The organism is Streptomyces sp. NPDC056835 (assembly GCF_042789485.1).
Taxonomy (GTDB): domain Bacteria; phylum Actinomycetota; class Actinomycetes; order Streptomycetales; family Streptomycetaceae; genus Streptomyces.
Genome location: NZ_JBHUBB010000044.1, coordinates 1 through 56,115, shown reverse-complemented (window position 1 = coordinate 56,115; position 56,115 = coordinate 1). Strand labels below are relative to the sequence as shown.

General features: G+C 70.1%; 55 protein-coding genes, 1 tRNA gene and 3 pseudogenes (1 of these 59 only partly in view). 42 read left to right on the top strand and 17 right to left on the bottom strand.

The genetic code is table 11. The annotated features are described in order from the left end of the window. The 4 genes and pseudogenes from ACFRMN_RS34655 to ACFRMN_RS34640 form a co-directional block, all read right to left on the bottom strand. Positions 1-2,193: pseudogene (locus tag ACFRMN_RS34655) on the bottom strand (polymorphic toxin-type HINT domain-containing protein) (its annotated part extends 2,600 nt beyond the left edge of the window); the annotation flags it as partial. Between the two features lie 418 nt (positions 2,194-2,611). Continuing rightward, a pseudogene (locus ACFRMN_RS34650) lies at positions 2,612-3,040 on the bottom strand (transposase); the annotation flags it as partial. 547 nt (positions 3,041-3,587) lie between these two features. Continuing rightward, entirely contained in the window at positions 3,588-4,835 is a 1,248-nt protein-coding gene (locus ACFRMN_RS34645) for an XRE family transcriptional regulator (protein ID WP_383027466.1), read from the bottom strand. A 160-nt stretch (positions 4,836-4,995) separates the two neighbouring features. Beyond that, positions 4,996-5,349, bottom strand: a complete 354-nt coding sequence (locus tag ACFRMN_RS34640) for a GntR family transcriptional regulator (RefSeq protein WP_383027463.1) — start codon at positions 5,347-5,349, stop codon at positions 4,996-4,998. A gap of 418 nt (positions 5,350-5,767) precedes the next feature. Between ACFRMN_RS34640 and ACFRMN_RS34635 the strand changes: the two genes are divergently transcribed. From ACFRMN_RS34635 to ACFRMN_RS34615, 5 genes are read left to right on the top strand one after another with little or no spacing between them, the layout of a single operon-like run. Next, entirely contained in the window at positions 5,768-6,037 is a 270-nt protein-coding gene (locus ACFRMN_RS34635) for a DUF6284 family protein (protein WP_383027461.1), read from the top strand. Further along, positions 6,034-6,492, top strand: coding sequence for a Pycsar system effector family protein (locus tag ACFRMN_RS34630; protein WP_383027459.1), 459 nt, complete (start codon positions 6,034-6,036; stop codon positions 6,490-6,492). The genes ACFRMN_RS34635 and ACFRMN_RS34630 overlap by 4 nt, the downstream gene beginning before the upstream one ends. Beyond that, complete coding sequence (locus tag ACFRMN_RS34625; RefSeq protein ID WP_383027456.1) at positions 6,489-6,842, top strand: hypothetical protein; 354 nt, start codon at positions 6,489-6,491, stop codon at positions 6,840-6,842. Before ACFRMN_RS34630 ends, ACFRMN_RS34625 begins: the two co-directional genes overlap by 4 nt. Next, positions 6,839-7,717 (top strand): protein spdB, encoded by an 879-nt coding sequence (locus ACFRMN_RS34620; RefSeq protein WP_383027454.1) that lies wholly within the window; start codon positions 6,839-6,841, stop codon positions 7,715-7,717. Before ACFRMN_RS34625 ends, ACFRMN_RS34620 begins: the two co-directional genes overlap by 4 nt. Then, positions 7,714-8,055: an RRQRL motif-containing zinc-binding protein gene (locus ACFRMN_RS34615; RefSeq protein ID WP_383027451.1), complete on the top strand. Its 342-nt coding sequence runs from the start codon at positions 7,714-7,716 to the stop codon at positions 8,053-8,055. Before ACFRMN_RS34620 ends, ACFRMN_RS34615 begins: the two co-directional genes overlap by 4 nt. Positions 8,056-8,060: 5 nt before the next feature. Here the strand turns inward: ACFRMN_RS34615 and ACFRMN_RS34610 are convergent, their stop codons facing one another. After that, positions 8,061-8,222 carry a hypothetical protein gene (locus tag ACFRMN_RS34610; protein WP_383027448.1) on the bottom strand — a complete coding sequence of 54 codons (162 nt, stop codon included), beginning with the start codon at positions 8,220-8,222 and terminating at the stop codon, positions 8,061-8,063. 135 nt (positions 8,223-8,357) lie between these two features. Between ACFRMN_RS34610 and ACFRMN_RS34605 the strand changes: the two genes are divergently transcribed. The 12 genes from ACFRMN_RS34605 to ACFRMN_RS34550 all read left to right on the top strand — a co-directional run bounded on the left by ACFRMN_RS34605 (position 8,358) and on the right by ACFRMN_RS34550 (position 17,835). Continuing rightward, positions 8,358-8,735 carry a DUF6251 family protein gene (locus ACFRMN_RS34605; protein WP_383027445.1) on the top strand — a complete coding sequence of 126 codons (378 nt, stop codon included), beginning with the start codon at positions 8,358-8,360 and terminating at the stop codon, positions 8,733-8,735. An 80-nt stretch (positions 8,736-8,815) separates the two neighbouring features. Continuing rightward, a complete protein-coding gene (locus ACFRMN_RS34600) occupies positions 8,816-9,007 on the top strand; it encodes a DUF6257 family protein (RefSeq protein ID WP_383027442.1) in 192 nt (63 codons plus the stop codon). Positions 9,008-9,099: 92 nt separating this feature from the next. Next, entirely contained in the window at positions 9,100-11,325 is a 2,226-nt protein-coding gene (locus ACFRMN_RS34595) for a cell division protein FtsK (RefSeq protein ID WP_383027439.1), read from the top strand. A gap of 189 nt (positions 11,326-11,514) precedes the next feature. Continuing rightward, positions 11,515-11,697 carry a hypothetical protein gene (locus tag ACFRMN_RS34590; RefSeq protein ID WP_383027436.1) on the top strand — a complete coding sequence of 61 codons (183 nt, stop codon included), beginning with the start codon at positions 11,515-11,517 and terminating at the stop codon, positions 11,695-11,697. Positions 11,698-11,710: 13 nt separating this feature from the next. Continuing rightward, positions 11,711-11,968, top strand: coding sequence for a hypothetical protein (locus ACFRMN_RS34585; protein ID WP_383027434.1), 258 nt, complete (start codon positions 11,711-11,713; stop codon positions 11,966-11,968). Between the two features lie 78 nt (positions 11,969-12,046). Beyond that, positions 12,047-12,763 (top strand): hypothetical protein, encoded by a 717-nt coding sequence (locus ACFRMN_RS34580; protein WP_383027431.1) that lies wholly within the window; start codon positions 12,047-12,049, stop codon positions 12,761-12,763. 90 nt (positions 12,764-12,853) lie between these two features. Next, on the top strand, positions 12,854-13,561 hold the full coding sequence (locus tag ACFRMN_RS34575; RefSeq protein ID WP_383027428.1) for a DNA methylase: 708 nt from the start codon (positions 12,854-12,856) through the stop codon (positions 13,559-13,561). After that, positions 13,558-14,454: a bifunctional DNA primase/polymerase gene (locus ACFRMN_RS34570; protein WP_383027425.1), complete on the top strand. Its 897-nt coding sequence runs from the start codon at positions 13,558-13,560 to the stop codon at positions 14,452-14,454. Before ACFRMN_RS34575 ends, ACFRMN_RS34570 begins: the two co-directional genes overlap by 4 nt. Then, entirely contained in the window at positions 14,451-14,804 is a 354-nt protein-coding gene (locus tag ACFRMN_RS34565) for a hypothetical protein (protein WP_383027422.1), read from the top strand. The genes ACFRMN_RS34570 and ACFRMN_RS34565 overlap by 4 nt, the downstream gene beginning before the upstream one ends. Continuing rightward, the gene (locus ACFRMN_RS34560) at positions 14,801-15,988 is read left to right on the top strand and encodes a DUF3631 domain-containing protein (RefSeq protein WP_383027420.1); all 1,188 of its coding nucleotides are present in this window, start codon (positions 14,801-14,803) and stop codon (positions 15,986-15,988) included. Before ACFRMN_RS34565 ends, ACFRMN_RS34560 begins: the two co-directional genes overlap by 4 nt. A 192-nt stretch (positions 15,989-16,180) precedes the next feature. Then, complete coding sequence (locus ACFRMN_RS34555; RefSeq protein WP_383027417.1) at positions 16,181-16,372, top strand: helix-turn-helix transcriptional regulator; 192 nt, start codon at positions 16,181-16,183, stop codon at positions 16,370-16,372. Beyond that, a complete protein-coding gene (locus ACFRMN_RS34550) occupies positions 16,369-17,835 on the top strand; it encodes a tyrosine-type recombinase/integrase (RefSeq protein ID WP_383027414.1) in 1,467 nt (488 codons plus the stop codon). Before ACFRMN_RS34555 ends, ACFRMN_RS34550 begins: the two co-directional genes overlap by 4 nt. Positions 17,836-17,975: 140 nt before the next feature. Here the strand turns inward: ACFRMN_RS34550 and ACFRMN_RS34545 are convergent. The 3 genes from ACFRMN_RS34545 to ACFRMN_RS34535 all read right to left on the bottom strand — a co-directional run bounded on the left by ACFRMN_RS34545 (position 17,976) and on the right by ACFRMN_RS34535 (position 20,029). Then, positions 17,976-18,047 (bottom strand) — tRNA-Arg (locus ACFRMN_RS34545). A 102-nt stretch (positions 18,048-18,149) separates the two neighbouring features. After that, a complete protein-coding gene (locus ACFRMN_RS34540) occupies positions 18,150-18,782 on the bottom strand; it encodes a response regulator (protein WP_383027483.1) in 633 nt (210 codons plus the stop codon). Positions 18,783-18,985: 203 nt separating this feature from the next. Further along, on the bottom strand, positions 18,986-20,029 hold the full coding sequence (locus tag ACFRMN_RS34535; RefSeq protein WP_383027412.1) for a Ku protein: 1,044 nt from the start codon (positions 20,027-20,029) through the stop codon (positions 18,986-18,988). Positions 20,030-20,079: 50 nt separating this feature from the next. Here ACFRMN_RS34535 and ligD point away from each other — a divergent pair, with 50 nt between their 5' ends. Continuing rightward, entirely contained in the window at positions 20,080-20,964 is an 885-nt protein-coding gene (gene ligD / locus ACFRMN_RS34530) for a non-homologous end-joining DNA ligase (RefSeq protein WP_383027409.1), read from the top strand. 72 nt (positions 20,965-21,036) lie between these two features. On the opposite strand, the gene ACFRMN_RS34525 is transcribed toward ligD, so the two are convergent. Next, positions 21,037-21,897: a nuclease-related domain-containing protein gene (locus tag ACFRMN_RS34525; RefSeq protein WP_383027407.1), complete on the bottom strand. Its 861-nt coding sequence runs from the start codon at positions 21,895-21,897 to the stop codon at positions 21,037-21,039. 190 nt (positions 21,898-22,087) lie between these two features. Here ACFRMN_RS34525 and ACFRMN_RS34520 point away from each other — a divergent pair, with 190 nt between their 5' ends. From ACFRMN_RS34520 to ACFRMN_RS34505, 4 genes are all read left to right on the top strand, one after another. Next, positions 22,088-22,462 carry a zinc-ribbon domain-containing protein gene (locus ACFRMN_RS34520; protein ID WP_383027404.1) on the top strand — a complete coding sequence of 125 codons (375 nt, stop codon included), beginning with the start codon at positions 22,088-22,090 and terminating at the stop codon, positions 22,460-22,462. A 204-nt stretch (positions 22,463-22,666) separates the two neighbouring features. After that, entirely contained in the window at positions 22,667-24,064 is a 1,398-nt protein-coding gene (locus ACFRMN_RS34515; RefSeq protein WP_383027401.1) for an FtsW/RodA/SpoVE family cell cycle protein, read from the top strand. Continuing rightward, positions 24,061-25,518 carry a penicillin-binding transpeptidase domain-containing protein gene (locus ACFRMN_RS34510; protein ID WP_383027399.1) on the top strand — a complete coding sequence of 486 codons (1,458 nt, stop codon included), beginning with the start codon at positions 24,061-24,063 and terminating at the stop codon, positions 25,516-25,518. Before ACFRMN_RS34515 ends, ACFRMN_RS34510 begins: the two co-directional genes overlap by 4 nt. A 79-nt stretch (positions 25,519-25,597) precedes the next feature. Continuing rightward, positions 25,598-26,836 carry an amidase family protein gene (locus tag ACFRMN_RS34505; RefSeq protein WP_383027396.1) on the top strand — a complete coding sequence of 413 codons (1,239 nt, stop codon included), beginning with the start codon at positions 25,598-25,600 and terminating at the stop codon, positions 26,834-26,836. Here ACFRMN_RS34505 and ACFRMN_RS34500 read toward each other — a convergent pair. Next, positions 26,799-27,698, bottom strand: a complete 900-nt coding sequence (locus tag ACFRMN_RS34500; RefSeq protein ID WP_383027481.1) for an ADP-ribosylglycohydrolase family protein — start codon at positions 27,696-27,698, stop codon at positions 26,799-26,801. The genes ACFRMN_RS34505 and ACFRMN_RS34500 overlap by 38 nt on opposite strands. 125 nt (positions 27,699-27,823) lie before the next feature. On the opposite strand from ACFRMN_RS34500, the gene ACFRMN_RS34495 reads away from it, so the two are divergent. The 5 genes from ACFRMN_RS34495 (at position 27,824) to ACFRMN_RS34475 (ending at position 32,427) form a co-directional block, all read left to right on the top strand. Continuing rightward, positions 27,824-28,753 (top strand): alpha/beta fold hydrolase, encoded by a 930-nt coding sequence (locus tag ACFRMN_RS34495; RefSeq protein WP_383027394.1) that lies wholly within the window; start codon positions 27,824-27,826, stop codon positions 28,751-28,753. Between the two features lie 191 nt (positions 28,754-28,944). Next, positions 28,945-29,880, top strand: a complete 936-nt coding sequence (locus ACFRMN_RS34490; protein WP_383027391.1) for a diiron oxygenase — start codon at positions 28,945-28,947, stop codon at positions 29,878-29,880. A gap of 53 nt (positions 29,881-29,933) precedes the next feature. Then, positions 29,934-30,710 carry a TetR/AcrR family transcriptional regulator gene (locus ACFRMN_RS34485; RefSeq protein ID WP_383027389.1) on the top strand — a complete coding sequence of 259 codons (777 nt, stop codon included), beginning with the start codon at positions 29,934-29,936 and terminating at the stop codon, positions 30,708-30,710. 14 nt (positions 30,711-30,724) lie between these two features. Further along, entirely contained in the window at positions 30,725-31,027 is a 303-nt protein-coding gene (locus tag ACFRMN_RS34480; RefSeq protein ID WP_383027386.1) for a hypothetical protein, read from the top strand. A gap of 110 nt (positions 31,028-31,137) precedes the next feature. After that, the gene (locus ACFRMN_RS34475) at positions 31,138-32,427 is read left to right on the top strand and encodes an NlpC/P60 family protein (RefSeq protein WP_383027384.1); all 1,290 of its coding nucleotides are present in this window, start codon (positions 31,138-31,140) and stop codon (positions 32,425-32,427) included. Between the two features lie 19 nt (positions 32,428-32,446). Here the strand turns inward: ACFRMN_RS34475 and ACFRMN_RS34470 are convergent, their stop codons facing one another. The 5 genes from ACFRMN_RS34470 to ACFRMN_RS34450 form a co-directional block, all read right to left on the bottom strand. Next, a complete protein-coding gene (locus ACFRMN_RS34470; RefSeq protein ID WP_383027382.1) occupies positions 32,447-33,685 on the bottom strand; it encodes a styrene monooxygenase/indole monooxygenase family protein in 1,239 nt (412 codons plus the stop codon). Positions 33,686-33,898: 213 nt separating this feature from the next. Next, the gene (locus ACFRMN_RS34465; protein ID WP_383027379.1) at positions 33,899-34,561 is read right to left on the bottom strand and encodes an ATP/GTP-binding protein; all 663 of its coding nucleotides are present in this window, start codon (positions 34,559-34,561) and stop codon (positions 33,899-33,901) included. Continuing rightward, on the bottom strand, positions 34,542-34,955 hold the full coding sequence (locus ACFRMN_RS34460; protein ID WP_383027377.1) for a DUF742 domain-containing protein: 414 nt from the start codon (positions 34,953-34,955) through the stop codon (positions 34,542-34,544). Before ACFRMN_RS34460 ends, ACFRMN_RS34465 begins: the two co-directional genes overlap by 20 nt. Continuing rightward, positions 34,952-35,434 carry a roadblock/LC7 domain-containing protein gene (locus ACFRMN_RS34455; protein ID WP_383027375.1) on the bottom strand — a complete coding sequence of 161 codons (483 nt, stop codon included), beginning with the start codon at positions 35,432-35,434 and terminating at the stop codon, positions 34,952-34,954. The genes ACFRMN_RS34460 and ACFRMN_RS34455 overlap by 4 nt, the downstream gene beginning before the upstream one ends. Continuing rightward, the gene (locus ACFRMN_RS34450) at positions 35,431-38,514 is read right to left on the bottom strand and encodes a nitrate- and nitrite sensing domain-containing protein (RefSeq protein ID WP_383027372.1); all 3,084 of its coding nucleotides are present in this window, start codon (positions 38,512-38,514) and stop codon (positions 35,431-35,433) included. Before ACFRMN_RS34450 ends, ACFRMN_RS34455 begins: the two co-directional genes overlap by 4 nt. A gap of 417 nt (positions 38,515-38,931) precedes the next feature. On the opposite strand from ACFRMN_RS34450, the gene ACFRMN_RS34445 reads away from it, so the two are divergent. Continuing rightward, the gene (locus tag ACFRMN_RS34445; protein ID WP_383027369.1) at positions 38,932-39,714 is read left to right on the top strand and encodes a protein phosphatase 2C domain-containing protein; all 783 of its coding nucleotides are present in this window, start codon (positions 38,932-38,934) and stop codon (positions 39,712-39,714) included. 98 nt (positions 39,715-39,812) lie between these two features. Here ACFRMN_RS34445 and ACFRMN_RS34440 read toward each other — a convergent pair whose 3' ends face one another. Continuing rightward, the gene (locus ACFRMN_RS34440; protein ID WP_383027366.1) at positions 39,813-40,307 is read right to left on the bottom strand and encodes a MarR family winged helix-turn-helix transcriptional regulator; all 495 of its coding nucleotides are present in this window, start codon (positions 40,305-40,307) and stop codon (positions 39,813-39,815) included. A 216-nt stretch (positions 40,308-40,523) separates the two neighbouring features. On the opposite strand from ACFRMN_RS34440, the gene ACFRMN_RS34435 reads away from it, so the two are divergent. After that, complete coding sequence (locus ACFRMN_RS34435; RefSeq protein WP_383027363.1) at positions 40,524-41,372, top strand: lysozyme; 849 nt, start codon at positions 40,524-40,526, stop codon at positions 41,370-41,372. 146 nt (positions 41,373-41,518) lie between these two features. Here the strand turns inward: ACFRMN_RS34435 and lon are convergent, their stop codons facing one another. After that, positions 41,519-43,930 carry an endopeptidase La gene (gene lon, locus ACFRMN_RS34430; RefSeq protein ID WP_383027361.1) on the bottom strand — a complete coding sequence of 804 codons (2,412 nt, stop codon included), beginning with the start codon at positions 43,928-43,930 and terminating at the stop codon, positions 41,519-41,521. Between the two features lie 208 nt (positions 43,931-44,138). On the opposite strand from lon, the gene ACFRMN_RS34425 reads away from it, so the two are divergent. The 13 genes and pseudogenes from ACFRMN_RS34425 to ACFRMN_RS34365 all read left to right on the top strand — a co-directional run. Next, positions 44,139-44,780, top strand: a complete 642-nt coding sequence (locus ACFRMN_RS34425) for a DUF4433 domain-containing protein (RefSeq protein WP_383027358.1) — start codon at positions 44,139-44,141, stop codon at positions 44,778-44,780. Positions 44,781-44,820: 40 nt separating this feature from the next. Continuing rightward, positions 44,821-45,909 (top strand): macro domain-containing protein, encoded by a 1,089-nt coding sequence (locus ACFRMN_RS34420; protein ID WP_383027355.1) that lies wholly within the window; start codon positions 44,821-44,823, stop codon positions 45,907-45,909. Between the two features lie 141 nt (positions 45,910-46,050). Continuing rightward, positions 46,051-46,158, top strand: a pseudogene (locus tag ACFRMN_RS34415) (flavin reductase family protein); the annotation flags it as partial. A gap of 320 nt (positions 46,159-46,478) precedes the next feature. Beyond that, positions 46,479-46,835, top strand: a complete 357-nt coding sequence (locus tag ACFRMN_RS34410) for a DUF3626 domain-containing protein (RefSeq protein ID WP_383027478.1) — start codon at positions 46,479-46,481, stop codon at positions 46,833-46,835. Between the two features lie 96 nt (positions 46,836-46,931). Then, positions 46,932-47,492, top strand: a complete 561-nt coding sequence (locus ACFRMN_RS34405; protein WP_383027353.1) for an RNA polymerase sigma factor — start codon at positions 46,932-46,934, stop codon at positions 47,490-47,492. 5 nt (positions 47,493-47,497) lie between these two features. Then, entirely contained in the window at positions 47,498-48,442 is a 945-nt protein-coding gene (locus ACFRMN_RS34400; protein WP_383027475.1) for a zf-HC2 domain-containing protein, read from the top strand. Positions 48,443-48,516: 74 nt separating this feature from the next. Then, the gene (locus ACFRMN_RS34395) at positions 48,517-49,329 is read left to right on the top strand and encodes an ABC transporter ATP-binding protein (RefSeq protein ID WP_383027350.1); all 813 of its coding nucleotides are present in this window, start codon (positions 48,517-48,519) and stop codon (positions 49,327-49,329) included. Then, a complete protein-coding gene (locus ACFRMN_RS34390; protein ID WP_383027347.1) occupies positions 49,326-50,774 on the top strand; it encodes a hypothetical protein in 1,449 nt (482 codons plus the stop codon). Before ACFRMN_RS34395 ends, ACFRMN_RS34390 begins: the two co-directional genes overlap by 4 nt. Next, entirely contained in the window at positions 50,771-51,376 is a 606-nt protein-coding gene (locus tag ACFRMN_RS34385; protein WP_383027345.1) for a hypothetical protein, read from the top strand. Before ACFRMN_RS34390 ends, ACFRMN_RS34385 begins: the two co-directional genes overlap by 4 nt. A 116-nt stretch (positions 51,377-51,492) precedes the next feature. Beyond that, positions 51,493-52,215 (top strand): spermidine synthase, encoded by a 723-nt coding sequence (locus ACFRMN_RS34380; protein WP_383027342.1) that lies wholly within the window; start codon positions 51,493-51,495, stop codon positions 52,213-52,215. A 104-nt stretch (positions 52,216-52,319) separates the two neighbouring features. Beyond that, positions 52,320-53,057: a response regulator transcription factor gene (locus ACFRMN_RS34375; protein WP_383027340.1), complete on the top strand. Its 738-nt coding sequence runs from the start codon at positions 52,320-52,322 to the stop codon at positions 53,055-53,057. A 194-nt stretch (positions 53,058-53,251) separates the two neighbouring features. Next, positions 53,252-54,307 carry an ATP-binding protein gene (locus ACFRMN_RS34370; RefSeq protein WP_383027472.1) on the top strand — a complete coding sequence of 352 codons (1,056 nt, stop codon included), beginning with the start codon at positions 53,252-53,254 and terminating at the stop codon, positions 54,305-54,307. 269 nt (positions 54,308-54,576) lie between these two features. Further along, the coding region (locus ACFRMN_RS34365; protein WP_383027337.1) for a 2-oxo acid dehydrogenase subunit E2 at positions 54,577-56,115 on the top strand (1,539 nt) is incomplete at its 3' end.

Below are 56,115 nucleotides of genomic sequence, written 5' to 3'. Positions count from 1 at the left end.
CTTGGCCGGCTCGCCGCGCGACGTGTAGCCGTAGGCCGTGGTGTCGTACGGCGCGCTCGCGCTGCGTTCGTGGTGCTGGCGGAGTTCGGTGGTACGACCGCGGGCGTCGGTGAGCGTGGTGGTCGCGATGCCGCCGACGGGCGGGATGACGGTGGTTCGGTCGCCGCCGTAGGTGGTCGTGGTGGTGTTGAGAACGGTGCCGCCATCGGCGTTTCCGGCGATCTGCTGAGTCCGTGTGGCACGGCCCAGGCCGTCGAAGGTGGTGCGGGTCTGGGTTTCGACCGACATTGCGTCGGCGGGCTTGAACAGAACGGAGGAGGGCGCGCCGGTGGAGTAGTACGGGGCGAAGGTTTTGGCTGCCTGGCCGCGCTCGTCGTAGAAGACGTCCGTCAGGATGCTGCCGCCGTCAGGGCCCGGGGACTGGGTCTGCCGTTCACGCAGGAAGCCGTCGTAGAGGGTGTACGAGGTGATCTACCCACCCTCGTTGTTCAGGGTCTTGGTGCTGACGGCAGCGGGTTTGCCGTCCTCGATGAGGTAGGTGAACTCGTAGCTGGGGGTTGAGGTGTTGCGTCGGTCGGCGAGCCAGACCTTGGCCGACCGGCCGAGTGCGTCGTAGGTGGATTCGGTGACTTTGCCGTTGGTGTCGGTCTCCTTCACCGGCAGTCCACGAGGACCGAGATCCTGTGTGGTGGTTTGCGCCGTTGTGGCGTCCCCAGCCTTGGCGGGGGGTGTGGTGGTGGTGATCCGTGTGGGGAGGCCGGTGGCCGGGGTGTAGCTCGTGGTGGTGGTACGGCCGTCGTCGCGGGTGGTACGTACTGGTGAACTGTCGCCGCTGGCGGTGACGTTGGCGGCCAGATCGGTGCCTGACAGGCCACGGCCGTAGCCGTCATAGGTGGCTCCGGACTCCAGATAGGTGGCCTTGGTTCCGTCGTGGGTCTTCAACGTCGCTGTCGCGGTGACGTCGCCCTTGGTGGGGATGTCCCCGTAGGCACCGCCGTCGTACGCCGTGCGAATATCGGAGATGACGTCCTTGGACCGGTCGGCGGTGGCGTCGCAGGCCGTGGCGACGGTCTCGACGCGGGAGGGCAGGGTGAGGATGGTGTCGCCCGCGCTCGTGGCGTAGGTGGTACGCGTGCACTGGTTGTCGTCTGATGTGGCGTCGTCGCCGAGGTCGTCCACCTGGGTCACGCGCCCCGCGACGGTGTCCTGCTTGGTCGCGGTCGACGTGGTGCGCCACTTGGCACCGGCCCCGTTGTCCAGAGAGGTCCAGCTCTTGGTGGTGGAGGTGCCGGTGAAGTTGGCGGTCACCGTGCCCCAGTCGCGTACCTTCTTCGCTGTCTCGTGGTGCCAGGGGCGGCTGACCGACTTCGTGAGGACCTTGCCGTCAGGCTTGTCGAACGTGACCGTCTTGTAGCTGAAACCGGCCGCTGAGGTGTGATCGGTGATCGGGTCGCCCTCTCCCTCCCCGAGAGAGACGGAAACTGTTTTGGTGCCGCCGCCCGTGTCCTTGCGGTCACCGTCCATGCCTCGCAGGAAGTACGAGTCCTGCTGGGTTTTCATGGCGTCGGGGTCGAGCTGGCCACCTGTCTGGACACGGACTTGGCCGTAGCCGCGCCACTGGGACCAGGTGCGGTGCTTCTCCTTGGTCAGGCCGTCATCTTCGTCGAAGTGCCAGGCCGCGTCGTCGAGATACCGGTAGCGAGTCACTCCGTCGGGGGCTCCGCCCGTCCGGTCGGTGTTGGCGACGGAGGTGACGACGTACTTGTTGAACCACTGCCGCTCGGGATCGTCCGAGGTGCTGCCGCCGATGTACTGCGGGAAGCAACGTGTGGTGTTCGTCTGCGGGGTCGGGAGACTGTTCCAATTACATGTGGGATCGGAGTAGTTGACGCTGATCTGGCCGCCCGCTTCGTCGGCCACGCCGGACAGGCGGGACTTGACGAACGGCGCGTAGCCGTCACCGGACTTGTCGAGCCGGTTCTCCAGCTGGGTGTAGGCGAAGGTGGTCTTCGGAAGGCGGATGGCCGGGGTCGCCGACTGACCGGTGTGCTCGACGGAGTCGAGCAGTAGCTGGTAGTCGGTGTCGGCCATGCCCCAGCTGTGATCGAGTCGCCAGGAGTCGACCTCGCTGTAGGTGCCGTCCGCGTTGAGGGTCTGCGTGGTGACGTCGGTCAGACGCTTAGGAGATACTCGCGGGCCTCCAACGAGCCGTCAGGCGTGGCGTACACGTCGCTGTGCTCACCGCGCAGCGAACCGACCTCAACGGGCCTGCCCAAACGTTTCGCCTCGGCGAGCGCGTCATCAGTGGTGGCCTCGCTCAGACTGTCGCCATCCGCACCAGCGGCATGGGACACACCAGGCGCAACCGCCGACGGCTGCGCAACCGCGAGCGGAGCCGCCAGCGGGACAAGACTCGCCGCCAGCACGACAGCGAGTCCGCCTGCCAGCCCGCCCGTGGTCGGTCGACCACCTCTGCGTCTGCCTGTCTGGACATCACGACTCCCAGGCACCCCACCCATAAATCCCCGCCCCAACGTTCACAGAAGTCATACAACTTCGCAGAGTCAAAGGCTTGTGGCGCAGAGTTGTCAATGGTGATCAGGCCACTCACCCTCCTTTGCCGGGCCGCCTCCGCCTCGACGGCGGCCTTCTCCAACGCGTCCAGGACGCACTCCTCCAAACGCATCCCGGCCGCGTCGTGGTGGGCCCGGGCAGTCGTGGAGTCCACGCTGACCAGCGACAGGCCCACCCGGCCCCGCCCAGCCGCCTCGGCGATCGCTCCCTCCAGCAGAGCCTCGAAGACCCCGGCATCCCGCCACTGCCGAAACCGGTTGTGCACGGTGGACCAGGCACCGAACCGCTCCGGCATCTCCCGCCACCGCGCTCCCGAACGGAACTTCCAGATCACGCCCTCGAACGGCGGAAGAACTCGCCTTCCGCGACGGCATCCGCAAGGAGCACGCGACCTTGAGCGCACGGCGAAAGGCCCTGGCCGAGCAGCTGGCCCACCTTGAGATCCCCGAGCCCAGCGCCACACAATCCACCGCCACCTCGCTCGACGCGCTCCCCTGCCTGGACATCGACCTCACGAGCGTCCCTGAAGAGAAAAAGCGGCAGCTTTACGACGCCTTCGGTCTGGATTTCCGCTACAGCCGACCACGCGAAGACCTCGCGCTGCGGGTGACCATCCCGGGTCACATGGTTGACGCACTGAGGTCCATCACCCGCGAGCTGGACAAGGGGAACAAAGAAACGGACGCCCGCACCGAAGTGCTGGCGTCCGATCATGGCACCCGGATCCAGAGATCAGGGCATAACGCCCGATCCCGTTCCCATCTTCCAAGTGCCCCCGGCAGGATTCGAACCTGCGCACACGGCTCCGGAGGGCATGATCGCGTAGTGCGGCAATGTGGCTCTGACCTCAGCAAACGCGCGTCGGGAGCTGGCAATCCCTCGTTCTCACACGCCGCTCACACGAACGCTGACTCTGCTGGTCGTCATTGGCCATCGTTCGGCGGCCCAAGAGTGGACACAGCAGTGGGGCCCTCTCCCAGTCACGGAAAAGGGCCCCACGGTGCTGCTGGCCTCTACTGCGGCAGGAAACCAGGCTTTGCCTGCCCAAGGTCACGAAGGTGAGTCAGGTACGACTCTGCTTCAGGCTCTCCGCTGTAGCGCCGCCTCATTTCTGCGGCTAGCTCGCGGCTGGTCATAATGAGTGACGGAATGGACTGCCGCTCACCCTGTAGGGCGCGCTCACCGTAGATCAGTGCCTGTTCAAGGTCTCCCTCGCGCGCCGCCGTGACAGCGAGCGTGACCCGTGCTTCCGCATTGCGCATCGGGGCGCGCTCCGTGCCATCGAAGTCCGTGCCGGCTCTCAGTACCTCGTCTGCCAGGGTCCGCGCAAGCTTGTCCTCGCCGACGAGGCGGTAGCAGTCCATCGCGTAGAAATCGAACTTCGCCGGATCCACCACGAAGTGGTTGTCAAGGTTCTCCGGGTGCGGCATCCCTTCAAGCAATCGCCGACCGCGATCGAGTGCCACTTCCACCTGTCGGCGATCCCCAAGTCGTGCCCACGCCTTGGCCTCCTGCGCCGCAAGCTGGACCGCGACACTGTGAGCGGGTGCCCGGTCCGTGCCGGCCTGAGCCGCCGCGATGACGCCCCGATAGTCCCCCGTGGTCAGAGCGAACCAGGCACGCATTTCGTGCGCCCATCCTGCGACCTCAGCGTGGTCCGATTCGGTGGCCAGCGACAGAGCGGCCTGCCGGGTGGACTCTGCCGCATGACGGTCTCCGGAGTCGTACTCCACGCAGCCAACGAGGAGAGCGAGCCATCCTGAAAGCGCCAGTACCTCACGATGCTGCGCAAGAGTAAGGCTCTTTGAGTGAAGTTCGACTACCCGCCTCAGCCATTGCCGACCCTCAATGAGGAGCTGTTCACTCGGCATGAACGGGTATTCCGAACAGAGACGGTCTGTCGTGATTCGGAGCGCGTCCAGAGTGGCGTTATCTACGTCTGACCTGTTGAGTCGACTGACGATTTCGAGGGTTTCCATGCCGCTTGCGGCTAGGATCTCATTTTCCCCGTTTCTGCGTCCGGGCTCCGGGAACAGCGCGGCCGTAACCGTCCCGAATGTAGCTGCGATGATCGGTCGATAGAAGTCCCCCGGCATGGCGCCAGACTCCCAGCGCTTCCACTGCCGCACCATGCTTTCGTCGGATGGAAGCTCTGTGGCGGCATGGGCCCGTAGCGCCCGGACCGCGTCGAGTTGGGACCAGTCGCGCGCGAGCCGCTCTGATGCGATGCGCCGCGCCCATGAAGCCCTGTCGTCGCTCATTCGCCCTCCTCGGGGTACCTACCGCGCGAGTCTTCCCTATTGCTCAGGGGGACAGGCAAGGGGACGGGGTGGGGACACCCAGGGTGTCCCCTTGTCCAGGTCGCCGCCCCCGGGCTGTCACCTACTCCCCAACTTCCGTGCGCTGCATGGTTGTTCCAGATCACGCACCACCCGAATGGTCTCGCTCTTCAAGGGCGGTGACCCGTTCAGTCAATGCCTGAATCTGGAGGCGCATTTCCTTGATTTCTTCGGTCACGTCACCGTTAGAGCCTGACGCTTCCGCGTCGCCTCCCGAGACGAAGTATCCGCGACTTCCAGCGGAAATGACCACCCCCTCATTGATCAGGATGGCCATACCGTCTCGCACGGTCTGTCCGGCGTACCCGAACTCCTTCGTCAATTCTTTGACTGTCGGCAACTTGCCGTTGGCGTATACGCCTTTGCCGATCCGGTCACGGATCGCCTCTGCCAGCCTCACAGGCTTGGATCTTGGGTCGCTCGTCACGGCGGTCATGACACCGAGGGTACCGACTAGCTCAAGCTAACGCGCTACCCCAGAGAGGTTGCGCGCCAGCTTGAGCTAGTGCAAGCTAGTTCATGTCGCCGCGAACGCAGCGGAGACACCGCGAAGGGCCCTTCTTTGGGCTGCTTCGAACTGCACGACCAGGAGCCCCGCGTTGGACGGGGGGAGGCGACCCGGCGCCTTGTCATTAACCGGAGGGCTTAGACCGAAAGGTCACGTCTCCATACGCCTACGCCAGGACTCAGTCCTGAAGGAGACATGCAGTACCAGCCCCGACATCACGCCGTGAGGGCGCCGGATCGAATCCGGCTCGGGGCGCTTCCCCCATGAACGGCACGCACCCCCGGAGCGGTAACTCCGGGGGTGCCGGCTCGTGCCGTTCCCACCTGCTGAGGAGAGTGCACGACCCATGAATGACATTACTGCCCTGGACGCCGTTACAGCGTTCGCGCCGTGGCTTGAGCCGACGGATGCCGAACTGGACGCGATCGAGCTGGAGATGCCTGTCATTGCGGCGGAGATCGCTTTGCTCGACGCGCAGATCATGACGCTGGACCGGCCGGCCACCGAGCTGGACACGCGCCGCATCCGCCGGGCCCGCCGCCGGGTGTTGGCCGCCCGCCGGGAGCTCTCGAACCAGTCCGCCGCTGCGGTGACCGTGTCCGGGGGTGCCGCGTGAGCGCCAACCTGGACGCGAGCCTGACCGCTGCTCACGCGGAGGTGAAGGCGGAGATCGCACGGACCGACAACAAGACGGGCTTACTGCTCGCGTTCATCGGCGCGCTGCTGGCCGGTGTCTGGACGGTCGCCAAGGACGTGTCCCTTCCCGCCGGCGCGCTGGTGGTCGGCGGCACGGGTGTGGCGCTGCTGGTCGCCGCGGCCGGTCTGCTGCTGCGGGCGGTCCGCCCGAACCTCGGTGGCGCCCGGCCGGTGGGCTTTCCCCGGTGGGCGACACTCACCGCCGAGGAGATCCGCACGGAGCTGGACGAGGACAAGCGCGCACAGCACATCGCGGCTCTGTCCCGGATCGCCGTCTGCAAGTTCGCGAACCTGCGGCGCGCGGTTGATCTGACGTGCGTGGCCGGTGTGCTGCTCATCGTGGCCGCCGTGATCGCGATCGTGGGTGCGGCATGAGCGACACCCTGACCCTGGACGCCCTGACCGTCCCGATGCGCGCGCTGCGGCTGGTCGCGGCCGAGTTCGGGCACCTGCCCGCGCCGTGCGTGGACATGTCCACGATCTTCCCCGAGCGGCTGGTCCTCTCCCTGCACGAAACGGAGGGGACGGGCGGGACCTTCGCCGCCTTCGAGTCGTGGCGGGACGCTTTGGGGATCGCCCCGGCTGCTGTCACGTTCGATGTGCAGGGCGACGGCCGCACCCGTGTCCTGGCCGCCGAAACCCGCTTCGGTGGTGCCGAGATCGTCCTCCGGGCGTTCGCGGACACCCAGCCTGCGGCGGCCGGCCGGTCGGGGGGTGCGGCATGAAGATGATGTCGCCCGCCGCCAAGACGATGCTGCCCGCCGTCGCGATGACAGTCGTGTCGATGGTTCTCACTCTGGCCGTGGTCGTGATGTGGCTCGGGGAGTCGATGCCGTGGCAGGTCGCGGTGGTCGTCGGGCTCGGGCTGGACGGTGGGTGGCTGGCCACCCTCGCGTATGAGCGGCGCCTCGCCGCGCAGGGCGACCACTCCACCCCCGTGACGGCGGTCGGCTGGTGCTTCGGCGTGGTGGCGACCGGTGTTCTGGTGGCGCACGCGCTCGGGGAGGACTCGCCCGGCGCGTGGCTCGCCGTCTCCTGGCTCCCCATCGCGGCCAAAGCGCTGTGGCTGGTGCACGGTCTGTGGGAGCGGACCGCGTTGACCGGGGAGGCGCTGGACGCGATCCAGGGCATCCAGCAGGAGGCCCGGGACGAAGCGGCCGTGGCCCGCGCCCGTCTGCGTGCCGAGGCGGCCACGGAGGAGACGCGGTTGACGGCCGTGACGCAGGCCGGGTCACGCGTCGCACGCGTCCAGGCCGAAACCGCCAAAGCCCTCTCGGGGGCGTGGTCGACGCTGGAGAAGGCACGGCAGGGCGAGGAGACGGGCAGGGCGCTGACCAGCGTGACGGCCCCCGTCACGCCCGGCGTCACACCCCGCTGGGAACTGCCTGTCTGGGGTCCCACGCAGGCGGTCGGGCCGCTCGCGCTGGAGACTGCCCCCGCGCTCACCGATGAGGCGTTGGACCTGCTGGTCGATCAGATCCGTCACAGCGAGTCCCCCGCTCTGTCCTACCGCGAGATGGCGAGCCGCTTCCGCGCGGCGGGCCACTCCGCATCCGAGACCCGGCTGAGGGCCGCATGGAAGCGCGTAGTGGCGGCATGAGCGGGACGCTGCCGGTCTTCCGGTGGCGCATGGCCCCGGACGGCTACGCCACCCTCCGTCAACTCCGGTCCAAGGGACTGCGGCCCGGCGGGCAGGGCGTGGCCGCGCAACTCGAACGGCCGCGACGACGCCGGCCCCCGTTGGTCGCCCACCTCTACCGGATCGACCAGGCCAAGCCCGTACGGCCGATGACCCCAGGCCGGTGGCGCGCACACGACGCCATGATGCGCGCCCGCCGCACCTGCCCCCAGTGCCGCACGGATGCCGGGTACTGCATCCCGCCGTCACTCGGCATGTGCGTGACCTGCGCCTACCCCGAAGACCAGCGCGCCGCCTGACCGGCTCAGATGCTGTCCAGCACGTTCCCGATCAGGTTCGTGACCTGGTACTTCACCGCGTGCCAGCGGTTGCAGTACCGCTTCGGCCGCCACCAACGGCGCTGCTTCAACGGACGGCCGCACCACCTGCACGGCTTGGTGCGCACCTTGACGTCCAATCCCCCCATGCCGCGACTGTAGCGGCCCTTCCCACCAGCCCCCTTGGACACCCCACCAGCCCCGGCATCCACGCCGTGAGGGCGCCGGATCGACTCCGGCCCGGGGCACGCACCACCCACCGCCGACACCGCTACGGAGGCACCATGGACCAGCTCCCCGCCGCGCGTACGGTCGTCCAGCTCCCGGACGGCACGCACGCCTACATCGATCCGGCGGCCCTGCCCGCCGTCGCCCCGCAGTCGGCCGTTCCTCAGGTCGTCCACATCCACCAAGCCGCACCTGACCGGACGGTGCAGCGCGTCGCGCTCGGGTCCGGGATCGGCGCCGGCGCCGTGGGCGCCAGCGTGTACTTCGGCCCGGTGCTGATCGCCGCGATCACGTCGATGGCCATCTCTCTCGCTGTCGTCGCGCTGGTGGTCGTGGCGACCGCGTGGGGCCTGGTCACCGTGGTCCGCTCGGTGGGCGGCACGGACGGCAAGGCGGCTGCCAAGACCCTCTCCAAGGCCCGGCGTCGGCGCTGACGGTCCTCTGTCGTTCCCCGGCATGCACCGCCGGGGGTCGGCAGAGGACCGGACAGTCCGGCCCGGATCGGAGACACGTCGTGGCACAGCAGCAGCCCGAGCCGAAGCTGACCGTGGGCGAGAAGGCCAGGGTCGCCGTCCTGGTGGTCCGGATGACGAAGCGGTGCGCGGTCAGCGAGGACATCGACCGCAGCGACCTGGAACGCAAGGTCGACCGCATCATCGACGGCGCCCGCCGGCGCGAAGAGCGCGCCGCCAAGACCCGCAGGTGACCACGCCCCGGGGCGGCCGTATCCCGGCCAAGGAAGTCCGGCCGCCCCGGGCCCACCCGCCCGCCTTTCAGGCAGAGCAGGAGACATCCATCATGACTGAACTCGCGACGGAGGCGCCCGAGATGGGAAGTCTTCATCACCTCGATGACCACCGCCCGGCCCCGGACCCGTCCGATTCCCCGGTGACGCTGGTCAAGCCCACCACCCCCGACGACCCCGGCGGTACGGTCGTGGAGGACGCGGCGGCGGTGGTGGAGGCGGTTGACCGGCCGGACAATCCGCTGGCCGACTGGCTGACCGTGCCCGACGCCCCGGTTCTCCCGGTGTGGGCCCGCTCCAAGGCGTCCGTCCTCGCCAACGCCCAAGCCCTCGCGCGGCTGACCTGGTGGCACACCCGCTACCACGGCATCCGCACCCCGAAGTATCTGTTCAAGACGGTGCTGCTGGCCGCGCGCGGCTTCTACCGGGCGACCGTGGGACTGTGGCCGACCCTGTCCGCGCAGGACCACAGCGCCGCCGTCAAGGCACTGCGCGCGCAGGCCAAGGCCAAGCCCGAGGATGTGGAGCTGGCGACCCGGTTGCAGGTCGCGCACGCGGAACGCACCCGCACCCGCCGGTGGCGGTTCGGGGCCGCGGCTGTCGTCGTGGCCACGTCCGCGATCGGTGTCGCGCTCCTCGATCCGATGGCGCAGGCCGGGATCGCGGGCGCGGTCATCACCCCGCTCGCCTACCTCGGACGCGGCAAGGACACCCACCTCCTCGATCAGGGTGCCCCGCCGCTCAAGGTCGACATGTCCGCGCAGCAGTTGAACGACGCTCTCCGTGCCGCCGGCCTCCTGAAAAGCGGCAGTGGCAAGGACGCTGAGAAGGACGCTCCGCGTGTGTCGTGCTCGATGGGCCCGGTCCGGGACGGCCGTGGCTGGGCCGTGATCTTCGACATGCCCCGGGGCGGCGGCAAGACCGCCTCCGATGTCCTGGCGAAGCGTGAGGTGATCGCGCAGGAACTCGGGGTCGATGAGATCCAGGTCATCATGTCCCGGGTCCGCGCCGCGAAGGGCGGCAACGCGGGCAGGGTGTCGATGTGGGTGGCGGACGATGACCCCTACCTCGCCGACCCGACGCCGTCCCCGCTCGCGACGATGGAGAAGTTCTCCATCTGGGACGCGGTCCCGTTCGGCGCGGACGCCCGGGGCAACCGGGTGTCGGTGCCGGTGATCTGGCAGTCGATGTTCTTCGGCGGACTGCCCCGCCGGGGCAAGACGTTCACGCAGCGTCTGATGACGGCGGCCGGTCTGCTGGACCCGTGGGTGCGGCACTACGTGGCCGACTTCAAGGGCGGGCAGGACTGGATGGGCATGCGGCACGTCGCCCACCGCCTCGTGCTCGGTGCCGAGGAGGACGCGATCGAGGCGTTCAAGGAGATGCTGGCCGACCTCCTCGCGGAGATGGAACGGCGCTTCGCCCTGTTCCGGGGCCTGCCCACCTCGATCTGCCCGGAAGGCAAGCTCACCCCGCAGATCATCGAGAAGTACAAGATGCCGTTCATCTTCCTCACCGTCGATGAGCTGCAAGAAGCCTTCCTCGCCATGGACGACAAGGACCGGGAGGCCGTCGTGGACGACCTCGGACGGATCGCGCGCAGGGGTCCGGCCGCCGGGTTCATCTCCAACTACGCCAGCCAGCGCCCCGACGCGAAGTCCGTGCCGACCAAGCTGAGGGAGATCATCACCATCCGGTGCTGCACCCAGGTCACCGACAAGACGTCGTCGGACATGGTCCTGGGGTCGGGGAAGGCCGCGATGGGCGCGGACGCCTCCCTTCTGTCCGAGGAGCACAAGGGTGTGACGGTGCTGGTCACCGGGCCCGCCTCCTACGCCACCGTCAAGAACGACCTGCTCACCACAGCGGAGTTCAACTCCCTGTGCCTCAAGGGCCGCGCGCTGCGCGAACCGCTCGGGCAGATCACCGGTGACGCCGCCGGGGACGTCGCGGCCGGCGCCGGACGCGCCGGTGTCACCATCGCGCCCGTTCTCTCCGACGTGCTCGATGTGATGCGGCACTCCGACCGGCTGCACTCCGTCGATCTCCTCGCCCGCCTCGTCAACGCGGACGAGGACCGGTACGGGGACTGGGATCTCGACAAGCTCGCCGCCGAACTCGACGCGGCCGGAGTCAAGCGGACCACCAAGCAGATCAACATCAAGGGCAAGAACCTCGCCGGGTACCGCCGCGCCGATCTCGAAGCGGCCGTCCCTGAGGAACTGCTCCTGGCCGCGCGGGCGGTAGACCCCTCCCCCTCTACCGGCACCCCCGCCTGACCCCCCTTCCCGCCCCCGCTGCCGGGCCCTCTCATCTAGAGGGGTCCCTCTACCACGGTAGAGACCCCCCATAGAGGGGTCTGACCTGCGAAGTAGTGGGGCCTAGAGGGGTCCGGGGCACCCCTGCCCGGACCCCTCCCAGCCCCGGAACAGCGACCACGCCAGCACTCCAACGAAGGGAGAGCCAACGTGGCTCTGACCATCCCGCTCCTGCTCGGCATCGCCCTCTTCCTCATGCTCCGCGCCCACATCCTCGGCTGGGGATCAGCCGCCGTCGCCGTGCTGTTCGGGTTCTTCCTCGCCTCCACCGGCGCCGCCGAACCCATCAACCAACTCACCACCGCGCTCATCGACGCCATACCCGACCTGTAGAGGAGACCCCTTGATGCGACTCCGTATCCGCGTCAGTGGCTGTCCACGCCGCGCCCTCATCCTCACCGACACGCCCCGCCCCAACTGCCCCGACTGCTCGGGCGAGGGCGGTATCGAGTCCCTTTACGGCGACCCCGAGACCGGCGAGTACGCAGGAAGTGAATGGGACCCCTGCCCCTGCTGGACCTTGTGGCGCATGACCGTGCTGCCCCTGCCCCGGTGGCTACGACGCACCCCGCCCGGCGGCTACAGCGACGAACCGCCCTTCTGACGGCTGCCCGATCCGCCCGACACCGCGCGGGCGGTGAGGGGAGCCGGACAGTCCGGCCTCATTGCGAGGAAGGCACTCATGCCTGACCAGATCCTGCACACCATCCTGACCGGCACCGCCACCCGCGAGGGCACCGACGCCGACAACGCCGACGCCGCCGCTGTCTACCGGCTCGCGGATGGCACGGTCGGCGCGGCCGTGATCGACGGCATCGGCCACGGACCCCACACCTCCCGCACCGCCCCGCTCCTCGCCCAAGTCGCCGCCCGTATCGGTGCCCAGCGCGGGCCGCTGGCGGGGCTCCTCACCGCCGGGCAGCTTGTCGCCGACCGGGGCGCGGACGGAGACGAAGCGAACGCCGTTGCAGTCGTAGCCTCCCGCCACCCTGACGAGGACGACACCGTCATCGACTACGTAGGCGACTGCCGCGCCTACGGATGGGACGGGACCAGCCTGACCCTCTACACCGACGACCACACCGTAGGTGCTCAGCTCCGCCGCAACGGGGTCCCGGTGGAACTGGCACGCCAGCACGACAACTGGATCCGGGCCGCGCTCTCAACGGCCACGGTCGGCACCGTCTACAGCGTGACCATCCCCGACAGGCTGGCCCTCCTCACCAGCGATGGTGCCCACGACCAGATCGACCACGACGCCATGACCGACCTGGTCCGCACCCACCAGGACGATCCGCAGGCACTCGCCGACGCCCTGGTGGCCGCCGCACAGCCGGATGAGACCGGCTACCGCGACGACGCCACGGTCATCGTGCTCGCCATCCCGACCACCGCCTGACCTCTCGCTACAAGAGGGCGGCCCCCTTCTCGCCAAAGTCCGGGGCCGCCCTCGTCCAGCACAACTCAACAGTGGAACTGGAGGTCCAGCATGACTCAACCGAGCCTCATCCGGCGAGACCACTCCCGGCCGCGTTTACTGGACGCGTACTCCTGCATCGGTGGTGCCGCACGCGGCTACCAGCGGGCCGGATTCCACGTCACGGGCGTGGACGTCCGACCGATGCCGGACTACTGCGGTGACACCTTCGTGCAGGGCGACGCCATCGAGTTCATCCGCGCCCATGGCCATGAGTTCGACTTCATCCACGCGTCCCCGCCGTGCCAGGGAGAGAGCGCCCCGACCAAGGGCACCAACGCCGCCCGCCTCACGGCGACCGGCCGCTCCCACCCCCGTCTGATCGTCCCGACCCGCGCCGCTCTGGACGCGATCGGGCGGCCGTACGCTATCGAGAATGTGGCCGGCTCGGAGGTCCGTAAGGATCTGCGGCTGTGCGGTGAGTCGTTCGGGCTCGCCGTGCTCATGCACCGGTACTTCGAACTGAGCGGCTGGACGGTCCACCAACCCGTTCATCCTCGGCACCGGGGACGGGTGCGCGGATGGCGCCACGGCCCGTACGTCGCCGCCTACGGCAAAGGCGGCGGAAAGGCCACCGTCGAAGAGATCCGCACCGCCAAGGGCATCGACTGGTCCACCGACCACTTCAACCTGCGTGAGGCGCTGCCCCCCGCCTACACCGAGTGGATCGGGGCCGCGTTCCTCGCGTCCGCGCCCGGCGCCCTGGGGGTGGTGGCATGAGCGCGTCGCTCCTGACCGCCGCTCTGGACGCGGCCGAACGCGGCTGGCACGTCTTCCCGCTCCGGCCGGCCAACAAGCGTCCCGCCCTCCACGGTGAGGCCGTCTGCCCCGGCATCGGAGACTGCGCGGGATTCCACCGCAAGTGGGAGGACCGCGCGACCGTCGACCCCGCCCGCATCCGCCGGGCCTGGTCCACGCTCTCCTTCAACATCGGCGTGGCCACCGGCCCTTCCGGGCTGGTCGTCATCGACCTGGATATGCCCAAGACCAAGAACAAGAGCAGTGCGGACACGCCTTCCGGCGTGACGACCTTCAAGGCGCTCTGCGAGCGCACCGGGCAGCCCATGCCCGCCACCTACCGGACCCGGACCGCGAGCGGCGGCATGCACCTGTACTTCACCGCGCCGCCCAGCGTCCGGCTCACCAACAGCGCGGGCAGGCTCGGCAAGCTCATCGACACCCGCGCATGGGGCGGCTACGTCGTCGCCGGAGGCAGCACCACCCCCGCCGGGCCGTACACGGTCATCGACCCCACCCCGCCCGCACCACTCCCCGAATGGCTGTACGCCCGCCTGACGACCCGTCAGGCATCCCGGGCACTAACAGCCGTGCCGTCGTCGTCCAAGTCCTCTCGCTACGCCACAGCCGCGTTCAGGGCCGAAATCGCGACGGTCCAGGCCGCGCAGGAAGGCGAGCGGGACACGACGCTCCTGTCGGCCGCACGGGCCTTGGGGCGGTTCGTCGCGTGGGGCGACCTCCCGTTGGCCGTGGTGGAGGAGGCTCTTCAGGGGGCGGGGGAGTACGCCGGCCTGTCGTCTCGCCAATGCCGCTCCACCGTGCGCTCGGGCCTGAACTGGTCCATCGCACGCAACCAGCTCCGGAGGACGGCATGAGCACCCCTCCACGCCCCCGCCTGAAGAGCCTCCCCACAGCCACCGACCAGCCTGGCCCCGCCGAACCGGCCCCGGCGCCGTCCGGCAGTGGCGCGCTGAGAGTCGTCGCCGAAGGCGTCCCTTCTGCTGTTCGCCCTGACCCGCAGCAGGGCGACGGACGGCACCCCATCGCGTGGCTCCGCATCACCGCTCCCAAGGGCGCCACCCCCACCGCCGCATCGTGGTGCGCCTGCGGACGCGACCTGTTCGCCGCCGGCCACCGCAAGGTACTCGCGCTGATCACAGACCACACCGACCACCGCGACCGGTGCACGCTCCGGAGCTCCCAGGAAGAGAGGAACGCCGCATGAACGACATCGACGGCGCATCCCTGCTCAACGAGGTGGAAGCCTTCCACCGCCGCTTCAATGTCTTCCCCCGTGAAGCCGCGTACGTCGCGGTTGCCCTGTGGGACGCGCACGCGCACCTGCTCGACGCCTTCGACTCCACCCCACGGCTCGCATTCCTGTCTCCGGAGCCCGGTTCCGGAAAGTCGCGGGCGCTGGAAGTGGTGGAGACCCTGGTACCGCGCCCGATGCTCGCGGTGAATGCCCGTGCCGCCGCGCTCTTCCGGTCCGTCTCCGATCCGGCCGGACGGCCGACGATTCTGTTCGATGAGATCGATACCGTCTTTGGCCCCAAGGCGGGGGACAACGAGGAACTTCGCGGTTTTCTCAACGCTGGTCACCGCCGTTCCGGGGTCACCTACCGGTGCATCGGAGACGGCGGGAACCAGACGGTCGTGGAGTTCCCTTCCTACACGGGCGTCGCGGTGGCCGGACTCGGCTATCTGCCGGACACCATCACCACCCGGTCCGTCATCATCCGCATGCGCCGCCGCGCGAGGAACGAGACAGTGGAACCCTTCCGGGCCCGACTGCACGAGGCTGAGGGCAATGCCCTGCGAGACCGGCTCGCCCAGTGGGCTGACACAGTCCGCGAGGACATCGCCGGACGGTGGCCGGAGATGCCCGAGGGCGTCACCGACCGCCCGGCGGACGTGTGGGAACCCCTGCTGTCCGTCGCGGACGCGGCCGGTGGCAACTGGCCCGAGCGGGCCCGCACCGCATGCGTCGAACTCGTCAACGCCGCCCGCGCCGATGACAAAGGCTCCCTCGGCATCCGCCTGCTCACCGACCTCCGTGACCACGTCATGGCGGGTATCGACCGCATGCCCACCGTCGCCGTCCTGGACCGGCTGTGCGCGCTGGACGAAGCCCCATGGGCGGACATGGGCGGCCGGCCGCTCGACTCCCGAGGGCTGGCGAAGATGCTCGGGGAGTACATGACCAGCGACAACGCTCCCGTCAAGGCCCGGAACATCAAGACCGCCGGGACCGTGCTCAAGGGCTACTACGCCCTCGATCTCCACGACGCGTGGCAGCGGTACTGCCCTCCACCCCCCTCAGGAGCCGCTACCTCCGCTACCTCCGCTACCGCGCAGGTCAGCGCCCCGGAAACGGTAGCGGACGGCATCTTCCCCGCCGCTACCTGAGCGCTACCCCGCTACCGGCCCCGCGCCTCTACCGCCGGGGCCGGTAGCGGATCCATCCGCTACCGCTACCCCTATCCGCTACCTCGATCATGCCCCTGACCAGGGCGGTAGCGGAGGTAGCGGAGGTAGCGGACCTGACAGGGAGGGGAGCCCTACTCCCGCTCCCGTCGCGTTCCTGCTTGAGGAGGAGTCGTGGCCAAGCCGCGCGACGAAATGCTTTCCATCCCCGAAGTCATCGCCGAGATCGGCGTACCGCGAGCGACGTTCTACCGCTGGCGGCAGTGCAGAAAGGGCCCGAAGGCCATCAAGCTCCCGAACGGCGCCGTTCGCATCCGCCGCTCCGAACTGGATCGGTGGATCGCGAGCATGGAGGAAGCTGCGTGAACCACCGCAAGACCGATCGGACGGGCTCTCACAGTTCTGAGGGCCCGTCCGAGGCTCAAGAGCCCACGCTGTCCACCGACGTACGCGTCTGGAAGATCAGCAGGATCACCAGCAAGAAAGCCCCGTACCAGCTCCGATGGGTGGTCGCTGGGCAGGTCAAGCACGCGACCTTCGCCACCGTGGCGCTCGCCGAGACTCGCCAGTCCGATCTACGGAAGGCCATGCGCAAGGGCGAGGCATTCGATGTCGACACGGGCCTGCCGGAATCCGAACTGCGGGCTGCCGAGGCAAAGAAGAACGCCCGTCCCGATCCTTCCTGGTGGGACTTCTCCCGCGAGTACATGTCGGTACGGTGGCGAACCACCGCCGCCAAGACGCGGGAGGGATTGGCCGACAGCCTCGCCACGGTCGCGCTGGCCATGATGGGTGACGCGCCGAAACCACCAGCGCTGGAAGACGTGCGTGCGGCGATTCGGTGGCACGTCGTACCTGCGCACGAGGATGAAGAGCCCCCAGAGCATCTGGCGACCACGTGCTCGTGGCTGGGGCGGCATTCTTTGCCCCTGTCCGCGCTCACCGATGCGAAAGTCGTACGGGAGGTCAACTACCGGCTCTCGTTCAAGCTGGACGACAGCCCGGCGGCAGGCGAGACGTACAAGCGGCGGCGCCGTGGATTCAACACCGCCATGGAGTACGCGATCGAAGCGGGCTACGTGGACAGCAACCCTCTCGCCGGCATCAAGCGCTCCGGGTCCAAGACCCATGACGTGGTCGACCCTCGGGTCCTGGTCAATCAGGCGCAGGGAGCGCAACTCCTTACTGCGGTCTCCTACGTCGGGTCGGTCCACCGCAACCGTGGCCGCCGGCTGGTCGCATTCTTCGCCTGTCAGCTCTACGCGGCGATGCGGCCGGCGGAAGCTGTTGGGCTCCGGTTCGGGGACTGCCACCTGCCAGAGCAGGGATGGGGCACCCTCACCCTGCGCGAGACACGTCCCGTGTCGGGCAAGAAGTGGACCGACACGGGCAAGCGCCACGACAGGCGCGGACTCAAGTCACGGGATGCCAAGGCAGACCGCCCCGTGCCCATCCCGCCGGTCCTGGTCGCGATGCTTCGCGTGCACGTCCAGGAATTCGGCACGGCCAAGGACGGCCGACTGTTCGCCAATGAGCGCGGGGACGTGCTGGGAACGTCTAGCTACTGGCGCGTATGGCAGGAAGCGAGACCGCTCGCCCTGCCACCGGACAAGGAGTCATCCCTACTCGGTCGCCGCCCGTACGACCTGCGGCATACCTGCATCACGAATTGGCTGAACGCAGGGGTCCCCGTGGCCGAAGTAGCCCGGAGGGCAGGCAACTCCCCGGAGGTCATCCACCGCCGTTACGAAGGCTGCATCGACGGACACGAGGAGCTGAACAACAAGAAGATCGAGCAAGCAATGGGCTGGGCCTCGCCTCGCGTGTGACCTGCGCGCGGCTCACACGCCGCTCACACACAACCAGTGCGTGACAACGACAGAGAGCCGGACCCAGTGGGACTGGATCCGGCTCTCTGTACTGGGCACCTGCGCAGGTCAAGAGCTTGATCACCCTGATTGCTGCGGAGTGCCCCCGGCAGGATTCGAACCTGCGCACACGGCTCCGGAGGCCGTTGCTCTATCCCCTGAGCTACGGGGGCGAGTCGCCGTGGTGCTTGGCGACGAAGGAAACCCTACCAGCTTCCGCGGGGTGGCCGTGAACAGGTATTTCCAGGTCGGGTGGGGCGGGGTAGGAGCGGGGGTCAGGCTCGGAGGTAGGTGAGGACCGCCAGGACGCGGCGGTGGGTGTCGTCCGCCGGGGGGAGGTTCAGTTTGGCGAGGATGCTGCCGATGTGTTTGCCCACGGCCGCCTCGGAGACGACGAGTTGGCGGGCTATCGCCGCGTTGGACTTGCCCTCGGCCACCAGGGCCAGGACCTCGTGCTCGCGGGGGGTCAGGCGTTCCAGGGGGTCTCGGCGGCGGCGGAGCAGTTGGCGGACCACTTCCGGGTCGACGACCGTGCCACCGGAGGCCACGGACTGGAGGGCGGCTTCGAAGTCCTCCACCTGGCCCACGCGGTCCTTGAGGAGGTAGCCGACGCCGGAGCCGTCACCGGAGTCGAGGAGTTCGGCGGCGTAGGTGCGCTGGACGTACTGGCTGAGGACGAGCACCGGGAGGGAGGGCTGCCGTTCGCGGAGGCGGACGGCCGCGTGCAGGCCCTCGTCCTGGAAGCCCGGGGGCATTCGTACGTCGGTGACCACGATGTCCGGCGTGTGCTCCGCCACCGCCGTCAGCAGGGCGGGCGCGTCGCCCACCGCCGCGGCGACCTTGTGGCCGAAGCGGTCCAGCAGGGCGGTCAGGCCTTCTCGGAGCAGCACGCTGTCCTCGGCCAGCACGATGCGCAGCGTTCGGTTCACTCGCGCAGTGTGCCACCCAGGGCGGGGCGGGGCGCCTGCCGCGCCCGCCGGGGACGCCGGGGACGCGGGGACGCGGGGACGCCAGGGACGCCAGGGACGCCGGGGACGCGGGGACGCGGGGACGCCAGGGACGCCGGGGACGCCGGGGACGCGGGGACGCGGGGACGCCGGGGATTGCCGGCTCAGGCCGAGGCGCGCTTCCGGCCGCCGGAGGCCGTCTTCGAAGCCGTCTCGGCTGTCTTCGAAGCCGACTTGGCCGCGGCCTTCCCGGCCGTCTTCGACCCCGATCCGGACGCGGTCTTCCGCGCCGCCGTCTTCTTCGCCGCCGCCGTTTTCCTCGCCGCCGGCTTGGCCGCGGTCTTCGCCGCCGTCGTCTTCTTCGCCGGTGCCCTCTTCGCCGTCTTCTTCGCGGGGAGCCGCGTCACCTCCGCGACCTCGTCGCCCTCCGCCCGGCCCTCCTTCGCCGCGCGCACGCTGTTCTCCAGCGCCGCCATCAGGTCGAGGACCTTCCCTCCCCCGCCCGCCGCCGGCTCCCGTTCCGGCGTCGGGGCGCCTTCCGCCTTGGCGGCGATCATTTCCTCGACCGCCTCGCGGTAGTCGTCGTGCAGCGAGTCGAGATCGACCGAGCCGAGCGTGTCCATCAGGGCGTCGGCCAGGTCGAGTTCGGCCTCCCGTACGGTGACGTCGGTCTCCGGCGCGACGCCCTCGGGGACCCTGATCTCGTCCGGCCAGAGCAGGCCGTGCATCGCGATCACATCGCCGACCACCCGCAGCATCCCTAGCCGCTCCCGCCCCCGCAGGGCGAATTTGGCGACGGCCACCTTCTGACTGCGCTTCAGCGCCTCACGCAGCAGGGTGTACGGCTTGGCCGCGGGCACGCCGGCCGCGGAGAGGTAGTACGCCGTGTCCATCTGGAGCGGATCGATCGAGTCCGCCGGGACGAACGCGACGATCTCGATCGTCTTCGCCGTCGGCAGCGGCAGCGCGGCCAGATCGTCGTCGGTGATCGGGATCATGGACCCGTCGGCGTCCTCGTACGCCTTGCCGATCTCCGGCGTCGACACCTCCTCGCCGTCCAGCTCGCAGACCTTCCGGTAGCGGATACGGCCGCCGTCCGCCTTGTGGATCTGCCGGAAGGAGATCGAGTGGTTCTCGGTGGCGTTGACCAGTTTGATCGGGATGCTGACCAGCCCGAAGGAGATCGCGCCGTTCCATATGGATCGCACGTTCCATCCCTTTCATACGATATTCACGAAATATATGGGATTCTCATCGTATGACGCCGATCACAGAGGTGGAGGGGCGACGCCTGGCGCTCAGCAACCTGGACAAGGTCCTGTACACCGCCACCGGCACCACGAAAGGCGAGGTCCTGCACTACTACGCCCGTACGGCGGCCCCGCTGCTGGCCCATCTCGCCGACCGCCCCGTCTCCTTCCTCCGCTACCCGGACGGGCCCGACGGGCAGCTCTTCTTCACCAAGAACCCGCCGCCCGGTACGCCCGACTGGGTACGGGTCGCCGAGGTACCCAGAAGGACGGCCGACACCGGCCGGCAGGTGGTGGTGGAGGACCTGCCGTCGCTGATGTGGGCGGCAAACCTGGTCGTGGAGTTCCATACGCATCAGTGGCGCGCCGTCGCGCCCGAGCAGGCCGACAGGCTCATCCTCGATCTGGACCCCGGGGCGCCCGCCACCGCCGTGGAGTGCTGCGCGGTGGCGCTCTGGCTGCGCGAGCGGCTGGGTACGGACGGGCTGAAGGCGTATGTGAAGACCTCGGGGTCGAAGGGCCTGCATGTCCTCGTACCCCTGGAGCGCGCTCCGTCCGCGGACGTCTCGGCGTACGCGAAGGGTCTGGCCGTCGAGGCGGAGGCGGCGCTGCCGGAGCTGGTGGTGCACCGGATGCGGCGCTCGCTGCGGCCCGGGAAGGTCTTCGTCGACCACAGCCAGAACGCCGCCGCGAAGACCACCGCGGCGCCCTACACGCTGCGTGCCAAGGCGGAGCCGACCGTCTCCACGCCCGTGACCTGGGACGAGGTCTCCGACTGCACGGACGCCGAGCAGCTGGTCTTCAGGCTGGGGGACATCGAGGCGCGGTTGGAGCGGTACGGGGACCTCCTCGGCCCGCTCACCGACCCCGCCGTCGCCGCCCCGCTGCCCTGATCCCGGCCCGCTGCCCTAAGCCCGCCCCGCTGCCCTGAGCCCGGCCCCCTTCACGGCCGCCAGGGACACGCCCTAGACACGCAGCCAGCTGTGGCGGTCGCGCGCCGTCGCGTACAGGGACTCGATGTCCGCCGGTTTCAGTACGCCCCCGAGCGACGCCAGCGCCGCGATCTCGGTGTCGCGCAGGATCCGTACGTCCCGTGGCGTCGGCAGGGCGCCCGGGCCCGCGGCCTCGACCACGGCGAGTACGGGGCGTACGTCGGCCGCCAGGGCGCGCGAGGCGCGTTCCGCGGCGCGGCGGGCCCAGCGGAGATGGGGCGCGGGCGCGGAACGCCCCACGCGGACCTGCGGGTCGGCGACGGCGACCCGGCGCTTTCGGGCCGGGAGTGTCCGTACGGCCAGGACTCCGGCCGGGCCGATCGCCAGATGGTCGATACGGGCGGCACCGGGAAGCGGTATCGAGTGCAGCACCCGCCAGCCCGCGTCCTCCAGCCGGTCGAGCCGGTCGCCGACGGTCTCCTGAGCGAGCAGTTCCGCCTGCCGGGGGTCCTGACGCCATCGGCGCCACAGGAGAGACGAGGAAGACCCGGAGGACCGGTGGGACCCGGAGGACCGGCCGGACGGCGCCGCCCGCGGCGCGTCCAGCTCCGCGTGGAGCGCCTCGCCCGGACGGTTCGGGGCCAGGTCGTCATCGGGGTGGAGCGAGAGCCGGTCGAGATCGGCCGGGGTCGGCACCCGGGGTGGCCCTACGGCCACCTCGCCGGTGAGATACGGCGCCAGCGCGGACAGCACCTCGTCGCGCCCCGCCCCGGAGAGCACACTCACCCGTCCGGTGTCCTTGTCGTACCAGGCGACGGTCGTACCGTCCCGCAGAGTGACGTACAGCCGGTCGCGGCCCTGCCCGCGCGTCGGCGTGACGCGTAATCGGCTCATGCCCCACCACCCCCACGACCATGGGAACAGCACCCGGGCCACGGGGCAAGAGCCCTCGGCCACCGGCCCGGTGCCCCGCCCTGACCATTCCGTCCCGTATCGCGGGCCAGTTGTTCACCGCCGTGCGGCAGACTCTCCCTCAGTACGCGCTCCCCCAGCACACGCCGGTCCTCCCTAAGGAATCCCGCTCATGATCATCTTCGGTACCAAGGGCTACCTCTACCAACTGGCGATACTGACGCTGGTCTGCGGCCAGTGCGGCAATCCGTCGGCGCACACGCTCCGCAAGCGCGTCACGAAATTCACGCTGTTCTTCGTGCCGCTGTTCCCGTTCTCCACCAAGTTCGCGACCCAGTGCACGTTCTGCGGCGCGGAGCGGCAGGTGACCAAGGAGCAGGCCGACCAGCTCATGGCCCAGGGCACCGGGCAGGCGAGCGGACAGGGATACGGACCCGGGAACGGGCAGGGGTACGGACCTGGGAACGCGCAGGGCGGGCAGGGGTACGGACAGGGCGGCGGCCAGCCGTACGGGCAGCCGCCGCAGCGGAACCCCTACCAGCAGTGAACCCCTACCAACGGTGAACCTCCATCAGCGATGAGCTCCGGCCGGCGAAAGCGACCGCGGCACTCATCTCACCCATCTCCCCATAAGGCGATGGAACGACCAGCTGATGATGCGTCGGACCGAATGGCCTCCAGGTGAGTTCGGCATGCCCTACATCCCGACATAAACGGACATAACACCCGCCTCCTTGCTACGTTTCGACGCATGACCGCAACGACGGCGGACGCTCCCCTACCCGGGCTTCGCCACCCCAAGCGACGGGGTGTCGAACTCTCGCTCCTCGTCTGCGCCGTCCTCATCTCCGTCTTCGGCTACATCAGCGTCGGCCTCGGCAGGAACGACGCCGTACCGCCCGACGCCGCCGGATACGGCGCCGGTCTGGGCATGCTCGCCCTCCTCGCGCATATCGCCGTCCGGCTGCGCGCCCCGTACGCGGATCCCCTGCTGCTGCCCATCGCGGTGCTGCTCAACGGCCTCGGTCTGGTGCTGATCTACCGCCTCGACCTGGAGACTCCGGGCGACAAGGCCGCGCCCACCCAGCTGGTCTGGTCCACGTTCGGTGTCGCGTTGTTCATCGCCGTCGTCGTGTTCCTGCGCGACCATCGCCTGCTCCAGCGGTACGCCTATCTGTCGGTCGCCACCGCACTGGTGCTGATGATCGTGCCGATCTTCTTCCCCGCCGTGAACGGCGCCAAGATCTGGATCCGGCTCGGCGGACTCTCCTTCCAGCCCGGCGAATTCGCCAAGATCCTGCTCGCGGTCTTCTTCGCCGCGTACCTCGCCGCCAACCGCAACGCCCTCGCCTACACCGGCCGCAAGGTCTGGCGGCTCCAACTGCCCACCGGCCGCGTGCTCGGCCCGATCGTGGCGATCTGGCTGCTCAGTGTCATCGTCCTCGTCCTCGAACGCGACCTGGGCACCTCGCTGCTCTTCTTCGGGCTCTTCGTGATCCTGCTCTATGTCGCGACCGGACGCACCGGCTGGATCGCCGTCGGGCTGCTGCTCGCCGCGGTCGGCGCGTTCGCCGTCGGCTCGCTGGAGCCGCATGTCCACAGCCGCGTACAGGACTGGCTCGACCCCTTCGCCTCCATCGCCGCCGGCCGCGGACCCGGCCAGCTCGCCCAGTCCCTCTTCGCTTTCGCCGCGGGCGGGATGCTCGGAACCGGGCTCGGGCTCGGCAGGTCCGTCCTGATCGGGTTCGCCGCCAAGTCCGACTTCATCCTGGCCACGGCGGGCGAGGAACTGGGCCTGGTCGGCCTGACCGCCCTCTTCCTGCTGTACGCCCTGCTGGTCGCCCGCGGTTACCGCGCCGCCCTCGCGCTGCTCGACCCCTTCGGGCGACTGCTCGCCGTCGGTCTCTCCGCGATCCTCGCCCTCCAGGTCTTCGTCATCGCGGGCGGGGTGACGGGACTGATCCCGCTGACCGGCATGGCGATGCCCTTCCTGGCCCAGGGCGGCTCGTCCGTCGTCACCAACTGGGTGATGGTCGCGCTGCTCATCCGGCTGAGCGATTCGGCCCGCAGCCCGCGCCCGGAGAGCGCGGAGCCGGGCGTCATCGCGCCGGCCGAGGAGAACGGGAACGCCTGGAGGGACCAGCTATGACCCGCTACATCCGGCGGACCGCCGTCTTCAGTCTCCTGCTGCTGGTCGCCCTGCTGGTCAACACGGCCAAGATCCAGGTCATCGAGGCGAACTCCCTCAATCACAACCCCGCCAACCGCCGTGACACCGTGGCCCGTTACTCCCAGCCGCGCGGCAACATCCTCATCGACGGCAGAGCGGTCACCGGCTCCAGGGACAGCGGACAGCAGCTGCGCTACGAACGCACCTACACGCAGGGCCCGCTGTACGCGCCCGTCACCGGCTACGCCTCCCAGACGTACGGCACGACCCTGCTGGAGAACGCCGAGGACGACATCCTCTCCGGTACGGACCCGATGCTCGCCCCGTTCCCCTTCTGGAACGAGATCACCCGCGGCCGGCGCCCCAGCGGGCAGATCGCCACCACGATCAAGGCGTCCATGCAGCGGGCCGCGTACGAGGGACTGGCCGGCAGACGCGGCGCGGTGGCTGCCGTCGAGCCGTTCAGCGGCAGGATCCTGGCGCTGGTCAGCAGTCCGTCGTACGACCCCGGGCAGCTGTCGGGCACCGGCGCAGCCGTCAATGACGCGTGGGCCCGGCTGACCGGCGCGGACGCGCAGCCCCTGCTCAACCGGGCCATCCGGCAGACCTATCCGCCCGGGTCCGCCTTCAAGATCGTGACGGCGGCGGCAGCGCTGGATTCCGGGACGGTCACCGATGTCAACGCCCCGACCGGCATCCCCGAGCCGTATCTCCTGCCGGGCACGCGGACCGCGCTGCCCAATGAGGCGGACGGATGCGACGAGGCATCGCTGGACTACGCGATCAGATGGTCCTGCAATACGGTGATGGCCGGGCTCGGCGTGAGAACCGGGCTGTCCGCGATGGTGGAGACGGCACGGAAGTTCGGCTTCAACGACACCGGGATCACGATCCCTTCGGGGGTCGCCGCGTCCCACTTCGACACCCGTATGAGCGACGATCAGCTGGCGCTGTCCTCGATCGGGCAGTTCGACACGCGGGCCACCCCGCTCCAGATGGCGATGGTCGCGTCGGCGGTCGCGAACGGCGGGGAGCTCAAGTACCCCTTCCTGGTGGACCGGACCACGAACGCGGACGGCGACATCGTCTCCCGTACCGGCGAACGCTCCTACCGGCGGGCGATGAACCCGGCCACGGCCCAGCACCTGCGGCAGCTGATGATCGGGGTCGTCGAGGACGGTACGGGATCGAACGCGGGGATCGACGGGGCGACGGTCGGCGGGAAGACGGGGACGGCACAGCACGGGGTGGGCAACACCGGTACGCCGTACGCCTGGTTCATCGCCTGGGCGCAGGCGGGCAATTCGAGCCGCCCGGCGGTCGCGGTGGCGGTGGTCGTGGAGGCGGCGGAGGCGAACCGGTCGGACGTCAGCGGCGGGGGTGACGCGGCGCCGATCGCGCGGGCGGTGATGCGGGAAGCGCTGCGAAACTAGGTCCTGTCCGGGGCCCTCCGATCGGATCGGATCGGATCGGACGGGATGGGATGGGGAGAGGCTGGGGAGGGGCTGGGGGATGTCTGTGGCGGACGGTGTCGCGGAGGCGCTGGCGCGGATCGAACGGCTCGATCCCGCGCTGTGCGCCTTCATCGAGGTGTGGGACGCGGAAGCCAGGGAACGGGCGCGGACGGTGGACCGCCGACTACCGCTCGCCGGTGTGCCGTTCGCGGTGAAGGGGCCGTCCGGCATCCGGTCGTACGCGGCGGGGCGGCTGATCGCGGCGGGCGCCGTGCCGGTCGGGTCGACGGCGGTGCCGGGGCCCGGCACGTACTGGCAGACCTGGGGGCAGGGCAGGCACGGCCGTACGGTCAACCCCTACCGCGCGGACCGTACCCCCGGCGGGTCCTCCGCCGGGTCGGCGGTGGCGGTCGCGGCGGGCATGGTGCCGCTGGCGACCGGCAGCGACGGCGCCGGCTCCGTCCGGATCCCGGCGGCCTGGTGCGGGGTGTTCGGGCTGAAGACGACCAACGGGCTGCTGCCGTCCCCGGACCGTACCGGCCTGGCGTCGGCGGGTGTGCTGGCGCGGTCGCCGGCGGAGGCGCGGGCGTATCTGCGGTGTGTGCTCGGCGGTGACGAGGCGCCGCCACCGGCCTTTCCCGTGCCCGCGGTCTTCTCTCCCGACCTGGGGTACGCGCGGCCGGACCCGGAGGTGGTGGCGGTGGTACGGGCGGCGGTGGACCGGCTGGTGGCGGCGGGGGTCGTACGCCTTGAGCCGACGCGACGGCCGTTCACGCTGCTGGACCCGCGTGAGGCCTGGATGGCGATACGGAGCGGCGGCGGCTCGGAGGCGGCTGGGCCGGCGTCGGGGGTACCTGCGTCGGGGGTGCGGGGGCCGGATGTGCCGGCGTCGGACGTGCCGGCGTCGGACATAGCGGCGTCGGACATAGCGGCGTCGGACATAGCGGCGTCGGACATACGGGCGGAGAACGACCGGCGGCTCGACGCGCTCTTCGCCCGTACGCCGCTGCTGCTCACCCCGGTCACCCCCAACAGACCGCACGGTCACGAGGGTCCCGGCGAGCTGTACTCCACCGCGCTGACCTGGGCGTTCAATCTGAGCGGGCATCCCGCGGCCAGCATTCCGGCCGGTTTCACGGCGGACGGATGTCCGGTGGGGCTGCAATTGGTGGCGGCGCGCGGGGCGGACGCCTCGCTCCCCGAAATCGCCCTCGCGGCCCCGGACCCGGTCGACGTCCTCACGGCGCGGCCGCTCCCGCCTACGTCAGCGCCTCCCGGCGCTCCCGCCACGCCGTAGGGACCGAGCCCGTTCCGGTGCGGGCCGCGACGATGCCCGCCGTGATCGCGCAGGTCGTGTCGACGTCGCCGAAGCCCTCCGCCGTCGACCAGAGCGCGGCGGTCAGATCGTCGCGGTGGCGGGCCGCCGTCCATACCGCGAACGGCACGGTGTCGTCGGCGCGGATCCGCTGGCCGTTGCCGAGCAGATCCGCCGCCTTCCAGGGCTCGGTGGTGAAGGGCAGTTCCGCGGCCCGCGCCAGGCCGTCCCGTACCGGACCCTCGGGCGTGGCCTCCGCCACCGCCGCGACGGAGAGTTCGGACCGTACCGACAGCGCCGCCGCCACCGCGATGGCCACCGCGCCCGCGATGCCCTGCGGGTGCGCGTGGGTCACCTCGGCCGAGAGCACGGCCTGTTCGGCCACGCGGTCGAGGTCGGCCGCGAACCAGGCGCCCAGCGGCGCCACCCGCATCGCCGCGCCATTGCCCAGGCTGCCGCCCTCGAACAGCCCGGGGGTCAGGGTGCGCCAGCTCTCCGGTTCCGTCAGCAGGGCCGGCAGCAGCATGTGCATACCGTGCCCGTAACCGCGGGCCGGATCGGCGTCGTACATGAGGGCGAAGCACAGGGCGAGCCGGTCCTGGTCGATGGCGCCTCGTTCGTCGAGGACGCGTTGTATCGCGAGGGCCATCGCGGTGTCATCCGTCCAGTGCCACTCCAGCTCCGTCGGAGTGATCCTGGCCCTGATCTCCGCGTACGCGCGCTGACGCTCACGGAAGAGAGGGAACCAGCGTTCGCCGAAGGCGTCGCCCAGGGCGAGTCCTTCGAGACTGCGGCGGGCTGCCGCGCGGTCGGCACCGGGGTGTGGGGCGGTCATACGCGCCATCGTGCCGTGCGACGCGGTGTTACGCGGCCGGTTCCGGCGTATATCCATTATGGGGCATCGGAAGGCCGGATTTCGTCATTCCGGTGGACGATTTTGGGGCCCCTGGGGCGCTCTACGGTTGACGCATGCCTAACTCCCTTCAGCCCATTCACGTCCACGTTCACGACCACGGCGGCGAGGGCTCGCCCCTCCTGCTGCTGCACGGCGCCGGCCGCTCGCTCGCCGACTGGGACGCCGTCGCTCCGCTGCTCACCCAGCGCCACCGGGTGCTCGCCGTCGATCTGCCCGGTCACGGCCGCTCCGAAGACGGCCCGCGGCCTTGGTCGTTCGAGGCCGCCGCCCAGACGATCGAGTCCGTGCTCGACTTCTACGAGATTCCGGACGCCGTGCTCGTCGGCCACTCACTGGGCGGGATGCTCGCCCTGTACCACGCCGCCCACCGCTCCGGCGGAGCCACCGGCCGTACCACTCCCGGCGCTGTCAATCTCGACGGCTTCTGGTGGGGCCGCCCCGATCAGTACCCGGGGCTGGACGGTGCGACCGTCGCGGAAGGCCTGGCCCGCGTCGGCGAGATGATGCGAGCCGCCGCCGGGCAGATCGCGCCCGCCGAATATGTCGCGCAACAGGCCGCGTACGCGGAGCAGTTCGGCATCCCGTACGCCCGCGCCGAGGCGGCGGCCCGTGGCGCGGTGCGTGAGCTGCCCGACGGCCGTGTACAGACGCTGCCCGTACGGGAGCGGGCGCTGGAGATGTATGACGCGATGGACGCCCTCGATCTCTTCGCGCTGCTGCGGCGCGTGCCGTGCCCCGCGCTGTGCGTACGGGCCCGAAGGCCGCAGCCGCCGATGCCGGGGATGGAGTGGTTCCACGAGCTGACCGACTCGTACACGAAGGGCCTCGACCGGGATCTGGCCGCCCTCGTGGAGGAGCGTCGCCGCGACGGCGCCGCGCCTCTCGCCGTCGAGGACATCGACGCGACCCACGCGATGCTGCTGGAGGAGCCGGAGGCGGTGGCCGCGCTGCTGCTCGCGTTCACCGGCGGCCTGCGGGGATGAGCGGCCGACGGTTCACACGTTGGTAGACATGGAGTCAACAAGACGCGCACAGGGGATTGACGCCCTTGTTGACGAGCGGTCTCATAAGGGGTGACCGCCGGTAACCCGACTCGGCTCACCGTCTCAGTGAGCCGAGTCGGTGAGCCGCCGCCTCACACAGCCCGCCATCCAGCCATGAGGTGCGCTCAGCCATGACGACTGTGACCGAACGCGATGTGCAGCTGCTCCGCGACGCACTCGGCCCGCTCCGGGACCGCGAACAGGTCGCCCAGCGGCTGCTCGAATCCTCCGCCAAGCACTCCTTCGACCCCGACAAGGAACTCGACTGGGACGCGCCGGCCGAGGACGGCAAGTGGTTCTGGCCGCCGGAGCTGGTCTCGCTCTACGACACCCCGCTCTGGCGGACGATGTCCGAGGAGCAGCGGATGGAGCTGGCCAGGCACGAGGCCGCCTCGCTCGCCTCGCTCGGCATCTGGTTCGAGATCATCCTGATGCAGCTGCTGGTCCGGCATATCTACGACAAGCCCGTGACCAGCGATCACGTCCGCTACGCCCTCACCGAGATCGCCGACGAGTGCCGGCACTCGATGATGTTCGCCCGGCTGATCCACAAGGGCGGGGCCCCGGAGTATCCCGTGCCGCGGCTCTACCACAATCTCGCGCGCGTCCTGAAGACCGTCTCCACCACGCCCGGTTCCTTCGCCGCCACACTCCTCGGTGAGGAGATCCTCGACTGGATGCAGCGGCTGACCTTCCCGGACGAGCGGATCCAGACCCTCGTGCGCGGGGTGACCCGTATCCATGTCATCGAAGAGGCGCGTCATGTCCGTTACGCGCGCGAGGAGCTGCGCCGCCAGATGGTGACCGCGCCGCGCTGGGAGCGGGAGTTCACCCGGCTCAGCTGCGGTGAGGCCGCCCGGGTCTTCTCGGTCTGCTTCATCAATCCACAGGTGTACGAGAACGTCGGCCTCGACCGCCGGCAGGCCGTCGCCCACGTGCGGGAGAGCGGTCATCGCCGGGAGGTGATGCGGACGGGCGCCAAGCGGCTCACCGATTTCCTGGACGACATCGGTGTGCTGCGGGGGACCGGGCGCAGGCTCTGGAAGTCCTCCGGCCTCCTCGCCTGACCGGCGCCCCGGTCCGTACCCCCACCCGGCCGCCCGGCGGTTACGCTGCGGACATGACCGCGCCCGCAACGCCCGCGTACCGAAGGCTCAGCGTCGAGGAGCGCCGTACGCAACTCCTCGACGCGGCCCTCGGCCTCTTCGCGCACCGGGCGCCCGAGGATGTCTCGCTCGATGATGTCGCCGCCGCGGCCGGGGTGTCCCGGCCGCTCGTCTACCGCTATTTCAGCGGCGGCAAGCAGCAGTTGTACGAGGACGCGCTGCGCTCGGCCGCCGACGAGCTGGAACTGTGCTTCACCGAGCCGCCGGTGGGGCCGCCGACCGAGCGGCTCGGGCGTGTCCTCGACCGCTATCTCGACTTCGTCGGCCAGCACGACACCGGGTTCAGCGCGCTGCTCCGGGGCGGCAGTGTCTGTGAGACGTCCCGGACGACCGCGATCGTCGACGAGGTACGGCGGGCCGCGGCCGAACAGATCCTGCTGCACCTCGGGACAGGCGGGGCGTCCGGGACAAGCGGGGCAGGCGGGACGGACCACGCGGGTGCCGCGGCGGCGCCCGGCGCACGGCTGCGGATGCTGGTGCGCACCTGGATCGCGGCCGTCGAATCCGCCTCGCTGATATGGCTCGACGAGGAGAAGCGCCCGCCCGCCGGCGAGCTGCGCGACTGGCTGGTCGACCATCTGATCGCGCTGCTGGTGGTCACGGCCGCCACCGACGAGGAGACCGCCGCGGCCGTCGGCGCGCTCGTGGCGTACGAACACCCGGACGGCCCCGTGGGAACGCTGGCCCGCCGGGTGCTGCCCCTGGTGAACGCGGCGGCGCACCTCCCGTAGGTGAGACTGGGGGCGTGAGAAGCGAAGACACTCCCTTTGTCGGCGGGCCGCTGGACGGGCGCGTCCTGCCCGTACTGACGGGACCGACCGGCCAGCCGCCCAAGTGGTACGAGGTCCCGGTGCCGGACGCGGACGGCGGGCCGCCCACCGTCCTCACCTACCGTCGTGCCCCGGCCGGCTACACCAAGCGGCTCGGGATCCAGCGCGGCTGGAAGTACGAGTACGTGGCCGAGGGCCGCGAGCGGCGCACGCTGAAGTGGCCCTGGTCGAAGCCCGGTGACGGTACGGAGCGGGGCGACCGTCCCTCACAGGGATGATGCTGTTGCTCCACCGAGCCCATTAATGCGCTCTTCACATCCCATATCACCTCATCATCGCCATCATCACCTAGGGCTGGACTGTCCATCCCGCAACCGGAGGTGATGACGTGTCAGGCAGAATGTTGCGATCCGTCTGTACGGCGGCGCTGGCCACCGCGACGGTCTTCGCGGCGGTGCCGATCGCGTCGGCGTCGCCGTCTCCCTCCCCCGCCCCCGCCCCCTCGGCTTCCACCGGGGCCGACGGGCCCGGCGGCCCCGGCGCCACCGACGCCGCGGACGTCACCGATGACGCCCCGCCCAGTACCGTCGCGGAGATGCTGACCCGGCTCCAACAGCTCTACCGCGAGGCCGAGAAGGCCACCGAGGAGTACAATGCCACCGCCGCCGAACTGACCCGGCAGCGCGCCGAGACCAAGAGGGTGGACTCCGAACTCGTCCGGGCCCGCGCCGCGCTGGCCCTCAGCCGCGTCAACGCCGGCCGGCTGGCCCGCGAGCAGTACCAGGGGCAGTCCGGTCTCTCCGGCTATCTGCGGCTGTTGCTCGCCCGCGACCCGCAGAGCGCCCTGGACGAGACGTATCTGATGGCGCGCGCGGCGCGCGGCAGGGCGGAGACGCTGAACCGGCTGACGGGCGGCGAGCAGCGCGCCCGAACCCTCGCCGCGGCGTCCCGCGAAGCCCTCGACCGTCAGCAGGCGCTCGCCACGAAGCAGAAGAGACAGCGCGACATGGTCAGATCCCGGCTCCTGGAGGTCGAGAAGCTGCTCGCCTCCCTCAGCCGCGCTCAGATCAAGGCTCTGACCGATCTCGAACGGGCCGGTACGGACAAGGCCCAGCGCGAACTGCTCGCCTCCGGCGCCCTCGGTGACGGCACACCGCAGGGCGCGGGCGGACCCCAGGGCGCGGGCGGTCCGGCCGGCACAGCGGTCCGTATGGCGCCCTCGCGGGCGGGCCAGGCGGCCCTGGAGTACGCCGTCGAGCAGATCGGCAAGCCGTACGAGTGGGGCGCCGAGGGGCCCGATTCGTTCGACTGCTCCGGGCTGACCTCCCGGGCCTGGGCGCGCGCCGGCCTCGCCATCCCCCGTACCAGCCAGGAGCAGTGGAGCGAACTCCCCAAGGTCTCGCTGCGCGAGCTGCGCCCCGGCGATCTGGTGATCTACTTCCCGGGGGCCACGCATGTGGCGATCTATCTGGGCGACGGGATGGTGATCCAGGCGCCGCGCCCCGGGACCAATGTCAAGGTCTCCCCCATCGCGGCGAATCCCCTGCTGGGCGCGGTACGTCCGGACCCGGAGGCCGGGGCGCTGGACCCGGAGGCGTACGAGCCGCCCGCACTGCCCCCGGGCGCGCTGGACGGCTCGGACGCCGGTTACGGCGAGGAGGCGGCACCGGAGGTCTGAACCGGCCCGGGGTCAGGCGTCAGGCCGCGCCCGCCGCCTCCGCCAGAAACGCGTTCGTCTTCGCCGGCTCGTAGAAGAAGTTCTCGAAGTCCGCCGGGTCGTCGAAGCCGTTCGCGAACCGGTCGGCGACCGGCGGCAGCTGGCCCGCCGCGCCGATCAGGTTGAGGACATGCTCCGGCGGGACCCCCAGCATCGCGTTCGTCCACTTGGTGACATGCCGCGCGGTGTCCCAGTAACGGTCGAACGCCGACCCCATCCACGCCTCGTCGAACGGCTGGTCGCCATGGCTCACGATCGAGTCGAGATAGGAGGCGGCACACTTGGACGCCGAGTTGGAACCCTGCCCGGTGATCGGGTCGTTGGCGACGACGACATCGGCGACACCGAGCACGAGACCGCCGCCCGGCAGCCGCCCGATCGGGTTGCGTACGGTCGGCGCGTACCGCCCGGACAGCGTGCCGTTGGCGTCCGTCAGCTCGACCTTCGTGGCGCGCGCGTACTCCCAGGGTGTGAAGCGCTCCATCAGCTCCAGAGTCAGCGAAAGATGCTCGGCGGGGTCCTTGACGCCCTGGAAGACATCGAGCGGACCGCCGGGTATGCCCTCCCAGAAGAGGATGTCCGCGCGGCCCGAGGTGGTGAGGGTGGGCATCACGAACAGCTCGCCGACGCCCGGCACCAGATTGCAGCGGACCGCGTCGTACTCCGGGTGCTCGGGGCGCGGCCCCAGCCCGTGGACATACGCGACGGCGAGCGCGCGCTGCGGCGCGTCGTACGGGGAGCGCGAGGCGTCGCGGCCGAACATCGAGACCAGTTCGCCCTTGCCCGCGGAGACCAGGACCAGGTCGTACGTGCGGGAGAAGAAGTCCAGGTCGGAGACGGCCGCGCCGTGGATCACCAACTGGCCGCCGCGCTGCGCGAAGGTCTCCATCCAGCCGGCCATCTTGACCCGCTGGTCGACGGACTGGGCGTAGCCGTCCAGCGTGCCGACCCAGTCCACGGCCCGGGTCGAGTCGGGGGCGGCGACCGAGACACCGACGCCTTCGATCCTCGGCGCCTGGGACTCCCAGAAGCCCAGCTGGAGATCGCGCTCGTGCTGGAGCGCGGTGTGGAACATGCACTGCGTGGACAGGACCCGGCCGGACCGGATCTCGTCCGCCGTGCGGTTGGACATCAGGGTGATCTCGTAACCCCGCGACTGGAGTCCGAGGGCGAGCTGGAGCCCGGACTGGCCTGCTCCGACGATGAGTATCTTCCGCATGGCGGGTTCTCCGTTTGCGTGCGTGATGCTACGTGTGGCGGCGGGTGCGGCGTACGTGACGTGGATGACGTACGCCACGTACCCGACAAGTGCGACAGGTAGCGCCGGAAGACGACGTGCGGCGGGGCGACGCGGCGCGCGCGTACCCACGACCGACGTGGCCTGACATGGCTGATAACTGACGTCGGATCAGGCTACCCGGCCGGTCACGCGCTACTCCGGAGAGGTGTCGAGCGCGTGCCGCACCAGCGCGAGCAACGACTCGACCGCCGTGATCCGTTTGCGCGCGTCCATGATCAGTACAGGCACGCCCGGCGGAATCGTCAAGGCCTCACGCACATCGTCCGGCCCGAACGCCGGTGTTCCCTCGAAGTGGTTGACGGCGACGACGTACGGCAGTCCGCAGCTCTCGAAGTAGTCGAGCGCCGGGAAGCAGTCGGGCAGCCGTCGGGTATCGGCCAGCACGACCGCGCCGATCGCACCGCGCACCAGGTCGTCCCACATGAACCAGAAGCGCTTCTGGCCCGGGGTACCGAAGAGATACAGGACCAGATCGTCATCGAGGGTGATACGCCCGTAGTCCATCGCCACGGTCGTGGTCACCTTGTCGGGCGTCGCGCTGAGATCGTCGACCTCCGCGCTCGCCTGGGTCATCAGCGCTTCGGTCTGGAGCGGCGGAATCTCCGAGACCGCCCCGACGAAGGTCGTCTTGCCGACACCGAAGCCACCCGCGACCACGATCTTGGTGGCGATCGGCGCGCGCGTACGGTCCAGCTGCCAGGGCTGTAGATCCTCTTCCCGTTCGGGCTCGACGGCGGTCGGCGGTGAGCCGGTGACGCCGAACGCGGCGATGACGTCAGAGGCGGCGGAGTCCACTCAGCACCCTTTCCAGCAGCGCGTGGTCGGGCTGGCCGGTGTCGTGCCCGGTCCCGTACACACGGATCTTTCCCTGGTCGGCGAGGTCGCTGAGCAGCACCCTCACCACCCCCAGCGGCATCTTGAGCAGCGCCGACACCTCGGCGACGGTACGCATGCGCCGGCACAGCTCGACGATGGCCAGCATCTCCGGCATGACGCGTGACGCGCCTCCACCGTCCGTCAGTTCCCTGCGCTCGTCGGCCGCTTCGAGCGCGGCGACGAAGGTCTCGACCAGCAGGACATGGCCGAACCGGGTGCGCCCGCCGGTGAGCGAGTACGGACGGACCCGGGCGGGCCTGCGGTCGGCGCCGCGCACGGGCAGCCCGCGGGCGGGATCGGTGGGCGGCGTCATGTGGCGCTCTCCATCGACTTGCGCAGCTCGTCGCGGAGTTCGGGCGTCAGTGCGTGCCCGGCGCGGCCGACGAAGAGCGCCATGTGGTAGGCCACCACGCTCATGTCGCAGTCGGGAGTGGCGTGCACCCCGAGCAGCGAGCCGTCGCTGATCGCCATGACGAAGACACTGCCCTCCTCCATGGCGACCATGGTCTGTTTGACCCCGCCGCCGTCCATCAGCTTCGCCGCTCCGACGGTGAGGCTGCCGATGCCCGAGACGATCGTGGCCAGATCGGCGCTGGAGCCGCGGGGGCCCTCCCTGCGCACGGTGGTGGTCGCCTCGGTGTTCAGCCCCGGGTCGGAGGAGAGCAACAGGAGTCCGTCGGACGAGACGACGGCGACCGAGTGCACCCCTGGCACCTCCTCTACGAGGTTGCTCAACAGCCAATGCAGGTTACGGGCTTCGCTGCTCAGTCCGAATGTGCCGGTCGCAGTCACTTGCGTGCCTCCTCGACTGTTTCCCCCGTCTCTGCGGTATGTACCTCGGTCCGTGCCGCGGAGGCCGGGGGCTCCGCGTGCTCAGCCCGGTCAGACTGTTCCGACTGCTCCGTCAGTTCGGCCTCGACATCGCGCCGGCCTTCCTTGGCCCCCTGGTGGAAGCCGCCGAGTCTGCGGCGCAGCGCTTCGGCGTCCACACTGCCGGTACGCCCGGTGGGCGCGGCGGCGGGCTTGACGATCCTCGGGGTGCGCTTGGGCAGCCCCTTGTCGGTGATGCGTTCCGGTCCGTCCGCGTCGGTCGGCGCGGCCGGCTCCGCCTCGGCGGATTCCGGCTGCCGGGGCAGCCGCATCGCGAACGTGTCCTGGTCGGGGCCGGTGGTCGGCGGCTCACCGTCGTGGACACGCTCGTGGGAGTCGGGGCCGATGGCGTACGGGCCGACGGCCGTGTCCGGGTCCGGGGTGGTCGTCCCGTACGCGGCGACGGCGCCGGTGTCGGCCGTCCGTTCCCGCTCGGTCGTACGTTCCCGCTCGGCCGCGCCCGCTCCGCTGGCCTCTTCGGCCTCGGCCCGGCGGATCGCCGCCTCGGCGGCCACCACCAGCGGGTCGACCTCGGGCGCCGGGGCTTCGGCGGGACCCGTGGACTCCGCGGGATTCCCGGCATCGGCCGTCGGCCGGTCCAGCGCCGAACGGCCGTGGAGCGTATTGGAGTTGGCCTCCGCCGTCGAGCCCGGCTGGTGGAGCGCGGGGGCCGCGCCCGCCGCCCGTGCCCGGTGCGGTGAGCCGGCCGGCGGCGATGTCGGCAGCAGCGCCTGCGGCAGTACGACGACCGCGGCCACACCGCCCTGCTGGTGCTCGCGCAGCTCGACCCGTACACCATGGCGCGCCGCGAGCAGCCCGGCGACGCGCAGGCCGAGCCCCTCGCCCTCCGGCTCGCTCACGAACGGCTTGCCCGGAGCGTCGTCCAGCCCCTCGGGGCCTTCCGGTTCGGCGAGTCGCGCGTTCAGCGCGGTGAGCCGGTCCGCGGACATGCCGATGCCCTGGTCCTGTACGGAGAGCACCACCTCGCCGGTCTCCAGCAGCCAGCCGGAGAGCTGGACCTCCGCGTCCGGCGGCGAGAAGGAGGTGGCGTTCTCCAGCAGCTCGGCGACGAGATGGCTGAGATCGTCCGCGGCGAAGCCGGCCACCTGCGCGTGCGGCGGCAGGGACTGGATCGTGATCCGCTCGTACCGCTCGATCTCGCTGACGGCCGCGCGCAGTACGTCCACGAGCGGCACGGGCCCGATCGAGCCGTGGCCGTGCTCATGGCCGGCGAGCACGAGCAGATTCTCGCTGTGCCGGCGCATGACGGTGGCCATGTGGTCGAGCTTGAAGAGGGTGGCCAGCTGCTCCGGGTCCTGCTCGCGCTCCTCCAGGCCCTCGATGACACCGAGCTGGCGCTCCACGAGTCCGAGGGTGCGCAGCGAGAGATTGACGAAGGTGTGGTGCACGGTGTGGCGCAGCCGCTGGAGCTGGGCGGCGAGTTCGGTCGTGCGCTCCTGGAGTTCGGCGCGCTGGGCGACGATCTTCTCGCGCGCGCCGATCAGGCCCTGCCGGTCCCTGTCCAGCTCCTCGGCGCGGGTGGAGAGGTCGAGCAGCTTGCTGTGCAGGCCGTTGAGGGACCGTACGACCTGCGCGAACTCATCGTTGCGGCCGGTGAACCTGACCGGCTCCTCGGTCTCCGGCGCCTCCGAGAGACGGGCCGCTCCGATCCGTACGACCGCGAGCGGCCGGGTGAGCGTACGGGCGACGGCGGTGGAGACCCCGACAGCGATGAGCAGACAGCCGCCGAGCAGCGCGATCCGCAGTTCGAGGCCGGTGACGGCGTCGTCGCGCAGCGCTTCCAGCCGCTCCAGCTGGCTGGTGCCGAGACCGGACTCGACGCCGCGCATCTGGTCGATCCTGGCGGAGAGCGCGGATTCGACCTTTTCCTGGTCGGCCTCGCGGTCGGAGTCGGAGAGTTGGGGCCGGTCGGTGAGCCGGGTCAGATACCCCTCGGCGGTCTTGATCTCGGGCCCGGTGACGGTGCCGGTGAGCGATTCACGCGCCTCGGTGTCCGCGCTCTGGTCGAAGTCGGCGAGCGCTCCGAGTTCGCGTACGTGTGCCTTCTGCGCGTCGGCGCTGAGGTCGTCGCGGAGCTGGTCGTTCTTCTTGCTGTCCGCGTCGGACTCGGACTCGATGGGGAGGCCCGTGATCAGGTCGTACCGCGGTGCGGTGTCGGTGGGGGCGGGTACGGCGAGCGCGGCCAGCAGCAGTCCGCGGGTGGCGGAGGCCTGCTCGACGGCGCGGGAGAGCGCGGCGGGGGCGCGGGTGCCGTCGGCGGCCTCGGCCGGGGTCCGCTCGGCCAGCTCGTCGGCGAGGGCCTGGAGCTTGGCGATGACCTCGGAGTACGCGCGGTACGCCTCCAGCGCGGAGCCCTCGCCGGTGAGGGCGGTACGGCGGATGGAGGGGACGGTGGAGAGGTCGCGCAGCAGGCCGGGAGAGGCGGACGCGTTGGCCCGCATCTCGTCGATCTGCCGGTCGACCCGGGTGCTTCGGGTGTCCGAGACCGTGTGCTCGCCCTTGTCGCCCTTGCCACCCTCGTCGCCGGAACCTTCGGGCTGCTCGGCGCGGCCGGCGGCGATATAGACGATGACGTCGTCGCGCTCGTCCGCGAGGGAGTGGCTGAGGATCACGGCCCGCCGGTTCAATTCGGCGAGGACGACCAGGTTCTGGGCATCGTTCAGCTCGGTGGAGGCGGTGAGTACGGCGGGGGTGCCTGCCGCGATGACGGTGACCCCCAGGACCGCGACACCGGCTACCAGCCGGTTGCGTACCCGCACTCGGCGTCCTTCCTGAGCCTTGCCGGAATCGGTCGTGACAGTCCCGGCCTTGGCGTTCCCGGCCTTCTTCTTACCGTTCTTGCCGCTCTCGCCGTTCTTACCGCTCTTACCGGCTTTCGTGGCCGAAGTGGCCGAACTGGTCCCGGGCGCGGTGACCGAGGTGGCCTCGTTCCGCCCGACACCGCTACCCCGAGGCCGCTTCTTCTGCACCGGTGCTCGCATTCTTGACTCGTCCGCCCATGAAGCAGAGGTGACGACCGGTCACTACGTGAGAACCCCCACCCCTGGCACGGCTGTCGACCATTCCAGCGCCCTTGGGAGGAAGGCGCGCATCGGCCGCTCCGCCACCTGAAGGAGTGAACAGCAAGAAGGAGTTGACGAACAACTCTTCCCACCTGAGGCCCGTCGTGAACATGGCGTGCCGGGTGGACCTTCCGCGCGGGCTTTGGCAAGATTCGCGCCCGCAGCTTCACCGACCCCCTCAATCCGGCCCCCTTCGCGCCTCCGTCCGGCTTCGTCCGGGACTCATTCTGACCGAATGAGAGCGGTTGACCTGGCGGAACGGACCGATCGGCACGACGTGCAGACACCGTGAAGAGTTCATGCGGATAGCCGGGAAAGTCATGCACACTGGTGCGCATGCGTATCGAACTCGCCACCACACCCGGTGCCGCCGTACGGCCCAATGAGGACTGGACTTCCGTGGTCCTGCCCGCCGGGGGCGAGGGCGGCGCGCTGGTCGTGCTGGACGGCGTGACACCCCCGGCCGGGGACGACGGATGTGTACACGGCGTGCCCTGGTTCACCGCCAGGCTGGGCGGCGCGCTCGCCGAACTGTCCGGTTCACGACGGGATATGCCACTGGCAGAGATCCTCGCGGTGTCGATCGCGCGTACGGCGGACGCCCACCGCGAAACCTGTGACCTTTCTCACGTACGCACACCTCAGGCGACCGTCGTACTCGCGCGCTGGGGTTCGGACGCCATCGAACATCTGGTGCTCTCCGACTCGACGCTGCTGCTTGAATCGCCGGACGGCGAGGTGCGCGCGGTGCTCGATGACCGTCTGGACCGCGTGCCGCGCGAGGCGCTGCGCTCGGTGGCCACGGCGGACGCGCTGCGCAACGCGGAGGGCGGCTTCTTCACGGCGGCCGCGGACCCGGCGGTCGCGGCGAAGGCGGTGACGGGCCGTACGCCGGCGGCGGAGGTGCGCACCCTGCTGGCGCTGACCGACGGCGCGGCCCGCTGGGTGGAGGTCTTCCGGGAGGGCGGCTGGGCGGACTGTCTGGCGCTGGTGCGCAAGAACGGCGCGCAGGAGCTGATCGACCGGGTGAGGGCGTCGGAGTCGGCGGACCCTGACGGGGTGACGTTCCGGCGGGGTAAGGCGAGCGATGACGCGACGGTGACCTACGTGGAGCTGTAGGGAGGCGGGCGAGGGAGGGGACGGGCGGCCATCGGGCGCCGACCCGCCGGGCGCCCCTCGGACTCGCCGGGCGCCCCCTCCCTTACCCGTGTCCCCGGTCAGCTCTCGGCGCGGGCGTTCAGATGGTGGAGCAGCCGGGCCAGTTCGGCGATCTCGGAGCGGTCCCAGTCGGCCAGCTTCTGTACGTACCGCTCGCGGCGCGCGTCACGCACCCGCCGGAAACGGGCACGGCCCTCATCGGTGATCCGGACGAGCGAGGCGCGCCCGTCGGCCGGATCGGGCTCGCGCGTCACCAGCCCCAGTTCCTCCAGGGCACGCAGCTGGCGGCTTATCGTCGCCTTGCCGACCCCGAAATAGGCGGCGAGTTCGGTGGCCCGCTGACAGCTGTTCTCGTCCAGCCGTACGAGCAGTCCGTACGCGGCGGGCTCCAGCTCGGGATGGACCTCGCGCGCCATTTCGCCGGAGCTGGCGCGAGCGCGGCGCAGAAAGACCGCCAGTTCCCGTTCCAGTGCCAGGAATTCGTGGTCCACACCACTGCCTCCGGCGAGTCCGGGATCTTTCGCCGTACCATTTCCGTGCACGTCAGCACCCATCGCGCGCTTTCCCGCTCCTGAAAGTTTCTTTCGCCGACGACCGTTGCCGCAGCTCCGTCAGTATTTCGCAGGTTTATACCAACGGAACCAGCGTGGCGCTCTTCCGTCTCAAGGCTCTACGTGCGTAGCGTCAACGCTGGCATGTCCATTGCACTACATGTCGACATGTCGGACCGTCATGAGATTCCCCCCCACCGAGGTCTTCGGAGGCACGCAATGCCCGTGCACAGATCCGGAACGACCGGCCGTTCGTTCGCCGCCGTGGCCGGCGCTCTCCTCGCAAGTCTCGCGCTCCTGATCACCCTCCCGGGTGCGGCGGGCGCCACCACCACCCCGGCCGACCCACCGGCCGGCACACCCGTACGCGGCTCGGCCCACATGGGCATGGGCGTCATCGAGCACGACGGCCAGGGCCCGCTGCCCCGCGCGGACCGCGTCGTCCAGACGGAAGGCGTGGACGTCTCCGGCCATCAGGGGAACGTCGACTGGGCGTCCCTGTGGAACAGCGGCGTGAAGTGGGCCTACGTCAAGGCCACCGAGGGGAACTACTACAAGAACCCCTACTTCGCACAGCAGTACAACGGCTCCTACAACATCGGCATGATCCGGGGCGCGTACCACTTCGGTACGCCGAACGACTCCAGCGGCGCCAACCAGGCCAACTACTTCGTGGACGGCGGCGGCGGCTGGTCGCGCGACGGCAAGACCCTGCCCGGCGTGCTGGACATCGAGTGGAACCCGTACGGCGAGCAGTGCTACGGCAAGACGCCGGCCCAGATGGTCGCCTGGATCCGCGAATTCCTGAACACGTACAAGGCCCGCACCAGCCGCGACGCCGTGATCTACACGGCCACGAGCTGGTGGAAGACCTGTACCGGCAACTACGCGGGCTTCGGCTCCACGAACCCGCTCTGGCTCGCCCGCTACAACACGACGATCGGCGAGCTGCCGGCGGGCTGGGGCTTCCAGACGATCTGGCAGTACACCTCGACGGGCCCCATCGTCGGCGACCACAACAGGTTCAACGGCGCCCTGGACCGAGTCCAGGCCCTGGCGAACGGCTGACCGCACCGCACCGCCCCGCACCGCGACACCGCGTGACACCACATGACACCGCGCGGTCCCGGCCGGAACTGAGGGCCGGTCGGGACCGCGTTGTCATGGGTTTGTAGTCATGGGCTGCCGGGGCCGGGGGCACGGAGGCGCCTGTGTCACGCCGCCGCTGAGACCAGGACCTCCGCCGGGGAGAGCGCGATGTCCAGGACCTGGCGGACATCCGTCACCGGATGGACCTCCAGCTTGTCCAGGATCTCGGCCGGGACATCGTCCAGGTCCGGCTCGTTCCGCTTCGGGATCACGACCGTCGTGATGCCCGCGCGGTGCGCAGCCAGCAGCTTCTGCTTGAGGCCGCCGATGGGCAGGACACGTCCGGTCAGCGAGACCTCGCCGGTCATGGCGACGTCCGTGCGGACCAGCCGGCCGCTGAGCAGCGAGGCCAGGGCCGTCGTCATCGTGATACCCGCGCTCGGGCCGTCCTTCGGCACCGCGCCCGCCGGGAAGTGGATATGCACGCCCCGGTCCTTCAGATCCGCCACCGGCAGCTCCAGTTCGGCGCCGCGCGAGCGGAGGAAGGAGAGCGCGATCTGTGCCGACTCCTTCATCACGTCACCGAGCTGTCCGGTCAGGGTCAGGCCGGACCCGCCCGTCTCCGGGTCGGCCAGCGACGCCTCGACGTAGAGGACGTCACCGCCCGCGCCCGTGACCGCTAGGCCCGTGGCCACGCCCGGCACCGCCGTGCGGCGCTCGGCCGGGTCCTGGGCGGACTCGGGTACGTGGTGCGGCCGGCCGATCAGCTTGCTCAGATGTTCGGCGCCGAGGGTGAACGGCAGCTCCCGTTCGCCCAGTTCGTGCTCGGCCGCGACCTTGCGGAGCAGCCGCGCTATGGCGCGTTCCAGGTTTCGCACGCCCGCCTCGCGAGTGTACTCGCCCGCCAGCTTGCGCAGCGCGTCCTCCTCCAGGGTGACCTCGCCGGGCTCCAGGCCCGCGCGCTCCAGCTGCCTGGGCAGCAGGTGGTCCTTGGCGATGACGACCTTCTCGTCCTCCGTGTAGCCGTCGAGCCTGACCAGCTCCATACGGTCGAGCAGCGCCTCCGGGATCGCTTCCAGGACATTCGCCGTGGCGAGGAACACCACGTCGGACAGGTCGAGTTCGACCTCCAGGTAGTGATCGCGGAAGGTGTGGTTCTGCGCCGGGTCCAGGACTTCGAGCAGCGCCGCGGCCGGGTCGCCGCGGAAGTCGGAGCCGACCTTGTCGATCTCGTCGAGCAGGACGACCGGGTTCATCGAACCGGCCTCCTTGATGGCCCGGACGATACGGCCGGGCAGGGCACCGACGTACGTACGCCGGTGGCCGCGGATCTCCGCCTCGTCCCGTACGCCGCCCAGCGCCACCCGGACGAACTTCCGGCCCATGGCGTGCGCGACACTCTCGCCGAGCGAGGTCTTTCCGACGCCCGGAGGGCCGACGAGGGCCAGTACGGCGCCGCCGCGACGGCCGCCGACCACACCGAGACCGCGGTCCGCGCGCCGCTTGCGCACGGCCAGGTACTCGGTGATGCGCTCCTTCACGTCCTCCAGGCCGGAGTGCTCGGCGTCGAGCACGGCCTGGGCGCCCCTGATGTCGTACTCGTCCTCCGTGCGCTCGTTCCAGGGCAGTTCGAGGACGGTGTCCAGCCAGGTGCGGATCCAGGAGCCCTCGGGGCTCTGGTCGGACGAACGCTCCAGCTTGTCGACCTCCTTCAGCGCGGCTTCCCGCACCTTCTCGGGGAGGTCGGCGTTCTCGACACGGGTCCGGTAGTCGGCGGACTCGTCGTCGTCGCCCTCACCGTTGATCTCGCGCAGTTCCTTGCGTACGGCGTCGAGCTGGCGCCGGAGCAGGAACTCGCGCTGCTGCTTGTCGACGCCTTCTTGGACGTCCTTCGCGATGGACTCGGCGACGTCCTGTTCGGCGAGGTGTTCGCGCAGCTGCTCGGTGGCGAGCTTGAGCCGGGCCACCGGGTCGGCGGTCTCCAGCAGCGCCACCTTCTGCGCGGTGGTCAGGAACGGTGAGTAACCGGAATTGTCGGCGAGCGTGGACACGTCATCGATCTGCTGGACGCGGTCCACCACCTGCCAGGCGCCGCGCTTCTTCAGCCAGTCGGTGGCGAGCGCCTTGTATTCCTTGATCAGCTCGCTCACGGACCCGGGAAGCGGGTCGGGCGCCGTCTCGTCGACGGCGATGCCCTCGATCCAGAGAGCCGCGCCGGGCCCGGTCGTACCGGCGCCGATGCGCACCCGGCCCCGGCCGCGGATCAGCGCGCCCGGATCCCCGTCGGAGAGCCGGCCGACCTGCTCGACGGTTCCCAGCACACCGGTCCCGGCGTACGCCCCGTCGATGCGCGGCACCAGCAGCACCTTGGGCTTGCCACCGCCGTCGCCCTCGTCCCGGGCAGCCGCCTGCGCGGCCTCCACGGCGGCGCGGACTTCGGCGTCGGACAGGTCCAGAGGCACCACCATGCCGGGCAGGACGACCTCGTCGTCGAGCGGCAGCACGGGAAGCGTGAGCGGTGTGGACGTGTCAGCCATGATCTCCCCTTCGGCATTCAAGTTGAGCTATACCGACTCAATGCATGTGAGTCCGTGGATGTTCCCCGGGCTCCGTTCGCTCTGAGCGATCACGGACCGATGCCCGGCGGCGGCTCCGCGCAGAGAAAACAGGGGCGCCGGCCGGAACGGCGGTCGTGGGGATTGGCCACTGTCCAGTGACAAAGAGGTGATCGGATAGCCTCCGGCTGTGCCGCCTCCCGAAGACCGCCCCATCTATCACTTCACGCACATGCGCAACCTCCCCAGTGTCCTGGACCGGGGCTTCGTACACTGTGACCGCATCGTGCGCGAGGAAAGTAGTCTGCGAGTCGAGTGCGGGGACCGCGACATCAAGGAGCGGCGACGCTCACGAAAGGTGAACCCGCCTCCGGGTGGGGTTGTCGCAGACTACGTGCCGTTCTACTTCGCCCCTCGCTCGCCCATGCTGTACAAGATCAGCAAAGGGTCGGTGCTGACCTACGCGGACGGCCAGGATCCGCTGATCTACCTGGTGACGACCCCCCGCAGGCTAGGGGCAGTCGGCTGCGACAGTGTGTTCAGCGACGGGAACTGTGCAGCTGACATCACTGCCATCGAAGGTGATCTGACGCTTCTGGGAAGCCATGTGGACTGGCCGGTGATGCGGCTGGAACGGTGGAACAATACCCCCGAGGATCCTGACCGGATGCGCCGGCGCATGGCGGAGTTCCTTGTGCATGAACGGGTTCCCGTTGCCGCGATCAGCTACTTGGCGGCACAGAAGCAGTCGCGTGCGGAAGAGGTGCGACAGCTCATGGCCAGTCGCGGCTACGAGTTCGATGCGGTTGTCAGACCCGCTTGGTACTACTGAGACAGCAGTAAGCGAGCGGGGAGAAGGAGGGAAGGTAGCCGTGATCATCTACGCGGAGGGTAACCTCCTGACCGCGGAAGTGGATGCCCTGGTCAACACCGTCAACACGGTCGGGGTCATGGGGAAAGGCATCGCCTTGCAGTTCAAGCGAGCCTTCCCGGATAATTTCGCGGCATACGCGAAGGCATGCGCGGACGGCGAAGTGCAGCCCGGCTCCATGTATGTGTACGACCAAGGCACTCTGACCAAGCCCCGATACCTGATCAACTTCCCGACCAAGCGGCATTGGCGTTCGCCGTCCCGTCCGGAAGATGTTCAACAGGGATTGCGGGACCTCCGGCGTGTCATCGTCGATCTCCAGATCCGCAGCATCGCGGTTCCTCCACTGGGGTGTGGCAACGGCGGGCTGGCCTGGGATGATGTCCACAGGATGATCGTTACTTCCTTGGGAGACCTACCCGACGTCGAGGTGCGCGTTTACCCTCCGCAGGGCGCCCCACCAGTTACCGCGATGCCAAATAATCAGAACCCTCCAGTGCTCAACCGTGAGCGAGCGGCTTTCCTCGTCGCTCTCGACCGGTATATCAGACGTGGACTCGCTGGAGGATTCATCATCGAGCGGCAGGCGACATTGCTGGAGGCGCATAAACTCGTCTACCTGCTGCAACGTGTCGGATTCGATTTCGGCCTGCGCTTCACCAAGGGGCATTATGGCCCGTACTCGGCTGACCTTGACCGCGCGATCGCGGCACTTGAGGGGCATTACGTCAGCGGTTTCGGAGACGGGACGAGGGGGTCGTCAGCCCCCTTGTCGCCTGTGTCGGACGCTGTTGATCGTGCTGTTGAACTGCTCGGAACCGACACGCAATTCAACGCTGCGATCCAGCGTCTTGACCGCCTCGTCGACGGTTACGAGCATCCGTATGGCATGGAATTGCTCGGCACCTTGCTCTTTGCGTCGGAAGCGCTCACGTCTCGATCGACAACGTATGCCACCGCAGCGGCATACGTGAAGGAATGGACGCCTCGCAAGCAACGCATGTTTACCGACGCACACCTGTCGGCGGCGTGGGAACGTTTGGCGAATTGCTCGCTCGCACCTTCAGCGACGCAACCACCAGTGATGTAAGTGAGAGCCCGGCCGCAAAGCGACCAGCACAAGTCCATGCCAGGAGTATTTCTCATGTAGTGGCGGCGACGCGAAGTGGTTCCTTGCGGTCGATTTCGTGATTCCTCGCCTCGTAAACGTGTCGCTTACCTACGCACCACGTGGAGTCCGCTCATCTGCAACTTCCGCCACTACTTCGGCCTCGGCCCGGAACCCGGCCACACCTACCGGAGCGAAACGGCGGGGACACCGGCGTCTGTGCGCCGATAACCGGTTGTCACCGCTTTTCACCGCGGCCGATACTCCCGCGATGAACGCCACCGACGCCCGGCTCAGCTCGCCGCGCTCCGCTACGCACGAACGGCCGTAGCGGCCGGCTCCGAAGCGGCTCCGGCCAGGATCGGCGGCCTGGACGTCGACGCGCTCGTCTCCCTGATCCGCGCGCACGCGCGCATCACGCTCAACTTCCACCCCGACCGGCTCCTCGCCGACGGCGCGACGGTGGCCGAGTCCATGGCGCGGGGACGGACGCTACCGGAGTCAGTACGAGACCGGGCTCTCCAACGGCAGCCGTACGGCTCCACGGCGACATCGACCTCGCCTCCGACGCGGAGGCGCTGGTCCTCGACCCGTCGTTCCGTGGCACGGAGACCGCCCGGCTGCTGACGGACGTCGCGCGGCGCTCCCGGATCGCGGTCGAGTGGCACGGCGGTTTCCTGCTGGCACCGGAGGAGGGGAACGCGGAGTTCCGGGGCCCGGTGATGGTCCCGCTCGCCGCCCGCGTCTGCCGCTCGTACGCCGGGTCGGGCACGCTCGACGCCGAGGTACTGGGGCACGCGGCGGCCTCGGTCGTCCGGGAGCCGGGGGCCCGGCGCGAGTGGGGCACCCAGGACGAAGTGCTCCAGTACGTCAAGCAGCTCCGGCACGTCCTCGTCCGGTACGGGTGATACGGGCTGGACGGACAGGGGGGCGCCACGTCGCGCCGCCCGTGAACCGGTGCGCTCGGCGCCGTCGATAGACAGGGCGTGAGACTGTTCCGCCCCATGGGGGCAGACCGAGACGACGCCGCTCTGCTGCGCGCCGTCGCCAAGGGAGACGCGGAGGCACTGGCCGTGCTCTACGACCGGCACGCCGGCTGGCTGCTCGCCCGGCTGAGCCGCCGGTGCGCGGACCCCGAGACCGTACGGGAAGTCCTCCAGGACACCTTCGTGACCGTGTGGCGCTCGGCCGCGACGCATCGCGGCGGGGAGGCCGGGGGCTGGCTGTGGGTGATCGCCGCGCGGCGGCTGGTCGACGCGCGGCGGGTACGGGCGCGGGCCGAGCGCGCGGATCGGGTGGAGTACGAGCCGCGCCCCGTCGCCCCCTCCGCCGAGGAACGGGTGCTGGCCGGGCTGGAGTACGGGGATGTCGGCGCCGCCCTCGACCGGATCTCGCCCGAGCTGCGCGAGGTGCTGCGCGCCACGGTCGTCGACGGGCTGACGACTCGTGAGGCCGCACAGCTCCTCGGCATACCGGAGGGCACGGTCAAGACCCGCGCGATGCGGGCCCGCAAGGAGCTGCGAGCCGCACTGGGCCGGAGCGCGCCGCTGGGAGGTACGGCATGAGAGGCATGAGACACCGTCCCGGGCGGCGAACCGAGCGGCGGACCTGGCATGTGAGCGAGACGCTGGCGGGCCGGTACGCGGACGGCTCCGCGCCCGAGCCGGACGCCTGGTCGTTGGAGAGACACATCGAAGCGTGCGGAGCCTGCGCGGGACGGGTGTCGGCGGCGGTACAGGGGTCCGCCGCCGGTCCGGTACTCGCGGAGGTACGGGGGGCGGTGCTGGCGGCGGTGGCTCCTGGCCCGTCCGCGGAGCCGGGGTCGTCACGCCGGGTCGGGTTCGCGTCCCGTGTCCTGTGGGCGGCCGGGCCCGCGCTGCGCGGCTCCTGGCTGGTGGCGCTGGTACTGGTGGCCGCGGCGGCGGTCGGTCTCGCGTACGGCGCCGGGTTCGCGGGGGCCCGCCCGGTGCTGCTGGCGCTGGCGCCGGTGGTGCCACTGGCCGGGGTGGCGGTGTCGTACGGGCGGTACGCGGACCCGATGTACGAGATCGGCGCGTCCACCCCGGGCGGCGGACTGCGGCTCCTGCTGACGCGTACGGCGGCCGTGCTGGCGGCGAGCCTTCCCGTGCTGACGCTGGCCGGGGCGCTGCTGCCGGTGTCGGCGGGGGCGCCGGGAGCTGCGGCATGGCTGCTGCCGGGCCTGGCGCTGACGCTGGCCGCGCTGGCGCTGGGCTCGTACGTCGGCTGCCGTACGGCGGCGGGGGCGGTGGCCGCGGTCTGGGCGGTGGCCCTGGCGGTGCCGGTGCTGGGGATGCCGCGCCCGGACACGGCCGGGTACCCGCCGCTGTCGGCGGCCGAGCTGTCCGCGCACCTGACGCGGTTCCTCTCCGGGGCGGCGGCGCAGAGTAGCTGGGCCACGGCGGCGGCGGTGTGCGCGGGGCTGCTGATCCTGCGGCGGCGCGCGTTCGACCGGCCGGCCTTCGACGGTCGGGGGCGGGCATGGGAGCGCGGGTGACGGCGGGGATAACGGCGCGCGTGACGGCGGAACGAAAGACACAGAAGAAGGAAAAGGAAGAGGGGGCGAGCGGCATGACAGTCGCGGTACACGGTCTGACGGTCAGACATCGCAGGACGGTCGCGCTCGACGCGGTGGATCTGGGCTTCGGCACCGGCGTACACGGTCTGCTGGGTCCGAACGGCGCGGGCAAGACCTCCCTGATCCGGGTGCTGGCCACGGTCGCCGCGCCGGCCGGAGGGCGGGTGGAACTGCTCGGCCAGGACGTCGCGGAGCACCGCGCCCGCGCGGCGGTACGGCGGCGGCTGGGCTATCTCCCGCAGGAGTTCGGGTACTACCCCGGTTTCACGGTGCGCGAGTTCGTCTCGTACGTGGCGTGGCTGAAAGAGATGCCCGCGGCGGGGGTGCCCGAGGCCGTGGAGCGCGCGGTGGAGCGGGTGGGGCTGGCGGATCGTATCGACGTGAAGGTGAAGACGCTGTCGGGCGGGATGGTGCGACGGGTCGGTATCGCGCAGGCGATCGTGAACGGGCCGGATCTGCTGCTGCTCGACGAGCCGACGGCCGGTCTCGATCCGGAGCAGCGGGTCGATTTCAGAGCGCTGCTCCGTGATCTGGGCGCCGCTGCCACGGTGATCGTCTCGACCCATCTGGTGGAGGACGTCGCGGCGGCCTGCTCGGAGGTGACACTGCTGGAATCGGGCCGGGTCGCGTTCCGGGGGACGACGACGGAGCTGACGACGCTCGGCGGGGACACGGACGGATCGGGCGGATCGGGCGGATCGGGCGACAACCCGATCGAACGCGGCTACACGGCGGCGCTGCGGGCCCACCGCGCGGGGACGTCGGGGACGGCCGCTTCCGGGACCGCGGCGGGAGGCCCCCGATGAGCGCCCTCAGGCTCCGGGACGGCCGCCTCCGGGACGGCCGGCTCCGCGACAACCGGCTCCGCGACGACCGCCTCGGAGACAGCCGCCCGGTCCGTCGTCCGTCCCGGACCCGGCCGTCGGCCCGTCCTCTCCGTACGGAACTGCTCCGTGGCGTCGGGCCATGGACCGGGCTCGCGACCGCCGTGGTCATCGCGGTCACCCTGTACAGCAAGGCCCCCGGCTGGCAGGGACGCTGGGTGGAGGCCACTGATCTGCTGCGGGTCACGGCGCTGCTGCTCTGCGGGCCTCTCGCCGTCGCCACCGGCTGCTGGCAGGGGGGACGTGAACGACGGCGACGCACCGGGGAGTTGCTGGCCTCGCTCCCCCTCACCCAGCTGCGCCGGTCGCTGCACGCCGTCGCACCCGCCGCGCTCTGGCCGCCCGCCGGGTATCTCGTTGGCGCGGCCGGCTGTCTGCTGGCCACGTGGCCGTATACGAGCGGAGGGCATCCCTTCGTGTCATTGATCGCCGCGGACGCCGTGGCCCTCGCGTCCCTCGGCACGATCGGTTTCGTCGTCGGCCGGCTCGTCGGGTGGCGGCTGACCACGCCCCTGCTCGCCGTGGTCACCTACGCCGGGCTCGCCACTCCGACGTACGGCGAGTCCGGTGCCCGCTGGCTGGATCCCGCCATTGATCACTTCTATCTCTGGGACCGGCCGGTGTGGTGGTTCGGGCCGGCGAGCGCCCTGTGGACCGGCGGTCTCGCGGGCGCCGCGCTGCTCGCGTACGCCGCCAGGCACCGCGTCGTCGCGCTGCTGCCGCTCGCCCTCGCCGTCGCCGTCGCGGTACCGATCGCGCGGACCGGTGACGACCTGTGGCGCCCGGACCCGGAGGCGGCCCGGCTGGTCTGCGACGACGGCACACCCCAGGTGTGCGTCACCGCGATCGACCGAAAACTGCTGCCGGAGGTGTCGGCCGCGCTCACCGGTCTCAACGCCAAGCTGCGCGGCATCCCCGGGGCGCCCGGCCGCTGGATCGACGGCCCGCGTGCCCCCGGACCTGGACGGGAGCAGCTGACCGCCGCGCCCGGCGCGGTCGTGCGCGGGCAGGACGAGCCGAGGGAGCTGGGGCGCGGCGAGGCGCAACTGCCCAGCCCCGCCGGTATCGCCGTACGCGGCCGACTCCCCGATCCGGCTCTCTACGCCACCTGGGCGGTCGGATACTTCTTCTCGGAGACCTGCGATCCGCTCGACTCCGAGGCCCCCGGCTCGGAGCGCGCCACCGCCGTCAACGACGCCGTAATGCAATGGCTCGCCCCCCGCCCGGACTTCGACGAGTTCCCATGGCCCGCCGCGTCATCCGAGCTCAAGCGCCTGGAAGCGATGGATCATGACCAAGGCCGCGCCTATCTCACCCGGTATCTCGCCGCCGACCGCTGTGACCCCGACGAGGTGCCCGTCCCGTGACCCTCGCTCCGCGCCTGTATGCCCGCTCCCGGGTCCTCCCCGCCACCCTGGGCGCGCTCACCGGCACCGCGCTGGTGGCCGCCTGGGCGGCGTGGTGGCTCCAGGCACAGCCGCACTTCGATCACACCGCCCGGGTCCCGGTGGTGGTGCTCGCTCCGCTGCTCGCCGCCGGAGTGATCGGGACCGGTCTGTACACACACAGCGACGAGCTCGACCGTACGGCCGTACGCCCCTGGTGGCCCCGGCGGCTGGCCCATCTGCTGGTGCTGACCGGGCTCGCCGCGGCGCTGCTCGCGCTCGCCGTCCCCGGCCGTCCGGATGAGTTCGGGGCCCAGGCGATGACACGCAATCTGCTCGGCGCGACGGGGATCGCGGCGGCGTCGGCGGCCCTGCTCGGGGCACGGCTGAGCTGGCTGCCGATGACGGTTTATCTGAGCGCCGTCTATCTGTCGGCGCCGAGACCGCCGGGCGGCGCGGGGGCCTTCTGGGCCTGGCCCGTACAGCCCGGGCCGCAGGCCGGCGCGTGGGTGAGCGCGGTCGCGGCGTACGGAGTCGGCGCGGCGCTGTACGCGGGGCGCGGCGCGCGGCCGGACAGGCGCTGAACCGGGGCCGGTACGGGGCCGGGCCGTAGGCGGGGTGCGGGGAAACGGATTGTCCCGGTCCGCCCCCCGCGAGCAGGATGTCCGGCGGTATCAGCCACCCGACGGAGAGGCCCAGCATGTCCGTGCCCACACCCGTACCCGCACCCGTACCCGGCTCCGCGTCCGCACCCGACTTCGGTCCCGTCACGCTCGACCGGCGTGACGGACCCTACGGCGAGATCGTGCTGCGCAGTCGCGGCGAACGGCTGGAAATCATCGCCAACGGCTGCTTCCTGATGGACACCTCCGACGGCCGCTCCGAGCGGCTGCTCATCGACGCCGCCCTGGCTGCGCTCCCCGGGGAACGGCGCCGGCCGGCCGTTCTGGTCGGTGGCCTGGGGGTGGGCTTCTCGCTCGCGCACGCCGCGGCCGATCCCCGCTGGGGGCGGATCGTGGTGGTCGAGCGCGAGCGCGCCGTTATCGACTGGCATCAGGACGGTCCGCTGCGGCGGATCTCCGGCGCGGCGCTGGCCGATCCGCGTGCTGTGATCCTGCACACCGATCTGGTGGAGTATCTGCGGACGACCACGGACCGTTACGACGCGCTGTGTCTGGACATCGACAACGGACCCGAGTGGACCGTCACCGAGGACAACGGAAGCCTGTACTCACCGGACGGACTGGCCGCCTGCCGCGCGCGGCTGAATCCGGGCGGTGTCCTCGCCGTATGGTCGGCGAATCCGTCTCCCGCCTTTACCGAAGCGTTGGGGAATGCCGGTTTCAGCGGGGTAAGGGCGGAAGAGATCCAAGTTGCCCGAGGCGTACCCGACGTGGTCCATCTCGCTGTTCGCACTGCGTAGCCGGAAGGCTCCCGCTGCCTCTACGCTGCTCCACACACACGGATCTGCATACTTCATGCAGATCGCGGATCAAGGATCGCGGAACGCGTACCAGGGGCGGGGCGATGGAGCAGACACACACCAGCCACAACGGAGTCGCGGCGACGCCCGGCGCCCAGCGCCGGGTCCTGGTCGTCGAGGACGACGCCACGATCGTCGACGCCATCGCCGCGCGGCTGCGGGCCGAGGGTTTTCTGGTGCAGACGGCGCTGGACGGACCGGCGGCCGTGGACGCGGCCGATGCCTGGCAGCCGGACCTGATGGTCCTCGACGTCATGCTGCCGGGCTTCGACGGCCTGGAGGTCTGCCGTCGCGTCCAGGCGCAGCGGCCGGTACCGGTGCTGATGCTGACGGCGCGCGACGACGAGACCGACATGCTGGTCGGCCTCGGGGTCGGTGCCGACGACTACATGACCAAGCCGTTCTCGATGCGGGAACTGGCCGCGCGGGTGCATGTGCTGCTGCGCCGGGTGGAGCGGGCGGCGCTCGCCGCGGTGACCCCGCGCAGCGGCATCCTGCGGCTGGGCGAGCTGGAGATCGACCACGCGCAGCGCCGGGTGCGGGTGCGCGGTGACGATGTCCACCTGACGCCCACCGAGTTCGATCTGCTGGTCTGTCTGGCCAACACCCCGCGCGCGGTGCTCTCCCGGGAGCAGCTGCTCGCCGAGGTGTGGGACTGGGCGGACGCCTCGGGGACCCGTACGGTCGACAGCCACATCAAGGCGCTGCGCCGGAAGATCGGCGCCGAGCGGATCCGTACCGTCCATGGTGTCGGCTACGCGCTGGAGACCCCGGCGCCATGACCGGGCCGGGTGACGGCGGCGGCGCCGACGCGGACAGAGTCACGGCCGGCCGCGGCGACGGACGGAGCGCTCGGTCGTCCGCCGCCGCCTCCCCGCGGAAGCCCGGGACCGGCAAAGGCCGCGACACTCGCGGCGGCCGACGCCCGCCGGCCCTGGAATTCCGCCCGGGACCCCGCGGCCTCGACGGCTCCGGGCTGCGGCCCTTCTCCATCAAGGCCAAGCTCGGCACCCTCGTCGTCATCTCCGTCCTCATCACCACCGGGCTGCTGATGGTGGCCCTGCGCACCGAGACCGAGCTGCGCTTCATCACCGTCTTCTCGATGATCGCCACGCTGCTCATCACCCAGTTCGTGGCGCACGGTCTGACGGCGCCCCTGGACGAGATGAACACGGTCGCGAAGGGCATCTCGCACGGCGACTACACCCGCCGGGTCAGCGGCGCGGACCGCCGGGACGAGCTGGGCGACCTCGCCTCCACGATCAATCGCATGGCCGACGATCTGGAGGCCGAGGACCGGCACCGCAAGGAGCTGATCGCCAATGTCTCGCACGAGCTGCGCACGCCCATCGCGGCGCTGCGCGCCGTGCTGGAGAACGTCGTGGACGGGGTCTCGCCCGCCGACCCCGAGACGATGCTCACGGCCCTGCGGCAGACCGAGCGGCTGGGCCGGCTGACGGAGACGCTGCTCGATCTGTCCCGGTTGGACAACGGGGTCGTACCGCTTCGGTCACGGCGCTTCGAGGTCTGGCCGTATCTCTCCGGGGTGCTCAAGGAGGCCAATCTGGCGTCCTCGCGGCGCGGGCCGATCTCCGGCTCCGGCCATCACACCCGTACGGACGTACATCTCCACCTGGATGTCTCACCGCCCGAGCTGACCGCCCACGCGGACGCGGAGCGGCTGCACCAGGTCGTCGCCAATCTCATCGACAACGCGGTCAAGCACAGCCCGCCACATGGCCGGGTGACCGTACGGGCCCGGCGCGGCACCGGCCCCGGGTCGCTGGACCTGGAGGTGCAGGACGAGGGGCCCGGGATTCCGGAGCAGGAGCGGCACCGCGTCTTCGAGCGGTTCAACCGGGGCACCGCGCAGTACCCGCACGGTCCCGGCAGCGACGGCGGTACGGGCCTGGGCCTGGCGATCGCCCGCTGGGCCGTGGAACTGCACGGCGGACGGATAGGGGTGGCCGAATCCACCCGCGGCTGCCTGATACGGGTCACTCTGCCGGGAGCACCGCGACCCCGCCGTTGACGTAGAGTTCGAACCGAAAGCGCACGATCTCCGGACACGGAGTCGGGGACGGGCGAGCGACAAGCCGTGTACCGGACGTACCCGGAGCGTCACACGTTCCCGGTACAGCGGAACCTGGCTTGTTTCCCGCCAATTGTTACGCTGAAACTCGCCGTCCGATGTGACTTGCACGACGATGGCACGCCCGGCCTGCACCTCCTGGCCTGGTAGGCGTAGCCTTGATTCCCGCTGTCCATCACCTTGTGAAGCGGAAGAGGGCGGTTCACGCCGTGTCGTCTCAGTCCCCCAGTAACGCGAGCATCTCGACCGACGAAGACGGGCAGGGCAAGAACCCTGCCGCGGCTTTCGGTGCCAATGAGTGGCTTGTCGACGAGATCTACCAGCAGTACCTCCAGGATCCGAATTCGGTCGACCGTGCCTGGTGGGACTTCTTCGCCGACTACAAGCCGGGCACCCCCGGTACGGCGGACAGGTCCGATGAGGCGACGGCGACCGCAGCCGCGGGGGCTGCGGTGCCCGCGCCCCAGGCGACCGCCCCTGCACCCTCGGCGCCCGCCCCTGCACCCTCGGCGCCCGCAGCCGCCCCGGCCGCGGCTCCCGCCGCGTCGGCGAAGCCCGCCGCCGCCGCTCCGGCGCCCGCGCGGCCCGCCGCCCCGGCGAAGCCCGCGACGGCTCCCGCCCCGGTGAAGGCCAAGCCCGCGGCGAACGGTGGCGAGGCCACCGCGGCGCCCGGCGGCCCGGAGTATGTGACGCTGCGTGGCCCGTCCGCCGCCGTCGCGAAGAACATGAACGCCTCCCTGGAGCTGCCCACGGCCACGTCCGTGCGCGCGGTCCCGGTGAAGCTGCTCTTCGACAACCGCATCGTCATCAACAACCACCTGAAGCGCGCGCGTGGCGGCAAGATCTCCTTCACGCACCTCATCGGGTACGCGATGGTGCAGGCCATCAAGGCCATGCCGTCGATGAATCACTCCTTCGCCGAACGGGACGGCAAGCCGACCCTGGTCAAGCCGGAGCACATCAACTTCGGTCTGGCCATTGACCTGGTGAAGCCGAACGGCGACCGCCAGCTGGTCGTGGCGGGCATCAAGAAGGCCGAGACCCTCAACTTCTTCGACTTCTGGCAGGCGTACGAGGACATCGTCCGCCGCGCCAGGAACAACAAGCTGACGATGGACGACTTCACGGGCGTCACCGTCTCCCTGACCAACCCGGGCGGCCTCGGCACGGTGCACTCCGTGCCGCGTCTGATGCCCGGTCAGTCGGTCATCATGGGCGTCGGCTCGATGGACTACCCGGCGGAGTTCCAGGGCACCTCGCAGGACACCCTGAACAAGCTCGGCATCTCCAAGGTCATGACGCTGACCTCGACCTACGACCACCGGGTCATCCAGGGCGCCGCCTCCGGCGAGTTCCTGCGGATCGTCAGCCAACTGCTCCTCGGCGAGAACGACTTCTACGACGAGATCTTCAAGTCGCTGCGCATCCCGTACGAGCCGGTGCGCTGGCTCAAGGACATCGACGCCTCGCACGACGAGGACGTCACGAAGCCCGCCCGGGTCTTCGAGCTGATCCACTCCTACCGGGTCCGCGGCCATGTCATGGCCGACACCGACCCGTTGGACTACCTCCAGCGCAAGCACCCCGACCTGGACATCACCGAGCACGGGCTCACGCTGTGGGACCTGGAGCGGGAGTTCGCGGTCGGCGGCTTCGCCGGCAAGTCCATGATGAAGCTGCGCGACATCCTGGGCGTGCTGCGCGACTCGTACTGCCGCACCACCGGCATCGAGTTCATGCACATCCAG

Coding starts and splice junctions, on each gene's coding strand:
- ACFRMN_RS34645 (WP_383027466.1), bottom strand. CDS start 4,835: ATGAGCGACGACAGGGCTTCATGGGCGCGGCGCATCGCATCAGAGCGG.
- ACFRMN_RS34640 (WP_383027463.1), bottom strand. CDS start 5,349: ATGACCGCCGTGACGAGCGACCCAAGATCCAAGCCTGTGAGGCTGGCA.
- ACFRMN_RS34635 (WP_383027461.1), top strand. CDS start 5,768: ATGAATGACATTACTGCCCTGGACGCCGTTACAGCGTTCGCGCCGTGG.
- ACFRMN_RS34625 (WP_383027456.1), top strand. CDS start 6,489: ATGAGCGACACCCTGACCCTGGACGCCCTGACCGTCCCGATGCGCGCG.
- ACFRMN_RS34620 (WP_383027454.1), top strand. CDS start 6,839: ATGAAGATGATGTCGCCCGCCGCCAAGACGATGCTGCCCGCCGTCGCG.
- ACFRMN_RS34615 (WP_383027451.1), top strand. CDS start 7,714: ATGAGCGGGACGCTGCCGGTCTTCCGGTGGCGCATGGCCCCGGACGGC.
- ACFRMN_RS34610 (WP_383027448.1), bottom strand. CDS start 8,222: ATGGGGGGATTGGACGTCAAGGTGCGCACCAAGCCGTGCAGGTGGTGC.
- ACFRMN_RS34605 (WP_383027445.1), top strand. CDS start 8,358: ATGGACCAGCTCCCCGCCGCGCGTACGGTCGTCCAGCTCCCGGACGGC.
- ACFRMN_RS34595 (WP_383027439.1), top strand. CDS start 9,100: ATGACTGAACTCGCGACGGAGGCGCCCGAGATGGGAAGTCTTCATCAC.
- ACFRMN_RS34585 (WP_383027434.1), top strand. CDS start 11,711: ATGCGACTCCGTATCCGCGTCAGTGGCTGTCCACGCCGCGCCCTCATC.
- ACFRMN_RS34580 (WP_383027431.1), top strand. CDS start 12,047: ATGCCTGACCAGATCCTGCACACCATCCTGACCGGCACCGCCACCCGC.
- ACFRMN_RS34575 (WP_383027428.1), top strand. CDS start 12,854: ATGACTCAACCGAGCCTCATCCGGCGAGACCACTCCCGGCCGCGTTTA.
- ACFRMN_RS34570 (WP_383027425.1), top strand. CDS start 13,558: ATGAGCGCGTCGCTCCTGACCGCCGCTCTGGACGCGGCCGAACGCGGC.
- ACFRMN_RS34565 (WP_383027422.1), top strand. CDS start 14,451: ATGAGCACCCCTCCACGCCCCCGCCTGAAGAGCCTCCCCACAGCCACC.
- ACFRMN_RS34560 (WP_383027420.1), top strand. CDS start 14,801: ATGAACGACATCGACGGCGCATCCCTGCTCAACGAGGTGGAAGCCTTC.
- ligD (WP_383027409.1), top strand. CDS start 20,080: ATGACGCCGATCACAGAGGTGGAGGGGCGACGCCTGGCGCTCAGCAAC.
- ACFRMN_RS34525 (WP_383027407.1), bottom strand. CDS start 21,897: ATGAGCCGATTACGCGTCACGCCGACGCGCGGGCAGGGCCGCGACCGG.
- ACFRMN_RS34520 (WP_383027404.1), top strand. CDS start 22,088: ATGATCATCTTCGGTACCAAGGGCTACCTCTACCAACTGGCGATACTG.
- ACFRMN_RS34515 (WP_383027401.1), top strand. CDS start 22,667: ATGACCGCAACGACGGCGGACGCTCCCCTACCCGGGCTTCGCCACCCC.
- ACFRMN_RS34510 (WP_383027399.1), top strand. CDS start 24,061: ATGACCCGCTACATCCGGCGGACCGCCGTCTTCAGTCTCCTGCTGCTG.
- ACFRMN_RS34505 (WP_383027396.1), top strand. CDS start 25,598: ATGTCTGTGGCGGACGGTGTCGCGGAGGCGCTGGCGCGGATCGAACGG.
- ACFRMN_RS34500 (WP_383027481.1), bottom strand. CDS start 27,698: ATGGCGCGTATGACCGCCCCACACCCCGGTGCCGACCGCGCGGCAGCC.
- ACFRMN_RS34495 (WP_383027394.1), top strand. CDS start 27,824: ATGCCTAACTCCCTTCAGCCCATTCACGTCCACGTTCACGACCACGGC.
- ACFRMN_RS34490 (WP_383027391.1), top strand. CDS start 28,945: ATGACGACTGTGACCGAACGCGATGTGCAGCTGCTCCGCGACGCACTC.
- ACFRMN_RS34485 (WP_383027389.1), top strand. CDS start 29,934: ATGACCGCGCCCGCAACGCCCGCGTACCGAAGGCTCAGCGTCGAGGAG.
- ACFRMN_RS34470 (WP_383027382.1), bottom strand. CDS start 33,685: ATGCGGAAGATACTCATCGTCGGAGCAGGCCAGTCCGGGCTCCAGCTC.
- ACFRMN_RS34460 (WP_383027377.1), bottom strand. CDS start 34,955: ATGACGCCGCCCACCGATCCCGCCCGCGGGCTGCCCGTGCGCGGCGCC.
- ACFRMN_RS34450 (WP_383027372.1), bottom strand. CDS start 38,514: ATGCGAGCACCGGTGCAGAAGAAGCGGCCTCGGGGTAGCGGTGTCGGG.
- ACFRMN_RS34445 (WP_383027369.1), top strand. CDS start 38,932: ATGCGTATCGAACTCGCCACCACACCCGGTGCCGCCGTACGGCCCAAT.
- ACFRMN_RS34440 (WP_383027366.1), bottom strand. CDS start 40,307: ATGGGTGCTGACGTGCACGGAAATGGTACGGCGAAAGATCCCGGACTC.
- ACFRMN_RS34435 (WP_383027363.1), top strand. CDS start 40,524: ATGCCCGTGCACAGATCCGGAACGACCGGCCGTTCGTTCGCCGCCGTG.
- lon (WP_383027361.1), bottom strand. CDS start 43,930: ATGGCTGACACGTCCACACCGCTCACGCTTCCCGTGCTGCCGCTCGAC.
- ACFRMN_RS34405 (WP_383027353.1), top strand. CDS start 46,932: ATGGGGGCAGACCGAGACGACGCCGCTCTGCTGCGCGCCGTCGCCAAG.
- ACFRMN_RS34400 (WP_383027475.1), top strand. CDS start 47,498: ATGAGACACCGTCCCGGGCGGCGAACCGAGCGGCGGACCTGGCATGTG.
- ACFRMN_RS34395 (WP_383027350.1), top strand. CDS start 48,517: ATGACAGTCGCGGTACACGGTCTGACGGTCAGACATCGCAGGACGGTC.
- ACFRMN_RS34390 (WP_383027347.1), top strand. CDS start 49,326: ATGAGCGCCCTCAGGCTCCGGGACGGCCGCCTCCGGGACGGCCGGCTC.
- ACFRMN_RS34380 (WP_383027342.1), top strand. CDS start 51,493: ATGTCCGTGCCCACACCCGTACCCGCACCCGTACCCGGCTCCGCGTCC.
- ACFRMN_RS34375 (WP_383027340.1), top strand. CDS start 52,320: ATGGAGCAGACACACACCAGCCACAACGGAGTCGCGGCGACGCCCGGC.